Here is a 57,671-nt window from a genome sequence, read left to right on the forward strand (position 1 = left end):
TGTGACTTCTAATGTAAATGCAACAAGGGCTTAAAGGCTGCTACAGGGCAGAGAGATCAGCCCCCGATCCGACCGGCTGGGCCGGGTTGCAAGGGAGGAACGGGGGCGGGTGATGACGTTCCCCTTTGGCTTTAGCTTTCCCAGTAGCAATTGTTCCGTCGCCGGTTGATACTCGCTTGCACCTGCATGGGGCGGGGTGGGATCAAAGCCGCACGATGCTTCCGGAAATCAACCTGCATGGTGACGTCGACATCGCCGCGCTGTCACCACTTCTTCGCGGCATGCTTCTTGCTGTTGCCTATGCTGACGGTGAGGGTGGCATAGGATTGACGGCGACCGGCGCCATGAACCGCAAGTTCGTGCATTGGGCCGCTGTGCACTTCCTCTGGCCAGGGTTCACAGCCGAAGATCTCTACAGCATGAACAAGGTGCTCAATGAAAGCGACATGCCGCCGCTTTGGGTCGTGCGCGACATGGCCCGTCATCTGAAGCTTCTTCGCCGGAAAAAGGATGTGCTGCTGCCAACCAGACGCGGCCGGGAGTTTTTGGTGAACCCGCAAGCCTTCTTCGATCTGGTCGCCACGGATTATCTCTATTCGTATGTCCACGCCACCGAACGGGAAGAGGAGGTGCAAGCGCGGTTACGCTGGTGGCGCATGTTCCTCAATCTCCTCAATATCAAAGCCAGAGAAGGGTGCACGCCAATGGAGGTTGTGAAGATCCTCTATCCAGACCTGGCGCCTCTCTCGGACACCGAAATGACCATAGAAGCCTGGGAGTTGAAATCCGATCTCCAGTATGGCGTCTTCCAACGCTTATGCTGGCTCGGCTTGCTCTATGAGGCACGAGAGGGGCTCACGCTCCTTCAGGACGGATCCTTCCACAAGACGCCACTTTGGGCAGCCTGCCTGCAGTTGGAATCGGATACGCAAAGCGACATCGGCGTGCATTGACGATCTTTATTCCGCCGCTGGCTGCCTCAATAACGCTTTCTCTCGCCGCGCAATCACCTAGGATCATTCATGAAATCCGTCCTCCGCCCCGACTTGCCGTCATTTGTTCACTTCACGCCTGAACACTTCAGCTGGGGTACAGAAACCAAGGCATTTTCTCGGCGTATTGTTCAACTGATCGATCAGTGATCGTATCGATTCATCAGGAACTGACAGGACAGCAGTATCCCTCGGCAGGTAACGCCGAATCCGCCGATTCATGTTCTCGACGGAGCCTTTTTGCCAGGGCGCAGACGGATCGCAGAACCATGCATCGGTTCCCATTCCTTGCTTCAGTCGCCGCCAGGAGACGAATTCAAATCCGCGATCAAACGTCAAACTTTGCCGGGCATGCCTGGGCAGGGGGCTGAGCACGTTGATGAGCCGCTCCATGATCGGCTTGGACTGCCGGTCGTTGTTCTTGAACAGCATGGTGAACCGGCTCGTCCGCTCGACAACCGTTGCCACATTGGCATTGCCCTGAACCCTTTCGAAGATCATGAGATCGGCTTCCCAGTGACCGAATTCCTTGCGATCGTTGATGGCTTCCGGCCGATGTTTGATCGAACACTCATCTGGAAAGACTGGATTCTGCGGCTTGCGAGCATATCGCGGCCGGCGCTTTCTCCGCCGTTCCGGGAGAAGCCGCGCGAGTTGCTGCCGTTGTCCTTCTGGTGAATAGACATACCGGTAGATCGTCTCGTGACAGACGCTTGCCTTGGCCGCTGGTTCGATCTTCAGTCGTCCAGCAATCTGTTCCGGCGACCAGCCGGATTCCAACTTTCCGATCACTTCGTTCCGCAGATCCTCGCGACGAAAGAGCTTGCCGATCCGCCGGCGCCTTTCGCGCGCCATGTCGTTGGCGGTCATCGCCCAGTAGCCCTCGGCATCGGGGAATTCCTGATCGTGCCAGTAGTTGCGTTTGATCTCCCGGGAGATGGTCGCACGGTCCCGGCCGAGGCGTCTGGCGATCTCAGACTGGCTAAACTTCTGATCCAACATCCTGGAAATCGATCGGCGTTCGTCAAAACTCAAATGCGAAAAGGTACGGCTCAAACCATGGCTCCCGAAAAGCAGGCAGCTTAACGCCTTTGTTGCAGTTCGAGATAGAATGTGCCCAAAATACCACACTTTGTGGCGTAATCGTTTTTATGGAACCGTAGGACCTACAGCAATATTGCGGCGTAAGCGCCTGTTATGGAATTTCCCATCAAATGATGATTACCTGAGAGCTCAGGCAGGATAAGTGTCTGCGCCTTTGACGATTGTGCAGTTCAAATCGGAAATCAACCCATCCTTCAAACCGTAGATCCAACCATGGATGGCGACACCTTTCCCTTTCCGCCACGCTCCTTGCAGTGTCGGCGTGCGCGCGAGACGCTTTACTTGCGCTCTAATTGTGGCTTCGCACAGTTTATCGAGATCAAGATCCGTCCATGTGCCGCATTCCTGACACTGAAAGTCCTGCTGTGCCACGTCGCGGATCGGCTGGAGCCAATTATCAATAAGGCCAAACTGTTGGCCGCTCACAGCCGCACGCACGCCACCGCAGCCATAGTGCCCGCAGACAATGATGTGCTTCACATTCAACTGCTGCACAGCGAACTCGACGACAGACAGCATGTTTACGTCTGTCGGATGGATGAGATTTGCCACATTGCGGTGAACGAACACTTCGCCAGGCTCAAGGCCGGTGATCACATTGGCAGGCACACGGCTGTCGGAGCAACCGATCCAGAGGTATTCGGGTTGCTGAAGGCTTGCGAGCCTATCAAAGTAATCAGCCTTCTCCTCAGTACGGCCCTTCGACCATTCCCGGTTGCGAGTGAAGAGGTCTTCTATCATTAAACTTCCTTACTGACGGCCTTTATGGTCGTCTCGACAACGAAGGTTTTTGAGATCTTCAAGCAAACTCCGAATATCAGGTATTCTAAGTGCTTGCCGAGCTGCAAAACTATTAACCAAGAGCCGCATTAACTTACTTCTTCTCGGCGGCGTAAGCTCCATAGACACTTTCCTACGGCGGAAACGCTCGGGAGTTGGCTATCAAACTTGCCGGCCGGAAGAACGAACAGGCCCATGAGGCCAATATCCGGCAAAAAGGGACCTACTAGCGATTGGGCTGTGTCAGCTTCAGGATATCTGAAATGTCCCGTTCGTGCTCGATATTAAATACACGGTTCATCACTTCAGTCGCATTCTTTTCGCCGATCATTGGCGAGGCCATAGAGAAAAACTTGTCGAGGATTGCAGACCGTGTCATCGGCTTCTCCGGTGAGCCCGACGGAGCTTCCGATGAGGTAGACACAACCTGACCGGAACGCAGCGTGATTTCAACCCGCGCACCAATACGACCTTCTTGATGGAACGTCGTATTGTAATACTCATCGAACTTCACGCTAATTCGTCTGGAATATTCGATCAGTTCGTTATTATGGAGGACACTATCAACGAACCAGCTAGGTCCAGGCTTGTAGCCGTGAAGAAGCATCGTCACGCTATACGGGATAGAGAAGCCAGCATCCACCACGTCAACAGGACCATAAACCTCAAAATCCTGCACCCAGTCGAAAGTGTGGATTTCCAACTTTTCGACGTCGTCAGGACGAAGTTGGTTGCGCTCCATCAATTCCGAAACACAGTCAAGGGCCGAGTGTTGCCAGCGGCAGCAGGAGTATGGCTTGAAGCTGAGCTTCATAACATCGAATTCGACGCCAAGATTCTCTCGCATCGCGCCAAAGTCGACGCGATCCGACCCGGCCATCCTCCAAAATCCCTTATTGCCGTCGAGTATGAATCGGTTGCCAATGAAGCCGTTCTCGGCAAGCAAAGCTGCGGTAAGCCCCGTCCAGCTCGGCCATCCCGTTGGCTCCTTTACCCAGTGTACTGGGCGCTCCTCCTGCTCGAACCCCCACTTTTGCGAATTCGGCAGCGGTGCCGTGGCCCCCGCTATTCCATACGCGTTCAGCGTCTTTTGCAGGTCTAACTTAAGGCATTTGGAGGCTGCGGAAACAGCAGAGAATGTCTGCCAGGTACCCACAAACCAAAGCTCTTTTAGCCGGTCATACGTCGGCTGAATCGCTCTGCCAATACGATTGCCGACATCGTAGCCCACCAATACGGCGTCAAGAAATTCAGCGCCGGTCGACCTTCGGTCTTCGCCGGCCGCGAGCGCTGCGCCAAAAATAGTTCCGGACGGATGACCGATACCAGCCAGGGTTTCCTCAAAGTCGAGAGCGTTTGCCGACGTGCCATTGAGAAGCGCGGCATCTCCGAGTGACAAACTCAAGTCCGCGCCAACAATCGTTGCCCCGCCTCCGTTACCGGCTTTTGTTAGCGAGCAAGCCATTGTCTGGCTCAACTGCGTCTGGATCCCTCCCATCATACAGCCCAGTGTATCCAACACGAACAGCTTTCCCTGCTCGACTACGTCGGTCGGATAAGTCTCAAATGATGTCGAGACTGCATATTCGGCAAGTTCTTTGGTGACCCATTCCGTCATATCGACCCTCCAGTGGATTGGACCACAAGGACCGGCGAACGACGCGGTGCCTTGTTGTAACATGCGTGCAACTACCGACCTTAATTTTCGGGCGTAGCGGCATTCAAATGAGATTTTGAGGGGGAATCATTAGATAAACTAATTCGGTACTGTGTGAGATTTGTTTGTGAAGTATCTGCACGAACCGAGTAAAGTTGACGGCCGAATTAAAATTACGGACAGGGTCCAAGGCCATCCGCTGAGACGGCATTGGACGCTGTGTCGCTTTTGGTGTGAAAAACTTTCTCTAGTGGGCACCTAGGTAGCAAAATCAGAAGGATAGCTGCCCGATATCCCGACCAAGCGTATACTATTTGATCAAGACTGTGTGCCTGCAACTAATCGCACCCGGGAGGTCGTATAGGTTCGCCTTTCTTCAACTTGGAAACGCGCTATGGTTTGGGCGAGTGCCTCCGTCTCATGGGTCAAGCCCTGCGTTGCAGCAGTCGCCTCCTCGACCATCGCCGCGTTTTGCTGAGTAACTATGTCCATTTCGTCTGCGGCTGATGATACCTCGCGGAGACTCGTTGCCTGTTCCCTAGCACTCGCCGCAATCTGACTTACGGTGTCACTCATGGCAACGACCTGCTCTACGATACTCGTCAGGGAAGTGCCACTTTTCTCGACAAGCAGGACGCCTGCGCTCACATGTTGCGATGACATCGAGATCAATACCTTGATCTCTTTCGCGGCCTCCGCGGAACGCTGTGCTAGCTCGCGCACCTCTTGCGCGACGACTGCAAAACCCTTCCCGGCCTCGCCCGCGCGCGCCGCCTCCACACCTGCGTTGAGTGCCAGCAGATTCGTTTGGAACGCAATTTCATCTATCACACCGATGATATTCTCAATTTTGACCGCCGATGCCTGAATCTCGGTCATCGCGTCGACAGCACGCGCGACGATTTTACCACCAACTTCCGCGTCACTACGGGCATGCTCCACGACCATTTTCGCCGAATCTGCACCCACTGCGGTATTGTTGACTCCGCGAGTGACTTCTCCAAGTGCTGCCACAGTTTCTTCCAAGGACGCGGCTTGTTGCTCCGTCCGTCTCGCTAGGTCGTTGGAAGCGGTGGTGATTTCGGCCAGTCCATATCGAATCCTGCTTACTGAGTGAACCACAGCACGCACGGTATCCTCCAATGAGGCAACGGATGAATTGAAGTTTTGTCGTATGGTCTCAAAGTCGCTCGCGACCGGTTCATCCATTCTGACGGTGAGGTCACCCTCAGCAAGCCGCTTCAATGAAGACTGCACGGAGCCAACGAAGTTGCGCAAGTCTTCAGCCTTCGTTTTTTCAAGGGCGGCTTGACGCCGATTGCCGTTTTCCACTTCATCCCGCAATTTTTCTTGATTCAGCTTGCTCTGGACCCCTTCATTGAGCTCCTGGCGAAATTTCTCAAGCGCGTTACTAAGTCGCCCAAGCTCGTCGTGACCTGTATTTGTTGCTACCGCGTCCACGTAGTTTCCAGTCGCCATATTGTTAACAGCAACAGCAACGGTTTTCAGGGGTTTCGCAATGATGAAATGGGAAATGATCCAGATGACGGCCACAGCGACAATCATCAAAAAGGTTCCCGCAAAGATCGTATTGATGATCTCATTCCGGACTGGTGTTAAGAATACCGCTCCAGGCACATCAATCACGGCCGCCCACGTGGCGTTCATTCCAGTAGCGGTAAATGGATAAACAACCCTTACGCCGCCATCAGCCGCTTTGACAATTTGGACCCCTTGCCCTGCAAGCGCCAGTTTGACTTGGTCCACGCCGTCATCCGAGTAGTCCTGCATGAGCTTGCTCCTGTCTGGGTTCGCAAGCCATTTTCCATTGTTAGCGAGCAACATCACGTGACCTCCCTTAAACGGTTCAAGAGAAGCGAGTGATGACGTCAGATCGTCTAACTTGATGTCGACACCGCCAACGGCGACGATCTTGCCGCCGATCCGGATCGGTACCGACACGGACGTGACGAGCTTGTTTGTTGTTGTCAGATATGGCGACGTAACAGCGCTTTTTCCAATTTCCAGAGGAAGCGCGTAGTATTCGTCCGTGACATCGACACTCCAGGTGGAAAACTCCAATGCGCCATCGTCGCGCTTTGTCCAATAGGGAGTGAACAAGCCCTCCTTATTCGCTCCCTCGCTACCTAAAGTTGGTCTTGGGGCATTTTCGCCGGAAAGTTCACACATCCACGTTCCGAAGACCGACTGATAATGGGGCGCAACAGCCCTTAGCACTTGGATCACGTCAGTGCGTTTTGCCTGACCTTCTTGGAACAGGCCGGATAGACTTGCGGCCATCGAGGTGCTCGCGGCGATAGCCTCGACCATTTTGCTTTCGACCTTTTGACTTGATGACGACGCTTTTTCGAGAGCGAGCTCCAAAATTGCGTGTTCCGTTTTGTTTTTAGCCCGGATGGCTGCGAACGTTGTAAAACCTGCCAAAACGAGCGCTAAGGATGCGCTTGTAGCAAGGATGATCTTCGCGGATACGCTTGTTATTTCCTTCACAATTTCCTCCATCGCGACACATCCGCCGCGCGACACGACCCCAAAAAAATATCGGAAAAACGCCCGCAACGCATACAAACAAGAATTAGCTAGCCGAACGTGTGTAAGAACTTCAGCAAATATGCTGCCACCTGATCGGGTGCGTCATGGTGCAGATTGTGACTGGCCCCGGGGACACGATGGAAGGAGGCCCCGCTCAACCGGATACGATCATCCAATGTCGGAGGGTTTAGAGCGATTGAAGGCGGATAAGGTTGGTCACTCCCAATCCAAAGCACTGGCACTTTTATCTCTTGAATCGTTTGCAGCCAGTCCGATGAACGATAAGGCCTGGGAAAAGGGCCCCGGTGGGCGGGATCAAACCGCCAGGTCAATTCTCCATCAGTTCTTTTTGTATGATGTTTCGCGAGAAAGTGTGCTTTGTCTTCAGAGAGATTTGAGTTCGCTCTCATCAGCCGTCGGGCTGCATCTTGTAGACTTTGAAGCGATCGCCCCCGAGGCGGTGTGCGCTTCGCGTCGAGCCACCGACGATAGTGCGCGGTAACCATGTGAGGGTCGAAGTCGGACATCCCGAAGCCATCGAGCGAGACAACTGCGTTGACTTTTTCATGGCGAACGCCTGCGAACATCATGGCTAGATTTCCACCAAGGCTGTGTCCGACGACGGTCAAAGGTTCGCAAAAGAGTTGTTCGACGATCGCATCAATATCGGCAAGGTAGTCCTCAAAGGAATAACCGGATGCTACCCACCTTGTTTCACCAAATCCTCTTAAGTCGGGCGCAACAATCCGATAGTCGCCGGCTAACTCATCAGCAAGAAATTGGAAACTCGCAGAGCTGTCCAAATGACCATGTAGCATCAGGATTGGGCGAAGTGTTGGGCTACCCCACTCTCTGATGCAGTGCCGAATCCCGTTGAAGCTGAGGAAAGATTTCCGTGGCTCGTGCAAGGGTCGATACCGTCTCATGTGCCGGCCTCGGACAGTCACGGAACGTCAAGCGGGAGTTGCGGATCCATTCTGTCGACCGATTTTGATTTTCGATAAAAAATCAAAAGTCCCGCGGCCACGATAATTCCAGACCCCAAGATGGTGGTGGCTGACGGATAGTCGCCGAAAAACATGAATCCAAAAATGATACCCCAAAGCAGTAGCGTATACTGAATAGGGGCGAGGAGGGAGACCGGTGAAAGCTTGACTGCTCGAGTGAGCATAAGGTGCGCCGCCGTCCCTATCATGCCTAGCAGAAGCATTGCGCCCAGCCCGCCGATCGTTACCGGGCGCCAATCGAAAGCTGACAGCGCTCCAGCTCCAATTATTCCCACGAAAGACTGGTAAGATACCAGTACTGCGTCGCTCGTCCTTTCCAGCTTCTTATTGATCACCATGGCCAATGAATACGAGATGCTGCCGGAGATGGCGAAAACTGCCGCAAAGGAGATTACTTCCGATGAGGGTCGGAGCGCGATGACTACACCTATAAACCCGATGATGATGGCAACCCACTGCTTCCAGCCAACCTTTTCCCTCAGGAAAAGATACGATGCCAGAGTCGTATAGATCGGCCCCGCCATGTAGAAGGTAAATACGTCCGCCAACGGCAAATAGACGCAGGCTGCGTAGAATAGTCCTGTATCGACCGTCGCCAGGATAGCTCGGGTCAACTGCAAGCCTGGCCGCTCGATCTGTGAAAAGAGCTTCGATTTAGACCGGATTAGCAGCGGTGTGAGGAGCAGGAATCCACTAACTGAACGTATCGCAACGACCTGCGCCACACCATAGCTAACGACCAGCGCTTTTGCCAAAGCGTCGTTGAGCGCGAACGCGAAGTATCCCAGAAATGCGACACCGACTCCCAGGACCACAGCAGAGGCACCCCAAGGGTGGCTACCGCTATTGCGAGACTGATCATACGCACCTGCCGAGCGGTGACCTATCGTCATGCATTCGGCCCCCTTGCGATGCAATTCCGCAGGTAACTTTCGAAAAATGAAGCTGACAAGAAAGTCATTTGCACACCACAGAGATCAAGAATCAGAGCCATCGTTGCTTGCCAAGGAGAGGTGCGCATGGAGCCGTCGTCAAATTAGAAACGTATGGCTTCACATTGAGTTTTCTCATGCGTCATTGGCAGTCAGCTGTTTGAGAACAGATCACTGATCACTCAGCTGATCATCGGGAGCAGTTTCCCAATACTTTCCTTCGCATCTCCGTAAAACATCCGCGTTCTCTCTTTATAGAACAACGGGTTTTCAATGCCTGAGTAACCCGTACCCTGACCGCGCTTGGATACAAAAACCTGCTTCGCCTTCCAAACTTCGAGGACCGGCATTCCCGCGATCGGCGAATTGGGGTCTTCCTGAGCGGCCGGGTTGACGATGTCGTTGGATCCGATGACGATTACGACGTCCGTTTCATGAAAGTCATCGTTGATCTCGTCCATTTCAAGCACAATGTCGTAGGGAACCTTGGCTTCTGCAAGCAGCACGTTCATGTGGCCAGGCAGACGGCCAGCCACAGGATGGATAGCGAAACGCACATTCTTCCCTGCCGCACGTAACTTACGTGTGAGCTCGGAAACCGCTTGCTGCGCCTGAGCGACCGCCATGCCGTAACCCGGTACGATGATAACGCTGTCGGCGTCGTTGAGCGCCGCGGCGACACCGTCCGCTTCAATGGCGATCTGTTCGCCAATGATCTCCATTGCGGGTCCCGTAGTCGTACCAAATCCCCCGAGAATGACAGAAACGAAAGAACGGTTCATCGCCTTGCACATGATGTAGGAAAGAATGGCGCCAGAGGATCCGACCAGAGCCCCGGTGACGATCAGAAGATCGTTGCCGAGCGTGAAGCCAATGGCGGCAGCCGCCCATCCGGAGTAGCTGTTCAACATCGAGACCACCACCGGCATGTCGGCGCCGCCGATTCCCATGATAAGGTGGTAGCCGATGAAGAAGGCGAGCACCGCCATTAGAAGCAGTGTCCAAACGCCTGCACCATTCACGTATGCAAAAAGAAGGCAGAGCGAGAGAATTGACGCGAATGCATTGAGCAGATGACCACCCGGAAGCTTCTTCGCCTTCCCGTCCACCTTGCCGGCGAGCTTGCCGAAGGCGATGACCGAGCCGGTGAAAGTGACTGCACCGATGAAGACACCAAGGAAGACCTCGACCTTCATGATTGCTAGTTCAACCGGACTTTTGTGGGCGAGGATATCTGCGAAACCGTCGAGAGCGGCACGCGCCGCTTCATCCAAGCCGGCAACCCGTGCCGCCTCGAAATGGGCGTTGAAGCCGATGAAGACGGCGGCAAGTCCAACAAATGAGTGAAGTGCCGCCACCAGCTGCGGCATCTCCGTCATTTGAACTCGGCCAGCTGCGTAGTAACCGAGCACGGAGCCGCCCGCGACCATGAGGAGTATCACGAGCCAGTTGCCGACGCCGGGTCCGAAGACCGTGGCGGCGACCGCAAGCGCCATGCCCGTCATGCCATACCAGACTGCGCGCTTAGCGCTTTCCTGCCCGGAAAGACCGCCGAGCGAGAGAATGAAAAGAACAGCCGCAGAGATATAGGCGGCCGAAACGATGCCGATCGTCATGATATGTTGGCCCCCGGCCGATCAGGATTTTTGGAACATGGCAAGCATGCGTCGTGTCACGAGGAAGCCGCCGACGATATTGATCGTAGCGACGATGACCGACAGAGCCGCCAGGATGACGACAAGCGAGTTCCCGGAACCAACCTGAAGCAGCGCTCCGAGGATAACGATCCCCGAGACCGCATTGGTGACAGCCATCAACGGCGTGTGCAGCGAATGGCTGACATTCCAGATGACCTGGAAGCCGATGAAGCAGGCCAGCACAAAGACCACAAAATGGCTCATGAAGCTCGCCGGTGCAAACGCACCGACGACAAGCAGCAGCGCGGTGCCAAGCGCAAGCAGGATGCCCTGTCTCCTGGTCTGCGTCTTGAAGACTGCCGTTTCTCTGGCCCGCTTGTCTTCCGGCGAGAGCTCTTTGGACTTTTCCTTCGGCTTCTGGGCCGCGATCGCCTGAATCTTCGGCGGCGGCGGCGGGAAGGTAATTGCACCTTCGAAGGCGACGGTCGCGCCGCGGATGACGTCGTCTTCCATGTTGTGGACCAACCTACCGTCCTTGGCTGGCGTCAGATCCGTCATCATGTGACGGATATTGGTCGAATAGAGCGTCGAGGATTGCGCGGCCATTCGGCTGGGAAAGTCTGTATAGCCTACGATGATGACGCCATTGTTGGAAACGACTCGGCTGTCGGCAACGGTCAGGTCGCAATTGCCGCCACGCTCGGCAGCAAGGTCGACAATAACAGAGCCCGGCTTCATCGCGGCAACCATGTCGGCAAGCCAAAGCTTCGGAGCGGCACGGCCGGGGATCAGCGCCGTGGTGATGACAATGTCGATCTGCGGGGCGAGCTCTCGGAATTTCTCCAACTGCTTCTCGCGGAACTCTGGCGAGGACGGGGCAGCATAGCCGCCGGTTGCAGCGCCGTCCTGCTGCGCGTCCTTGAAGTCGAGGAAGACAAATTCCGCGCCCATGCTTTCGATCTGCTCGGCCACTTCCGGGCGCACATCGAAGGCATAGGTGATAGCGCCGAGCGCGGTTGCAGTACCGATCGCGGCAAGACCGGCGACACCGGCGCCGATGACCAAGACTTTCGCGGGCGGCACCTTGCCGGCGGCGGTCACCTGGCCGGTGAAGAAGCGGCCGAAATTGCCGCCTGCCTCGATTACAGCGCGATAGCCGGCTATATTGGCCATCGACGAGAGCGCGTCCATCTTCTGGGCACGTGAAATTCGCGGCACCATGTCCATCGCAATGACATTCACGCCAGTCGACTTTGCCTGCTCGAGCAGATGCTTGTTTTGTGCTGGATAGAATAACGAGATCATCGTCTTGCCCGGAGAAAGCCGCTCAAAGTCGCTCGGCTCCGGCGGTCGCACCTTGGCGATGATATCCGCAACCTCATACAGGATGTCGGTTCCGTCAACGATCGTAACGCCAACCTCACGGAAAGAATCGTCGGAAAAACCAGCCTCCACTCCGGCACCGGTTTCGACAACGCAGTTGTAGCCGAGCTTCTGCAGTTGAAGTGCGCTGTCTGGAGTGATGGCTACACGCCGTTCACCGGGGTATCGCTCTCTCGGGACACCAATGCGCAACTCGGCGGATTCTCGCTTTATCGTCATCTATCTACTCTTGTGTCAGCGAAACTAAAAGGACGCATTTTGCTTGGCCGCATCGCTCCGTGGCCAGCAATCGAATGTAAAAGCGGAGTGCTAACTCGATCTCTCATCACGCTCTGACTTTTTCGGCTGCACAACGCTCGACTGAGGATCGGACTGAAGCAATGAAGTCGAAGTCGTTCGACCTCCCCTCCCCTCAGCATGCTCCAAATCATGAACCACCACGAAACTTCCGAAACCGCCGAAGTAAACATAGACAGGCGGCTTCGGTTCAGCCTCCGTCGTAATGTCGACATACCACGCGCTCAACCGTCGTGAGATAGCTTGTAAACAGACTCGAAACCTCGTCTTCATCGCTGCTACCTCACATATTTTGATAGACCGGCCCCTCGCCGCCCTGCGGTGGCACCCAGTTGATGTTCTGGTTGGGGTCCTTGATGTCACAGGTCTTGCAGTGGACACAGTTCTGGGCGTTGATGATATAGACATGTTGGCCGTCCTGCTCTGCCCACTCATAGACCCCGGCGGGACAAAAGCGCGTCGAGGGGCCATCGAACACACCCAATTCAGAATATTCGTGCAGGCCAGCATCCTTCACCTGCAGATGTACCGGCTGATCTTCCTCGTGGTTGGTGTTCGACAGGAACACCGAGGAGAGACGGTCGAAGGTGAGGACACCATCGGGTTTCGGGTAAGCGATCGGCTTGTGCTTCGAGGCCGGTTCCAGCGAGGCGGCATCGGTCTTGCCATGCTTCAGCGTACCGAAGATCGACAGGCCGAAGAGCTGGTTCGTCCACATGTCGAGCCCGCCGAGCGCGACGCCAACAGCGGTGCCGAACTTCGACCACAGCGGCTTGACGTTGCGCACCTTCTTCAGGTCCTTGCCGATATCGCTTGAGCGCCAGTCGCTCTCGATCTCGACCACCTCATCATTGGCGCGGCCGGCGGCGATTGCAGCCGCGATCCGATCTGCCGCCATCATGCCCGATAGCACCGCGTTGTGGCTGCCCTTGATGCGCGGCACGTTGACGAAGCCGGCCGAACAGCCAATCAGTGCGCCGCCGGGGAAGCTGAGCTTCGGCACCGACTGCCAGCCGCCCTCGGTGATCGCACGCGCGCCGTAGGAAAGCCGCTTGCCGCCCTCGAAGGTCGTGCGAATGGCAGGATGCGTCTTGAAGCGCTGGAACTCCTCGAACGGATAAAGGTAGGGGTTCTTGTAGTTCAGATGCACGACGAAGCCGACGGCAACGAGATTGTCTTCCAGATGATAAAGGAAAGAGCCGCCGCCGGTCTTCATGCCGAGCGGCCAACCGAAGGAGTGCTGTACCAGACCCTGCCTGTGGTGCTCGGACTTCACCTGCCAGAGCTCCTTGATGCCGATGCCGAACTTTTGGGGTTCCCGATCCTTCGACAGATCAAACTTGGCGATCAATTGCTTGGCAAGCGAGCCGCGAACGCCTTCTCCAACAAGCACGTATTTGCCGAGCAGTTCCATGCCACGGGTGTAGTTCGGGCCGGGCTCGCCGTTCTTCTCGATGCCCATGTCGCCGGTGGCGACACCGATCACGGCACCTTCGTCATTGTAGAGCACTTCGGTTGCGGCAAAGCCCGGATAGATCTCGACGCCGAGTTCTTCGGCCTTGGTAGCCAGCCACCGACAGACATTGCCGAGTGAGACGATATAGTTGCCATGGTTGCTCATCAGCGGCGGCATAAGGATATTCGGCAGGCGCACCGAGCCAGCCGGGCCGAGCACCAGGAAGTGATCGTCCTTCACCTCCGTCTTGAACGGATGATCGGCTTCGTTGCGCCAGCCGGGCAGCAGACGATCGATACCGATGGGGTCTACCACGGCACCCGACAGAATGTGCGCGCCGACTTCAGCCCCCTTTTCGAGCACGACGACCGACAGTTCCGGATTGACCTGCTTCAGCCGGATCGCCGCCGAAAGTCCCGCGGGACCGCCGCCGACGATCACAACGTCGAATTCCATGCTTTCGCGGTTCAGCATGCCTACTTGCTCGCTCATAACTACTTCTTTTTTCTTTGGTGCTCACGGCCGTTGACTAGGTCTGTTCAAATTCGACTAAGACACCATGAAAGTCCTTTGGGTGTGCGAACAGTACCGGCTTCCCGTGGGCCCCGATCTTGGCCGAACCATCACCAAGCACACGCGCGCCGATTTCCGACAGCTTCCCAGCCATTTCGCTAATCTCGGTAACTTCGAAGCAAAGGTGATGCACACCACCGCCGGGATTTCTTTCCAAAAAGCCTGAGATCGGTGAAGCTTCCCCCAATGGATGGAGCAATTCGATCTTGGTGTTGGGTAGCTTGACGAAGACGACGATAACGCCGTGCTCTGGCAACTCCTGAGGATCTGAAACCTCCGCGCCCAACGACCGGTATTTGGTTGCAGCGGCGTCCAGATCGGGAACAGCAATCGCAACGTGATTGAGCCAAGTAATCATGATGTCCTCATTGATTGCGACGCTTGCCTTCGAGGAGGTCAATAACTGCATTTGCCGCATCCAGAACGTTGGTGCCGGGGCCAAAGACCGCCGAAACGCCATTCAGCAGCAAAAAGTCGTAGTCTTGGCGCGGAATTACACCGCCAACCACGACGATAATGTCACCTGCGCCTTTGGCCTTTAACGCCTCCACCAATTGCGGTGCCAACGTCTTATGGCCTGCGGCAAGCGACGACATACCTACAACCTGGACGTCGTTCGCCACCGCCATATCGGCAGCCTCGTCGGGCGTTTGGAACAAGGGTCCGGCCAGCACGTCGAAGCCGATATCCCCAAAGGCGGATGCTATGACCTTCGCTCCGCGGTCGTGGCCGTCCTGACCAAGCTTTGCGACCATGATCTTGGGCTTTCTCGTCAGAGACGCCGCATAGCCGGAAAGCCTACTCGTAATGGTTTTGTATTCTGGATCGTCCTCATAGGCAGGTCCGTAGATGTTTCCCACGACTTCCGGCTGGGCGGCGTGATCGCCGAATATCTGGCGCATGGCGTCCGAGATCTCACCGACCGTGGCGCGCTCGCGGGCAGCATTCACTGCAGCCTCCAGAAGGTTGCCTTGGCCACTGCGCGCCACCTCGGTCAGTGCCTTTAGCGCCTGTTTGACGGCCTTGGCATCGCGCAGGCGCCTGGTCTTCTCGAGCCGGGCGATTTGTGACTTGCGTACGGCGGTATTGTCGATGGCGAGAATTTCGATTGGATCCTCGTTCTCAAGCCTATATTTGTTGACCCCAACGATGATCTCCTCGCGCCGGTCGACTTTCGCTTGACGCAGTGTTGCCGCCTCTTCGATCAGCCTCTTCGGCAAGCCATTGCCGACGGCCTTGGTCATGCCGCCCATGGCCTCGACTTCTTCAATCAGCGACCAGGCTCTTTTTGCCAGTTCGTCGGTAAGGCTCTCGACATAATATGAACCGGCAAGCGGATCGACGACCTTTGTGACACCGGTCTCGTGCTGAAGTATCAACTGCGTATTGCGTGCAATCCTGGCAGAAAATTCAGTTGGCAACGCGATGGCTTCGTCGAGCGCGTTGGTATGGAGCGACTGTGTCCCGCCGAGGGCCGCTGACAGCGCCTCGTATGCCGTGCGTATGACGTTGTTATAGGGATCCTGCTCCTGCAGCGAGACGCCCGACGTTTGGCAATGGGTGCGCAACATAAGCGACGAGGACTTTTGCGGCTTGAATTCCTCCATGATGCGCGTCCACAACAAGCGAGCGGCGCGCAGCTTTGCCGCCTCCATAAAGAAATTCATGCCGATGGCAAAAAAGAACGACAGCCGGCCCGCAAAGTCGTCGACATTTAGACCCTTGGCTAACGCCGCTCGCACATACTCACGCCCGTCGGCCAGAGTGAAGGCAAGCTCCTGCACTAATGTCGATCCCGCTTCCTGCATGTGATAGCCGGAGATCGAAATCGAATTGAATTTCGGCATCTCCTTGGAAGTGTATTCAATAATATCCGCGATGATCCGCATCGAGGGCTCAGGCGGGTATATATACGTATTCCGGACCATGAACTCCTTGAGGATGTCGTTTTGAATTGTCCCAGACAACTCTGAGCGCGAACAACCTTGTTCTTCGCCGGCAACAATAAAGTTTGCCAGAATAGGAATAACGGCACCGTTCATGGTCATCGACACGGACATCTCTTTGAGAGGAATGCCGTCGAACAGGATCTTCATGTCTTCGACGCTGTCGATGGCCACACCGGCTTTGCCTACATCGCCGACAACGCGTGGATGGTCGCTGTCGTACCCGCGATGGGTGGCAAGGTCAAAGGCCACCGACAATCCCTTCTGACCAGCCGCTAGGTTGCGGCGATAAAATGCGTTAGATTCTTCTGCGGTCGAAAAGCCCACATACTGACGGATCGTCCAAGGCCGGCCAGCATACATCGTGGCGCGGGGTCCGCGTACAAAAGGCTTCGTCCCGGGTAGCGAGCCGATGTGTTCTATGCCGTCCAAATCCTCAGGCGTGTAGAGCGGTTTGACGTCAATACCCTCCGCCGTGTGCCAAACGATGGTTTCCGGCGACGCCTTCAGTTCTCGCTCGGCTAGCGTCCGCCAATCCTTCAATTTTTCAGACATTATCCAAGTTCCTGTGACTAGCGAGGAAAGGTAGGCATGATGAAACACTCGCAGTTGCGGGACTATTCGAACTCCATGATAAGCTCGTCCACTGAGAGGCTCTGGCCGGGCGTCGGCAATATCCGCTTGACGATACCCTGGCGTTCCGCCCTCAGAACGTTTTCCATCTTCATTGCCTCAATAACGGCAAGGGTCTGCCCCGCCTCGACAACATCGCCAATCCCAACGGTGATCGACGTAACGACGCCTGGCATTGGGCAGAGCAGCATCTTGGACATATCGGGAGGAAGCTTGACAGGCATCAACCGCGCGAGCTGCGCGACATGTGGCGAGCGCACAGACACCCTTAGGTCGAACCCGCGCCATCGCAACCGAACCGCCGAGCCGACGACGTCTATCTTCACCCCAATCTGCACACCCTCCAGATTGAATTTGGCGTGGGTCGCGCCCGGCACAAAATCTGTCGTTGCGCCAATTTCTTCACCGTCAGCGAAGCTGACACGGAAGCCCTCGCCCTGGTTGGCGAGCGTTAGGGCAACGTCAGTTTCACCTAAACGCACGACCCAGTCACTGCCGACTATCCGCCGGTGATTTCCGATTGTGCCTGAAATTTGCACTGCTCGAGCCTGAAGGGTTTGATTGACGAGAGCTGCGACCGCAGCAAGCGTCCGTGCAGTCTCGGCATCCAATTCGACCCCTTTGAAGCCGTCTGGGAACTCCTCAGCAATATATGCCGTTGTAAGTCTGCCATCTCGAAAGCGGCTCTGCTGCATAACAGCGGACAAGAACGGCAGATTGTGCCCTATTCCTTCAACCTCGAAATCGTCGAGCGCCGTTGCCATTGCATCAATGGCCTGGCGTCGGTCCCGTCCCCAAGCGCAGAGTTTGGCGACCATGGGATCGTAGTACATCGAGATCTCGCCGCCTTCGTAGACCCCGGTGTCATTTCGAACGATAGTGCCATCCGGCCTACCCCCTTCCACTGGCGGGCGGTAGCGAGTCAACCGCCCGATTGAGGGCAGAAAGTTGCGATAGGGATCTTCTGCATAGAGCCGGCTTTCGATCGCCCAGCCGTTCAACTTCACCTCGTCCTGGCCGAAAGGCAGTTTCTCGCCTGCGGCGACCCTGATCATCTGTTCAACGAGGTCGATGCCCGTGATCAACTCGGTGACCGGATGCTCCACCTGGAGCCTAGTGTTCATCTCCAGGAAATAGAAATTCTTGTCGCCGTCGACAATAAACTCAACGGTTCCAGCGGAATGGTAGCCGACTGCTTTTGCGAGCGCGACCGCTTGTTCGCCCATCGCCTTCCGAGTCGCCGGATCAAGGAACGGCGACGGGGCCTCCTCGATTACTTTTTGATTTCGCCGCTGGATCGAACATTCACGCTCACCGAGATAGAGTGTGGTGCCGTGTTTATCGCCCAGCACCTGGATTTCGATGTGCCGAGGCTGCGTGACGAACTTTTCTATGAAAATCCGGTCGTCGCCGAAGGACGACTTGGCCTCATTTTTCGAAGATTGAAACCCCTCGCGTGCTTCCTGGTCGTTCCAAGCGATACGCATTCCCTTGCCGCCGCCGCCTGCGGACGCCTTGATCATCACGGGATAGCCGATGGATGACGCGATCTTTACTGCCTGGTCTGCGTCCTCGATGAGGCCCATATGACCGGGAACGGTGCTGACGCCAGCTTCTGCCGCAATCTTCTTGGAGGTTATCTTGTCGCCCATTGCCTGGATGGCCCCCACGGGCGGGCCAATAAAGGCAACCCCTTCCTTCTGAAGAGCTGCCGCGAAGTTAGCGTTCTCCGACAGAAAGCCGTAGCCGGGATGGACGGCGTCGGCACCCGTCTGCCGAATAGCTTCGATGATCTTATCGATCACAATGTACGACTGCGAGGATGGCGAAGCTCCAATATACACCGCCTCATCGGCCATTTTCACGTGCATCGCATTGGCATCGGCGTCTGAATAGACTGCCACGGTCGCAATGCCCATTTTCCGTGCGGTCTTGATAACCCTGCAAGCGATTTCGCCTCGGTTAGCGATAAGAATTTTAGAGACCATCGACTGCTCACTCTTCGACGACGTAAGAATTTGTGGATTCATCGCGCCGCCATTTCAGGCGTCCGCGTTCTAATGTGGCGGGCACGTCGATTGAGCAAAGGCACCAATCCATTTCGCCCTCGTGCGAAGTCCATCTCAGCTTGTCGACCCCACTCACGAGAGCCGATAGCGCCCGTGGAGTGGCGAAGCTGTTTGCGCCACTCCGGACAATCGAGCACCTGACATTCAAAGGGGAATCGTGTCGTGCTTTTTCCAATGTGTCGCTACCTGTTTGTTCCTGAGCGAGGCGAATGCTCGGGCGATCCGCTTGCGAGACGAGTGCGGCATGATGACCTCGTCAATAAAGCCACGCTCCGCCGCAACGAACGGATTGGCAAAGCGCTCTTCATATTCGGCCGTGCGCGCCGCGATTTTCGCCGGATCACCCAAGTCGGCGCGATAAAGAATTTCTGTCGCGCCCTTGGCCCCCATCACCGCAATTTCAGCGGTGGGCCAAGCATAGTTGATATCGGCGCCGATGTGCTTGGAGGCCATGACATCGTATGCACCGCCATAAGCCTTGCGCGTGATCAACGTCACCATCGGCACTGTCGCTTCCGAATAGGCAAAGAGAAGTTTGGCGCCGTGTTTGATCACACCATTGTATTCCTGCGCAACGCCTGGAAGAAAACCGGGGACGTCGACAAGTGTCAGAAGAGGAATGTTGAAGGCATCACAAAAGCGGACAAATTTTGCCCCTTTTCGCGAGGAGTCGATGTCAAGGCAGCCAGCAAGAACCATTGGCTGATTGGCGACGACGCCAACGGTTTGGCCCTCAAGGCGGATGAAGCCGGTGATGATATTTTGCGCAAAAGCTGCCTGGATCTCGAAAAAGTCACCCTCGTCGGCAATCGCAACGATGAGTTCCTTCATGTCATAGGGTTTGTTTGAACTATCGGGGATAAGCGTATCGAGTCTTTCCTCGAGACGAGCCGGATCGTCGAAGAACGGGCGAACCGGGGGCTTCTCACGATTGTTGAGGGGCAGGAAGTCGACGAGCTGGCGAACGTGCTCAAGTGTTTCGATGTCATTCTCGTAGGCGGCGTCGGCAACGGAGGATTTTCTGGTGTGCGTCCCAGCGCCGCCAAGTTCCTCGGCTGTTACAATCTCATTAGTCACCGTTTTAACAACGTCCGGTCCGGTAACGAACATGTAGGACGTGTCGCGCACCATGAAGATGAAGTCGGTCATCGCCGGCGAGTAGACCGCGCCGCCAGCACAAGGGCCCATGATGACGGAGATTTGCGGAACGACACCCGAGGCCTCCGCATTGCGTCGAAAAACTTCCGCATACCCTGCGAGCGAGGCGACACCTTCTTGGATGCGGGCGCCCCCGCTGTCGTTCAGGCCGATCACCGGCGCGCCAACGCGAACGGCCATATCCATTATTTTGCAAATCTTTTGCGCGTGGGTCTCGGATAACGACCCTCCGAGCACGGTGAAATCCTGAGAAAATACGTAGACCTGCCGGCCGTTGATCGTGCCCCAGCCAGTCACGACACCGTCACCTGCCACTTTTTGGTCCGACATGCCAAAATCGACCGCGCGGTGCGTGACATACATGTCGTACTCTTCGAAAGAGCCTTCGTCGAGCAGCACGTCGATGCGCTCACGGGCAGTTAGTTTGCCCTTTTGGTGCTGGGCCTCGACGCGCTTGGCACCGCCGCCGGCCCGCGCTGCAGCTCTCCTGCCCTCAAGCTCCTTCAGAATTTCACGCATTTGATTACCCGGATTATGTAAAACTAATTTCACATAGCCCGCCCCCAGTGCTTGAAAAACCTCAAAAGATGTGAATATGTGCAATTATAGCATTGCATTCTTGTTTTTTGTAAAGTTGCGAAGATGGCCCAGGGAAAGTTGTATATCGGTCGGAAAGTACGAGAGCTTCGCGTGTCGCAGGGCGCGACCCAAGCACAACTCTCCGATCGGCTTGGAATCTCAATCAGTTATCTCAACCAGATCGAAAACAACCAACGGCCTCTTTCCGCGACTGTCCTTTTAGCTCTAGCTGAGGAGTTCAAGCTCTCATTGGCCGATCTGGCTGAAGGTGAGGACAATCGTTTGTTGTCAGCGTTATCTGAGGCGCTTTCCGATCCATTTTTTTCCCACTACGTGGCGTCGGCGCAGGAGTTGAAGCTCGTCTCAAAGAATGCTCCCGCAATCGCTCACGCACTCATCGCGGTTCATCAGGCGTATCGTCACAATTCCGAACAGTTGGCAAGCATCGAAGCCAACATTGGTATAAGCTCAAATTTGGTTGAAAAAACTCCCTATGAGGAAGTTCGCGATTTTTTTCATTTCGTTGATAACTATGTCAATGACTTGGATTTTTTCGCTGAGAAGATGGCGTCGGAGCTGCAGATCGGCACGCAAGACACGCATGTGGCCCTGACTTCCTTTCTTGAGGATCGCTGCATGGTTCGCATTGTACGTGCGGGGGATACAGACGGTCTAGTGCGGCACTTTGATGCCGATACACGCACGCTCACCTTGAATGCATACCTTCCGCCGGCAACACGCGACTTTCAGATTGCGCTCCAGATTGCGCAACTTCACGCCGGCGCGATGGTTGACGGAATAGCCGGGAGCGCGGGATTCAGGACCGCGGAAGCCATCGAGATCTGTCGCATAGGCTTGCACAATTACTTCGCGGGCGCGCTCATTATGCCTTACAGAAAGTTTCTCGAAGCCGCTCAAGAAGTTCGTCACGATCTCGACTTGCTGTCAGCTCGATTTGGAACCAGCTTGGAACAAGTTTGCCACCGCCTTTCGACATTGCAGCGTCCCGGCGAGAAAGGAACACCCATTTACTTCGCGCGGATCGACCGAGCGGGAAACATCACGAAACGCCACAGCGCTGTTAAACTTCAATTTGCCCGCTTCGGCGCCGCCTGTCCTCTTTGGAATGCCCATCGGGCTTTTGAAGCGTCGAAAGGAATCATACGTCAACTCGCTGAGACCCCTGATGGCGTGCGTTATCTGTGTGTTGCAACGCACGTTGCCAAAGGCGCGAGAGGCTTCCATTCGGCAAGGCAAGACTATGTTCTCGCACTGGGTTGCGAAATTTCTTATGCTGATCGGTTTGTCTACGCGGACGGTCTCGACCTCAGAAACCAATCGGCGTTTGAACCAATCGGAATTTCATGCCGCATTTGCGAACGGCCAAACTGCGCTAGCCGGGCTGTTCCGCCAATCAAAAGCGAACTCGTCATTCAGCACGATAAGCGGGGTCTATTACCCTATGGCATTCGTGACATTGGGCACGAAAAAAGCGCACGCTGAAAACTGACAATAATGAAAGGGAGAACCGCTGGCGGAAGCGTTCGGCCTTCCCGGAACGACGGCGATGATCTGATCCTCGCGGAACTGAGCTCGGTTCGGCTACATAGCCTAGATATGCTTAGCTAGCGCCGGTCGGCCGCTCGAGGCTTTGGCCAAATGCGGGCCTCGCCCGCGGGACTACTCCACACCTAGTCAGTGTGAGTTTTAGCTTCCGTCTTAAGCCAAACAGCAAACGCTTCTGCTCGCGGAGATAAACGAGATCCCTTCCTGGTTACGAGAAAATAAGCCTCCTCGGTCTTGAGGCGAAACCTTGGAAACAAAACGACAAGCTGGCCAGCGTCGATTGCCCGTTGCGCGAGTTGCGGCGAACAAAGAGCCACACCCTGCCCAGAGATAGCCATATCGATCAGGACGTTGGTGTCGTCCACAACGTGGCCCCGCTTTGTCTCTGCATCCGTCACGCCCGCCAGTTCGAACCACAATCGCCACTCGCGATATTGACGATCATGGATCAGGGTTTGCTTACGCAAATCGTCAGGTCTATGGATCCCTGGTCCCGCCTGAGCAAGTTGTGGCGAGCAGAGTGGCGTATAGTCCACCTGCAAGAGCTTCTCGGCATCGTGATGAGGCCAATGACCATTTCCCCATTTGACAGCGAGTTCGACCCCGTCGCTGAGATTTAGCGTTGCCGCTCGCCGTTGTTCGACTTGAATCCCCGGGTGTAGGTTCACGAAACGCTGCAGTCTGGGAGATAGCCATGCGGCCGCAAAGCCCGACTCGACCTGGATGATTAAACGTCTTGGGCCCATCGGGTCGCCCATCCGCTCAAGCCCATCTAAAAGGTCGGACAGAGGCTGGGCGATGGCAGCATAGTATCTCTCCCCTGCATCAGTTAGCGTCAAATGCTGCGAACTCCGGTTAAAGAGACGAAAGCCGATCCTGCGTTCCAGTCTGGCGACTTGATGGCTAACAGCTGACTGAGTGAGGTTAAGCGAATGGGCGGCTTCGGTGAAGCTCTCTAGCTCCGCGACAAGCTTGAACGCCAGGAGTTGCTCGCTCGGCGGAAGGCCCTTCATTGCTGCCCCATTAGATGATGATTTGTCATGTAACTCTGTGACATATGTCATTTGCGCGCGAAAAGCACCTTCATGCAGTATGCAGCCAACGAAACAGCCTCGGTACTGCATCAATGGAATTCGATGTCATCGTAGCAAGAATAAATCGTGAGACCGATAGAATTCGATCTTACGAGCTTAGGAGAACCGACGGTTTTCCAATCCCGGTGTATACGCCAGGAAGCAACATTACGATTGCACTGCCGAATGGCATGATCAGAACCTATTCGCTAACCGACACGGGTTCGGAACCGGATGCCCTGCGCATAGCCGTACTTCATCAAGTCACTGGGCGTGGCGGATCGCAGTTCATCCATCATGACGTGAAGACGGGTGATACGCTAAGAGTGCGCGGCATCGCAAACTCATTTTCCCTTCAGGACTCAGCGCGTAAGCATATTCTCGTTGCCGGCGGAATTGGCATAACACCGATCCTTTCAATGGCAAAACATCTCGAACAGTCGGGATCTAGCTTCGAGGTTCACTACGCTGCGCGCAGTCGTGGTGAGGCTGCATTTGCCGACATCCTGGCTTGCGATCCGTTCAAGGACAAGGTGAAATTCTATTTTGACGATGAGAACCAGCGCATAGATCTTGACGGTATTCTCTCAGACTTTGTGAGCGGGACCGCAGTCTATTGCTGCGGCCCACCAGGCTTAATGAACGCAGTAACCTCAAAATCAGGCCATTGGCCAGTAGGCAGTGTGCGCCTGGACTCCTTCGAACCGCTCGACGGCAACACAGACGATCAGCCTTTCACAGTCAAGTTAGCGAGCACGGGGCAAATTTTCGACATTCCGCCCGGAAAGTCAATCTTGCGGGTCCTTAGAGACCATGGAGTTTGTGTTGGTAGTCAGTGCGAACAGGGTGTCTGCGGCGCATGTCTGACACCGATAGTGGAAGGTCTACCTGACCATCGCGACAGGGTCCTCAGTGAAAGCGAAAAACGGGCCAATGATCTAGTGGCTCTCTGTTGTTCACGTTCACTAACAAATTCCCTTGTACTCGATATGTAAATGAACCAGCGCTTGGAGCCTAACAATGAATAGCGAAAGCATATATCAGACGCTTCTGAAACGTAAGCCTCATTATACACTTCCGCAGGAGCTATACACGGACGAAGAAGTCCATAATTTCGATCTGCAGTCTATATTCTATCGGCACTGGATCTTCGCGGCCTTCGAAGTTGAGCTTCCCAACAGCGGCAATTATCTAAGCATGATGATAGGAAATACTCCAATCGTCCTGGTTCGCACGCGCGGGGGCGACATAAGAGGTTTCTTCAATACATGCCGGCATAGGGGGGCTCAAATCCTCGCCGAAGGTGAGGGCCGTTGCCAACGGATCGTCTGTCCCTATCACCAATGGTCATACTCGCTCGAAGGAGAACTGGTCGGGGCGACTGGTATGGACCAGGATTTCGAAAAGAAATCGTTTGGGCTTCGCGAAATTCAGGTCGAGCGCGTCGCTGGTACTGTATACGTTGCACTTAGCAGTGACGCTCCCGATTTTACACCCTTCAGGGATGCCTTCGAGCCTCTGATTAGCAGATACAATTTGCTTGACGGAAAGGTCGTGCATCATCAAAAAATTGTAGAAAATGCCAATTGGAAACTTGCGATGGAAAATGCGCGAGAATGTGCACATTGCGACGTTGGACATCCCGAGCTTTGTCTGTCGCTTGTCAATGGATTCACGCTTGATCATGACGACCCACACAACGTCGCTTTCTATTCCGAACTGACGAAGCGCGGTATCCCCACCAGCCATCAAGAAGGTAGCTGGTATTCTACTGGACACGTGCCTTTGCGACCGGGCATCAAATCGATGACAATGGACGGCAACTATGACGTCCGCAAGTTGCTGAGCGACGATGTCGCCGATCTTGGCTATCTCCGATGGAGCCTGCAGTCTCATTGCTACAATATTGCGCTCCCTGATTACGTTTTCACTTTCTCGGTGATGCCTCTCAATGCCAAGCAAACCCTCGTTCACTCGAAATGGCTCGTGCATAAAGATGCGGTGGCAGGGGAGGACTACGATATCGAAAAGCTGCGCCAGCTTTGGGAAACGACGAATAATCAGGATGTTTTCCTAACCGAAATAAATCAAAAGGGCGTCGGCTCAACAGGCTATGAGCCTGGCCCATACATGCCCGAGGCAGAGTCCTGGTGCGAACGGTTCACGGATTGGTACTGTGACGAAGCGAAAAAATTCCTTGAGGAGAAAACTATGAGTAAATTGCAAGCGGCCGAGTAAGGCTAATCCGCGCGCAGCAGCCCGAGAGGCCTTGTAGAATGTATCCGGCGGCTCGCACATCTCTGGAATCACTTCAGATTTTGTATGTTCTGGGCGCGGCATTTGTCGCGCCTTTAAGTCGCGCATTAGAATTCTCAATATCCGCAAAAATTCATTTTGTTTGCGCCCCTTGGCCCTCTGCGCCTGTAATGAGGGTGTTGGGAGTACCTGTTCACTACCCGTAACTCCCAAACACGACAAAGTAATCTGGGAACAAATCGAGGGGATGGCCTCAGGGCTCCCCTTAATCGGGAGAGTGAAATGACAAATGAATCGCGATTCCTCACTCCAACGCGCCGGCGTTTTATTCAGGGCACCTCGCTTGCAGGCGCCGCGCTGCTGCTTCCTCCGGGCCTGATGACCCGAGGAGCGTGGGCGGCAGCTCCGCAGAAGGGTGGCACACTTCGAGTGGCAATGTCGCCGGGCAGCACGTCGGACACTCTCGATCCGATGACCTATTTGGACAGCCCTCAGTTTACTGCCGGCCTGACATTGGGGAATTGCTTGGTTGAAATTACCAAGGATAAGAAGCCCATTCCGGAACTTGCGGAAAGCTGGGAAAGCAGTGACGCATTCAAGCGTTGGAGCTTCAAGCTGAGATCCGGCGTCACCTTCCATAATGGTAAGACCCTATCGGCCGCCGACGTCGTATACTCGTTGAAGCGACACATCGCGAAGGGCTCGACTTCCGCCGCCGCCGGCCTGCTTGCCGACATCGACGACATTGCTGCCGATGGCGACCTCAAGGTTACCATCAAGCACAAGACGGGCACGCCCGACCTCCCCGTCATTCTCGGTGACTTCCACCTTGTGATCATTCCGGAGGGCTTCACAGATTTCGCCAATTTTGTCGGAACTGGGCCCTACAAACTCGTCCGATTCGAACCTGGTGTCGTGCTGGAAACGGAGCGAAACGAAAACTATTGGAAACCCGACCGCGCTTTCGTTGACAAGTTTGATCTCGTTTTCGTCAATGACGACACCGCTGCCGCAAACGCACTGATGACGGGCGAAGTCCAAGGCGTATCCAAACTCAATTCACAGATCGCGAAGCGCTTGAAAGCGCAAGGCGGTGTGAATTTGATCACGTCCGAGGGGGGATCCTGCACTAACATCGATATGAACTGCCAATCGAAGATGTTTTCCGACGTCAATGCCCGGCTCGCGGTTAAATCGGCAATTGATCGTAAAAAGATGGTTGAATTTGTGGGCAGCGGCTTTGGAGCCATCGGGAACGACAATCCAATCCCGCCAAATGATCCCTTCTTCAATAAAGACCTGCCTCAGCGTGAATATGATCCCGAAAAGGCGAAGTTCTACCTTAAGAAGGCAGGCGTTGAGAAACTCGACCTCACGCTGCAGGTCAGCGACGCGGCTTATTCGGGCGCAGTTGATTCCGCAGCCCTTCTTCAAGAATCGGCTGGCAAGGCCTTGGTCGAACGAGAAATTCGACAAGCTGTTGGTCGCAGGGCGTCAGACGGATGATTTCGCGAAGCGAAAAGAAATCTACGATGAAATGCAGCTGCTCGCACATGACGATAGCGGCATTGCCATCTTCATGTTGCCGTCCATCATCGACGCCTACGCACCAGAAGTCCAAGGCGTCGAGCCGGATGGCGTTCGCACCATGATGGGTGCCCGTATCGCGGAGCGTGCTTGGCTTCAGTCGTAAGCCGTTGAAGGTGCCCCACGGTCATGAGATAATGCCCGTGGGACGCCGATTTATGTGCTGCGGCCGCTTACGCGGTCATTGAGCCGATGCCTCGACCCCGGCTCCAACTCAAATTACGGCGTAGCAAAGACATGCAATCAGTAAGAATGCTCATATTCACGCGTTTGCTCTTGGCAGTTGTGACACTGATCCTAGTGTCTGCAATTGTCTTTGGGGCGGTGCGCTTCCTACCAGGAGACATAGCCCAGCAACTGTTGGGCCAATCTGCGACACCTGAAAACGTAGCCGCGCTGCGTCACCAACTTGGCTTGGATACCCCAGGGTATGTCAGCTACTACCAATGGTTGGGAGGTATTTTCTCCGGAGATCTTGGGAAATCTATTGCCACCGGCCGCACTATCTCTGATCTGATCGGGTCACGATTGGGCAATACCTTTTTCCTCGCCGGGTTCACCGCGATAATCGCTATTCCGCTCGGCTATCTTCTAGGGTTTCTAGGCGCCCTTCTCCGCGGCTCCGCATTTGATCGAGCAACAAACGTTGCGGGCCTGGCGGTTATATCGCTGCCGGAATACTTTGTCGCCTACGCGCTAGTGGTCGTTTTTGCAGTTAAGCTGGGTTGGTTTCCCGCCTTGTCTCGAGTGTCGCCATCAATGGACCTGCTCCAACGGCTGGATCGTCTCGTTCTTCCGGCAATGTCTCTCGGCCTCGTTATCGTCGCCTACGTAATGCGCGTCGTGAAATCTTCGATCCTGAACGTTCTCGGCGAAGACTATGTTCAGATGGCCCAAATGAAAGGGAACTCACGGTTCCGGGTGATCCTCGTACACGCATTGCCAAATGCTTTGGCTCCAATAATCAATGTTACTGCCATCAATCTGGCGTATTTGGTCGTGGGGGTGGTGATCGTTGAAACGGTCTTCGTTTACCCCGGGCTTGGCCAGTTGCTCGTCGATTCGGTCGTAAAGCGTGACATGCCAGTCGTACAAGTTGTGTGTCTCATATTCGCCAGCATCTACATTCTGGTGAACGCGACGGCCGATATTCTGATTGTCCTCACAAATCCTCGGCTGCGCCATGATAAATAAGTCCACGACCATCACCCAAAGCCCGGCTCGCTCGTTTTCGACCGAATCTGCCCTCGCTTCACTTGGCGCTATCGTCATTTTCTGTCTGGTCGCGTCTGCAATCTTTGCCCCGTGGATAGCTCCTTACGGTGAAACCGCTAGCGTGGGTGGGGCTTACGAGCCTTGGTCATATGCCCACCCCTTGGGGACCGACAACATCGGCAGAGACATATTAAGCCGCCTCATTTACGGTGCAAGAAACACAATTGGTCTCGCGTTTGTTACCACTTGTCTCGCGTTTCTTCTCGGATCCGCTCTCGGAACAGCGGCAGCCGTCCTGGGGGGATGGATCGATTTGGCCTTGGGCCGGTTGATTGACCTCTTAATGGCGATCCCGCAGCTCATTTTCGCGCTGTTGATTCTGACAGTCGTGGGATCGTCTGCATACTCCCTCATCCTTGTGATCGGTGTTCTGGAATCCACCCGAGTGTTTCGACTCTCGCGTTCGCTCTCCGTATCAATCGTCAACCAAGAGTTTGTGGACGTCGCCAAACTTCGAGGCGAATCCCTGTCATGGATCATCTTCAGGGAAGTGGTTCCCGTTGCCTTTCCAAATCTGCTGGCGGAATTTGGCTTGCGATTCAGCTTCGTTATCCTGTTCATTAGTTCGCTCTCGTTTCTAGGTTTGGGCCTTCAGCCACCAACCGCTGACTGGGGCGCACTCGTGCGTGAAAATGCCTCGCTTATCGCTTTCGGTGACGTAACCCCACTCCTGCCCGCCGGGGCCATCGCGCTGATGACGGTGGCCGTCAACCTCGTTGTGGATTGGTATTTGGGCAAAATCAGACGAGGCAGCGCGCTATGAGTAGCAAGAATCTTTTGACAATATCGGATCTCCAAGTTGAAGCGGTGTCAGCACAAGGCCGGTCGTTGATCATCGACAACGTCAGCCTTAACCTGAAACGGGGAGAAGTCCTTGGCTTGATCGGTGAATCGGGAGCGGGAAAATCGACGCTCGGCTTGGCTGCGGCGGGCTTTGTAAAACCTGGGTGCCGAATCATCGGCGGCTCTATACTTTTCGACGGCAGCGAGTTGGTTGGGATGGACCGGCGCTCCTTGGAGACGCTCAGGGGCGCTAGGATCGCCTACGTCGCTCAGTCGGCGTCTGCCTCGTTCAACCCGTCCTTCAAACTCAACGATCAGTGTGTGGAAACTGCGGTTCAACATGGCCTGATGTCATCCTCTGAAGCTCGCAAGCGGGTTCAGGAACTATTCACCGAAATGATGTTGCCAGAACCAGGCTTAATTGGGTTCCGGTATCCCCACCAGGTATCCGGCGGACAATTGCAACGCGCGATGACTGCGATGGCTATGGTTTGTCGACCAGACCTTATCATCTTTGATGAACCAACAACTGCTCTTGACGTGACAACACAAGTTGGTGTCCTGGCCTCAATTCGATCTATAGTTGAGCATTACGGAACGTCCGCGATCTATGTGACGCATGACCTCGCGGTTGTTGCGCAGATGGCGCATAGAATTATGGTGATGCGCAATGGTAAGGCGGTCGAGGAGGCTCCCACACGGGAAATGCTTGCCAGCCCAAAACAAGAATATACCAAATCCCTCTGGGCAATCCGCAACTTTAAGACTGAAGAGCGTGCTCGCCCTGACGAAGCTCCGCTGATGTCAGTAAAGAACATCAGCGCACTCTACGGAGATTTCAAGGTCCTCGACAACATCACTTTCGACGTCCCCAAGGCCCGTACCGTAGCCATTGTTGGGGAGTCTGGAAGTGGCAAGAGCACTCTCGCGAGGGTCATAACGGGACTTCTACCACTCGCGTCGGGTGAAGTCACATTTGAGGCGCAACCTCTCCCCCCGCAGACCTCCAAAAGGAACCGGCAGCAATTGCAGTCGATACAGATGGTCCACCAGTACCCGGATAAAGCGATCAATCCAAAACAAAGAATAGGCGATGTTATTGCAAGGCCGCTTCGCCTTTACTCCGGCTTGAGAGGACAAGCTCTCAAGCGACGCGTGTGTGAAATATTGGAGACCCTCGAGCTTGACCCCAAGCGAATGTATGATCGCTTCCCTCACGAGCTATCGGGCGGACAGAAGCAGAGAGTTTGCATTGGGCGTGCACTGGCCGCCTCGCCAAAATTGATCATCTGCGACGAAGTGACAAGCGCACTTGATCAGGTGGTGGCGGAGGGAATCCTGAAAACTCTCGTTAACATACAGAAGAACCTCGGGGTTTCTTTTGTCATCATCACCCACGACATCGGGCTAGTGCAGGCCATCGCCGATGAAGTGGTTGTTCTTAAGTCCGGCAAAATCATTGAAGCCGGCGCTAAGACGCAGGTTCTTTCCCCGCCATTTGCCGACTATACGCAGTTATTGTTGTCGTCGACCCCGGAAATGGATCCGGATTGGTTGACAAACCTACTCGAGGCACGAGCGGGCAAAAGGCTTACTGCACAATCGGCATGAGAACGCGTGGGGGCTGACCATGCCCCCATTTTCTTCTCGCTCTTCAAGTCTCCAGGCCCAACTGTCGAATCTACTACACGATCAACGTGTGACTAGCAGATCGCAACACAAATCGGCTGACATTAATGAGAGTTGTTTTTCTTGGTCCTCCCGGTGCCGGCAAAGGCACGCAAGCATCGCTTCTGGCGAAAGCTAAGAGCATTCCCGCCCTCTCAACAGGCGATATTTTGCGAGCGGCCATAGAAGGTCGAACCTCCATTGGAACGATCGCGAAAGGTTATGTCGATAGCGGCGGCCTGGTTCCAGATGAAGTCGTTGTCGGAGTGGTAAAGGAGAGGCTCGCTTATCCTGACGCGTCAGCTGGCTTCATTCTCGATGGCTTCCCAAGAACATTGGCCCAGGCCGCCTCGTTGGACGATATCTTAGCCGACGCCGGTATGCGGATCGACCTCACGGTCGAGTTGACGGTGGACGACTCGCAGTTACTCTCAAGGATACAAAGGCGAGCGGAGATCGACGCTGCTTCTGGGCGAAAAGTCCGTTCTGACGACAATAGAGAATCGTTTGAGATTCGAATGAACGCCTACCGGCAGGCAACCAAGCCACTGTCTGAATATTACGAAAATCAGGGGAAGCTGGTTCGGATAAATGGTTTAGCTTCAGTCGAGGACATTGCGGCAGATATCGGCGCGGCCGTAGCCGCGTGTTCCTGGCGATAGTATCCGAGGATGCCACGCAGCATTTCCGGCATCGCTCAAGGAGACCAGCGCGGATTTTACAGATGTAGGAGGGACCACGGGAAGGCAGAGGAACGGGTATCTCTGAAGCATTCAATAAAACTGAAATCTGCTAGCATCGTTGTCGGAGCAGCGGTTGTATCATGCGTTACGGTCGGCTTTGTAAGCTACGACCTCGGCAGCAAGGGCTTGGTAGAAGCCAGCAAGATGGGTTCGCGGTCGATTGCGAATTCTGAAGCGCGATCTCGCTACCCAGAATCAACGGGTGAACAAGCGCTTGGCGAGTTGTCGGGCAGCTTTGGCGAGGCGGCGGAAAATTTTCCGACGGCCATCTAGATCGGCGAAGCTAACAGGGAATTCTTCCAAAAGCCGGACTCATCCACAGAGGAGCGGGCTGGCCGCGAGGGATCGGTCGTCCGGCTTTGTATTTTTCAGACCGAACCGTTGATCCAATACCAGTCCGCCGGGACTGCCAGATTTTCTTCAATTGTCTCAAGCGTCTTCTGGCATCGTGAATGCCGATAACGAAACTGCGAACAAACACACATATTCAGCACGAAGGCCTCCTCTCATACCTAAACACGCTTCGGCTTCGTTGCGAGGACGTTCCTGATTGAAAAGCTTGAGTGGATTCTAAGGACTCCTGGCAACTTTGAGAGTATCTCCTTATGGATGCGCTCGAAGTCGCCAGCATTGGCAACTTCAACACGGAGCAGATAATCGGAGCCGCCCGTCATTAGAAAACATTCGCGGATCTCCGGATATCGTCGAACTGCTGCCTCGAAGCGGTCGAGGTGGTCCTCGGTCTGACGCTCAAGCGTAATGTTAATGATCACTGCGATGGTCGACTCGACGTTCGAGGTATCCACCAGAGCTGTGTAGCCGCGGATCACACCAGACACCTCCATGATCTTGATACGACGCATGCAGGCAGATGGGGACAATCCCACCTCCTCAGCTAGCCTCGCGTTCGATGTCCGAGCATCGAGACGAAGAAGGCGGATTATGTTGCGATCAATTGCGTCTAATGACGGCACGATGGATTCCTCAAAATCTTAATGGTTCCAACTTCAAAACACGCCTTTTTCGAATAATCAAATCGTATTTGCTGAGAAATTCGAAGATAATTTCAATAGCATTCGAGAGATCACACTACGGGGACGAGAACTTGCAAACAGTACGATCAAGCGAGCTGCATATCGACGATGTCGGTTGCGTAGATGGTGCCACCGGCTATCTCACCATCGACCTTGGGGCTTTGGGTCGCAATTACCTAGCTCTGTCGCACAGAGCTGGACCGAATGGTGCGGCAGCCGTTGTTAAAGCCGACGCATACGGCCTTGGGGCCGAGCGCGTGGCGAAGACCGTCTACGAGCGCGGATGCCGGCACTTCTTCGTCGCGCAGTTTATGGAGGCGGCGAAGCTTCGCCCTGCCCTGCCTCAAGACGCCAGTATTCTCGTTCTGAATGGGCTGCAGCCTGGCAATGAAGACATCTGCGCATATGAGAATATTGTTCCCGTTATAAACTCGATGGAGCAGTGGCGGAACTGGTCAAGAACCGCACGCGAGCTCGGGCGCAGACTGCCCGCAGCGTTACAGTTCGACACGGGCATGTCGCGTCTCGGGTTTCCGCCTGAGGAGCGTCCGCAGCTTGCCGCGGAGATCGCTCGCGGGACCGACATCGATATCCTCTTCCTGATGAGCCATCTTGCTTCAGCCGATAAAGCGGAGAGCATCCAGAACTGGGAGCAACTCGAAGAGTTACGCGCGATCGCGGAGGAGTTCCCGGGCCACAAGCTGTCCTTCGCAAATTCAGGCGGATTGTTCCTTGGCAACCCCTACCGCGTGGGTCTCGCCCGGCCGGGTGTCGCTCTCTATGGGGGAGTTCCATCGGATTATCCCAGTTCAATTGAAGCGGTCGTTCGTCTCGACGTGGCCGTGATTCAAACCCGCACTGTTCCTGCCGGCACCAAGGTGGGTTATGGGGGCGTCCATGTCACCCACAAGGAAACTCGGCTCGCCACCATTGCCGCGGGATACGCTGATGGCCTGCCCCGCTCACTGAGCGACCGCGGCGCGGTTTTCTTTGACGGCGTTCGACTGCCAGTCGTCGGCCGAGTGTCCATGGACAGCATCACAATAGACATCAGCGCCCTTCCCGATGGCACGATTCGCTTGGGCTCCCTCGTGGAGGTGATCGGTCCCAATCGCACCCTAGAGGACGTCGCATCGGAGGCCGGAACGATCTCCTATGAAATTCTGACCGGCCTCGGCCATCGCTATCATCGTCAATATCGTTAATGGCCGGAAGAGCCAAATCAAAGAGGGTATCATGAAAGTCGCAGTTCTCGGCGCAGGGATCATCGGCGTCACGTCCGCGTACCAGTTGGCGAAGGCCGGGCACGAAGTCGTTGTCATCGACCGCCAGACTGGGCCAGCGCTCGAAACGAGCTTTGCCAACGCCGGCGAGGTTTCCTTCGGATATTGCTCTCCCTGGGCTGCTCCTGGCATTCCTCAGAAGGCGTTGAAATGGATCTTCATGAAGCACGCGCCGCTTATCCTTCGGCCTAAGTTTGATCCAGCAATGCTCGCCTGGATGACGAGAATGCTGGCGAACTGTACTTCCGAACGCTATGCACTGAACAAAAGCCGAATGCTGCGCCTCTCCGATTATAGCCGCCATGCGCTTGCCACGCTTCGAGACGAAACGGGGATTGCCTATGACGAGCGCATGCGGGGGACGCTACAGCTATTCCGCACGCAGGCGCAGGTCGACGCTTCAGCGAAGGACGTCAAGGCGCTCGCAGCGGATGGTATCCCCTATGAGGTGCTCGATCGCGATGGCTGCATTCGATGCGAACCTGCGCTCGGACATGTCCGCGAGAAGATCGTCGGCGGCCTACTCACTCCGAACGATGAAACCGGAGATTGCTTCAAGTTCACGAACGCTCTTTCAAGGAAGGCGGAAGAGCTCGGAGTTCGCTTCTCATACGGCACGAAGATCAATGGCCTGGACGTAGAAGCCGGACGGGTCAAGGGCGTTCTGACGGATAGCGGGCGGGTCGCTGCCGACGCAGTCGTCGTCGCTCTTGGAAGCTATTCTCCTCTCCTTGTGAAGCCCTTCGGCATCAAGCTCCCAGTATATCCGGTCAAGGGCTATTCCCTGACTGTTCCAATTATCGACGCGACCCGGTCGCCAGAGTCAACGGTCATGGACGAGACATACAAAATTGCGATCACCCGTCTTGGCGACAGAATCCGCGTCGGCGGGATGGCAGAGATTTCCGGCTATACCAACGATCTTGGCCAAGCACGCAGACGTACGCTCGAGCATTCCGTCACAGATCTCTTTCCGGGCGGCGATGTCGCGAAGGCGAGCTTCTGGTCAGGTCTCCGTCCGATGACCCCGGACGGCACCCCGGTTATCGGGCCGACCAAGGTCGCGGGCCTCTATCTAAACACCGGGCATGGCACGCTCGGCTGGACAATGAGTACAGGGTCCGCGCTCGTCATCAGCGATCTTGTGAGCGGACGACGCTCTGAAATCGACGCTGCCGGCCTTGCTATAAGTCGCTACACTTCCGTCAAGAGTGCTAAGCAGCAAGACATGATCTTCCCATCAAGAATTTTTTGAAGCATTGCGTAGACGACCCAGCGCTTCAACAGGTCAATGTGCCCGCAAGCCAACGGCCCAGCCGCGGGAGTACTGGATGCAGTCCAAGCGTCCAAGAAGTCGATGGTGGGTAGATGAGGTGTCAGAGCCAATTGTCGGCGCAAATGCGGGTCACTTGTCAGCGCAAATCAACATCTTGGTTACCGAGCAGGGAAGCCCCTGTCCAAAGCGACAGGGGCAGTCTCAAAACTACTTGATAGTCTTGAGATATTCGTCGAGGTATCCATTAAACAGAGGCGCGTCCTCCCAGAACGACATATGCTTCGGCATAATTTTCCGCATTGCCGAAGGAGTGTTGGCTTTCGACCACGCGGGCATGGTGTCTTTCCAGTCCTCACGAACAACGTAGAGAAGCGGAACCTTGCCTTCCATACCTTTCAGGTCGTCACGATAATTTTGATAGGCTGACGACTCGTTCAGGAGAGCAGCCACGCCAGACGATGTCATGTTGGAAATTCTTGTAATCCAATCCAAGTATTCCGGCGTAGCATTCTTGACCATCCACTGTGCGAATTCCGTATTATTTTTTTCGCGATCAATCAGCGGGCCTTGGGTGAAGTACTCACGAAAGCCATCGTGGTCATCCTGGTTGTACCAAACCCAATCCTTTGTGTTATCCACGCCAAGACCCGAGGGCGCAGCATCAATCATGATAAAGCCCTTTAGATTGCTGTTCCCGTACTGATGGACATACGAAAGAACATCGAAGCCACCACATGACCATCCGCCGAGAATGATATTTTTCAAACCGAGTTTCTCGATGAAAAGAGCGAGGTCACGGCCGTGTTGTTCGTAGAAATTGCCCTCACTGGTATGCGTGGACTGACCCTGGCTTCTTGGGTCATAGGAAATGAATTTGTAGGTCTTTGAATCGGCGAAATGAGCCATCTGCTTTTCAAAAACATCGGCTGCCATGGTCCACCCGGGCACAAAAAGAACGACCTGATCACCCCGCCCGGCGGTCTGATAATGGATTGTTAGGTCGTCAGAGAGCTTAACGAACTCTGCGTTTGCCGGAATGGCGAAGGCTGCAAACACTGCTGCTGCTAGCCACGTTATCATTTTCATTGAACCGTTCTCCTCTTGTTAGTTGGCCTACTTTTTTTGGCCGTTCCGCTGCTGCCACACCTCTTCGCGGAGAAGGGTGGCATAGAAGTGCTTGCCCGCGATCAATGACAGCGAGAACGAAGAAAGCGTCCGCACCCGCGACGGGCGCACCGAACGTCATCGATTGGCAACAACGGAGAGGAGCGAGGTGCCTCTGGGCGAATGCCACAGCGCCTTCTGTATGCTCACTGGCGCTTCCGAGAAATGCTTTCCCGGAAGCGGTTTGCTATCTAGAACAGTCTTGTAGAACTCGTGCTCAGCACCGCACACTCAAGCCCTCAGGCGTTCATTGGCAGGGTCATAAATCGGATCGCCCAAAACGATTGCCTTGTAGCGTTCGCCATTCATTTCGATGTCGAATGTTGCGTCCTTGGCTGCGAATTCCGGCTCGACATAGACGAAGGCCAGGTTCTTGCCAACTGCATGGCCAAAGCCACCCGATGTAACTGAGCCGATGATGCGGTCGCCGGAATACACTGGCTCCTGACCAATTACGTCGAGATGCGGAGCATCGACTGTCACGTAAGCGAGCTTGATCTTCACCCCTTCGGCGAGGCGCTTCTCAATTCCGGCCTTGCCAACGAAGTTTTCCTTCTTAAGCGAGTAGAAGCGGTCCATATCGGCTTCGACAAGTGAGATTTCGTTCGTCAGTTCAGAACCGAAGCCACGGTAAGCTTTTTCCATGCGCAAGCAGTTCAGGGCATACAGGCCGAAGTCCCTGATGCCGTGATCTGCACCGGCCTTCATCAGTGAGAGGTAAACCTTGCGCAGAGCACCAATTGGGACGTGGAGTTCCCAGCCTAGCTCACCGGCGTAGGAAATTCTCAGCGCGCGGACACTTGCGCCTTCGATCTGAATAGTGCGGGCTTTCAGCCATGGGAACGCGGCCGTGCTGAGATCCGCATCGGTGATACGAGACAGAACGTCACGAGTCCGAGGACCCGAGACAACCAACACACCGTAGTTCTCGGTAATGTCCGCAATCTTCACCTCCTCGTCCGGGTCTTGAGCCGCGCTAAGGAGGTTGAAGTCGCGCACCTGCATGGAACCGGCGCTCGTCATATAGAAAAGCTGCTCATCGATGCGCGTGACAGTGATTTCGGCGTCGATTTCCCCCCCGTGGGTAAGGAGATGGCAAAGCGCGATATCGCCGGCCTTCTTCGGGGCTCGGTTTGCAAAGGTGCGATTGATGAACGCTTCAGCGTCAGCTCCGCTGACTTCGAACTTGGAAAAGCTCGAAAGGTCGAGAACTCCGATTGATTCACGGACGGCCCTGCACTCTGCCGCAACCTTATTGAACGAGCTGTTTTGGCTGTAGCTCATGTGTTCCGGTTCGCCGTTAGAGAAGTATTTTACGCGCTCCCAACCCATCGATTCGCCGAATTGCGCGCCCTTTGCAGCCAGTTCTTCATGAATAGGGGAAACGCGCAATGGGCGGCCGCTCTTGTAGTAATAACCCGGCGGGTGCAGGTCATACATGTGCGACGAGGCTTCGATCGTGCGCTCCCGCACCCAATCGCTGTTGTGGATGTCGCCATAGCGGCGCGGATCGAGACCTGTCATGCTGATATCGGCGGCACCATGGACCATCCACTGCGCCAAGTATTTACTGCAGCCGGGACCCTGGGCAATACCTGTCGTGGAACCGCAGTTGAGCCAGACGTTTTTCAGTCCGGGGGCTGGACCAACCAGCGGTACAAGGTCCGGGGTGTGTGCGATAAAGCCAGAAATCACGCGGCGAACGCCAACGCTTCCAAAGAGCGGCATGCGTTCCATCATTTGTTCGAGCCAAGGTGCGATATGGTCGAGGTCTGGTGGAAGAAGATCCATATCAAACGACCACGGAACATCGTTTGTGTGGAGTCGGATTCCAGCAGTCTCGTAGGGCCCGCCCAACAACCCCTTCTGCTCCTGCCGCATGTAAGAGGAAGAGCCGGGGTCACGAACAACCGGCAATTCGCCGGGACGATCGCGGAGTTCCTCCACCGGATCGGTAACAAGGTACTGATGAACCACGTTCACAAGCGGAACCTTGAGTCCGAGCCAGTTGCCAACCTTTGTGGTAAAGAAGCCGGCAGCAATCACGAGGTGCTCACATGTGATGTTGCCCTTGTCGGTATACACGGTCCATCCGTCACCGGTTCGCTTAATATCGGAGGCAAGCGTGTGCTTGTAGATCGTGGCGCCAAGGGCACGCGCCGCGATGGCAAACGCGTTGGTGGCGCTCGTGGGGTCTACGTGACCATCATTGGGAGTGTAGGTGCCACCAACGACATCGTGAAGCTCGAGATAAGGATGAAGCTTTCGGATTTCATCGAGCCCAACGACATGAGCCTCAACGCCAGCTTGACGCGCAATCCCGACAACGTTTTTATGCCAGTTCAACTCGTCTTGGTCGCGTGCAAGTCGAATGCCACCGGCCTTGTGCCATCCCGTCGCCTGTCCAGTTTCCTTCTCAAGGGAACTGTACATCTTAATGCCCTCATCGCAAATTTTTGCGAAGTTGAGACTCCCGTTGAAGTGCGGGCATTGTCCAGCGGCGTGCCACGTCGTCCCGGACGTCAGTTCGCCTTTTTCGATGAGGACGACGTCGGTCCAACCCTCGCGCGCGAGATAGTAAAGCGTGCTCACGCCGTGGATACCGCCGCCTAATACTAGTACTCGTGCATGCGACTTCATGGTTTTAAACCCTCCAAATAGACGCCTAGAGGATAGGAACCGACGAGACATTCTCGCAAGCAACGATATCTAATAGCTCAATTACCTACGCTAATATTGGAAGTGTGTCATGCAAGTTTGGTAGGCAAGGCTGTCATGAGGTTCGCTAGACGCCCTATGCGACATGCCGCGTCAGCGGACGCGGCATGACCTTATATTTGAGATGGTAGGATACGGAGGCAGTCCGTAAGGGGCAACGATCAAAGAAGGGATCCCTGCCTTGCGGAAGGCCCAAACTTCTCAGAAGCTTGGCGCGATAGCACCGGTCAAGCGATAGGCCGCAATGATTGTATTTGCCATAAGCATCGCGATGGTCATGGGCCCGACACCACCAGGCACCGGTGTTATAACCGCGGCAGTTTCGGAACATTCCTCAAAAGCCACATCTCCAACCAAACGGCTCTTGCCCTCGCCGCGCTCAGGCGAAGTGATCCGGTTGATGCCAACATCAATGACCGTCGCACCCGGTTTAACCCAATCATACCTTACCATTTGTGGACGCCCGACTGCCACGACCAAGATATCTGCTGTCCGGCATACAGCTGACAGGTCTCTGGTACGCGAGTGCGCAATTGTCACCGTCGCATTTGCATTCAAGAGCAGTTGGGCCATCGGCTTTCCGAACAAGTTTGATCTGCCGACAACAACCGCATGCAAACCGGATAGGTCTTCCCCATGCGTTTGCCTGACAAACACCATGGCTCCCGCCGGGGTACAGGAGACCAGACCAGTCTTCACGTCCCCTATAGCCAACTTCCCGGCGTTGACCACATTCAGGCCGTCGACGTCCTTTTCGGGAAGAATCGACTGTATAACGGGCTCGGACTTCAAGTGTTTCGGCAGAGGAAGTTGGACCAGGATCCCATGAATTGAAGGATCCTGGTTCAACGTTCCGACTAGTTCGAGCAATTCTTCCTGGGTCGTCTCTGAGGACAGAGTGTGCTGAACCGACGCAAACCCACATTCCTTGGCCATGCGGCTTTTTGCACCCACGTAGGCATGGCTTGCGGGGTCGTCACCCACGATCACCACTGCGAGGCCAGCTTTAACCCCACTTGTTCGACTGAGCTCGTTTGCCGCGTCCTTTACGCGCTCAATTACCGTGGAAGCTACCTTCTTTCCCTCGATAACGACTACCATGGGTCACCCCATACGCTCTGAGGCAAATGAGCCGGGGCTAGCCGGGAAGACGACGGTGCGGTTGCCGTTGATGAATGTCCTGTGATGGATGTGAGCATGAATCGCACGCGCCAGAACCTGGCTTTCGACATCGCGGCCGATCGAGACATAGTCGTCGGCGCTCTGCGCATGGGTGATGCGGGCCGTATCCTGCTCGATGATCGGACCTTCGTCGAGGTCGGCGGTGACATAGTGCGCCGTAGCGCCGATCAGCTTCACGCCGCGCTCGTAGGCCTGCTTGTAGGGGTTGGCGCCCTTGAAGCTCGGTAGGAACGAGTGGTGGATGTTGATGATCCGGCCGGACATCTTGCGGCACATCGCGTCCGAGAGAACCTGCATGTAACGGGCGAGCACGATCAGCTCGGTGCCGGTCTGCTCGACGAGATCGAGCAACTGCGCTTCCGCCTGCGGCTTGTTTTCCTTCGTCACCTTGATGTGGTGGAAGGGGATGTCGTGATTGACGACCACCTTCTGGTAGTCGAAATGATTAGAGACGACGCCGACGATGTCGATCGGCAGCGCGCCGATCTTCCAGCGATAGAGCAGATCGTTGAGGCAGTGGCCGAAGCGTGAGACCATCAGCATCACCTTCATTCGGTGCCGACTGTCGTGCAACTGCCAATGCATCTCGAACCGCTTCGCCACGGCTTCGAAACCTTCTGCGATCGCCGATTTGTCAGCGCCGACCTCAGATACAAACGTCAGGCGCATAAAAAAGAGCCCGGTCTCAAGATCATCGAACTGTGAGCTGTCAATGATATTGGCGCCGATCTCAGCCAAGTAGCCAGTGATAGCAGCAACTATGCCGCGCGTTGTCTTACATGTGATTGTCAGAACGTAGGCAGACATGAATGAACTCTCTTCAGGAAAATAAACTGCGGCCGCAACATTCAGTTGCAGCCGTACTCCACTTCGGTCGTATGCGGCTTTCAGAGCGCCTTCTGCAGGGCGGGCAAAACTTCGAACAGATCGCCAACAAGACCGTAGTCTGCGACCTGGAAGATTGGCGCCTCGTCATCCTTGTTGATCGCAACGATCACCTTGGAGTCCTTCATGCCGGCCAGATGCTGGATCGCGCCCGAAATACCACAAGCGATGTAGAGGTCTGGCGCTACAACCTTGCCTGTTTGACCCACCTGCCAATCGTTGGGCGCGTAACCGGCATCGACCGCGGCGCGGGAAGCCCCTACCGCTGCTCCAAGCTTGTCGGCAACGGGCAAAATTACCTCACGGAACTTTTCCGACGATCCCAGTGCCCGGCCACCCGAAATGATAATTTTTGCCGATGTCAGCTCGGGTCGGTCGGAAGACGACAAGGAGTCTGAAACATGCGACGATAGCTGCGGGTCGGCTGCCGCCGAGATGGGCTCGACGGCAGCCTGGTTGCCTTGGGAGGCAGAAGCAAAGGACGCAGTCCGCACAGTTATGACCTTTTTCGGATCGGTGGATTGGATCGTCTGTATAGCATTGCCGGCATAAATCGGCCGCTTGAAGGTATCATTCGAAATCACTTCGATGATCTCAGAGACTTGGGCGACGTCCAGAAGCGCTGCCACACGAGGCGCGACATTCTTCCCGACAGCCGTAGCCGCGGCGATAACCACCTCGTAGCTCGCGGCTAGCGCAACCACGAGCGCCGCAAGCGGCTCTGCTAGTTGGTTTGCTAGCGTCGCATCTTCAGCAAGTAGAACCTTGGAGACGCCCTTGAGGTTCGCGGCGGCATCTGCAGCAGCCTTGGCCTGTGCGCCGGCGACAAGGATGTGCACATCAGAGCCGATTTGCAGTGCTGCCGTGAGCGCTTTAGCCGTCTGGTCAGACAGGCTAGCGTTGTCGTGTTCAGCTATAAGAAGAATGGCCATATGATTTCCTCCGGATTTTTAGATTACGCCTGCGGCCTTAAGATTGGACACCAACTCCTCAACCGTCTTGACCTTAACGCCGGCCTTTCGACCCTCAGGCTCTTCCGTCTTGATAAGCTTCAGGCGGGCTTTGATATCGACCCCGAAATCATCTGGTGACCTCTTGTCGAGCGGCTTCTTTTTCGCCTTCATAATATTAGGAAGCGATGCGTATCGAGGTTCGTTCAGCCTGAGGTCGGTAGTGACAACGGCTGGCAGTTTCAGTTCGATTGTCTGTAAACCGCCATCCACCTCACGAGTGACAATCGCCTTGTCCGTTCCGATCTCGACCTTTGACGCAAATGTCCCTTGGGACCAGCCAAGCAAGGCAGAAAGCATCTGGCCGGTTTGGTTCGAATCATCGTCGATTGCCTGCTTTCCCACTATGATCAGGCCTGGCGCTTCTTCCAGGGCTACTCCCCGAACAATTTTCGCGACTGCCAAGGGCTCCACAGGCTCATCGGTCTCGACGAGGATTGCTCGGTCCGCTCCCATCGCGAGCGCGGTGCGCAGGGTCTCTTCAGCCTTGGCGGGACCAACGGAGACTACTACCACCTCTGACGCCTTCCCTGCCTCCTTGAGCCGTAAGGCTTCCTCGACGGAGATTTCATCGAAGGGGTTCATGGCCATCTTCACGTTTGCAAGGTCAACACCCGTCCCGTCCGCGGCCACACGAATCTTCACGTTGTAGTCGACGACCCTCTTGACCGTAACCAATATCTTCAACTTGCTTCTCCTCTAGTTTACCAAGCGGGCTATGCCCTACATTTCACCTGCGCTCGTTTGCCCCTCAGCGCTTCTCCGAATTGCAATCCGGCGGCCCGCACCCGGCGGACGGGACAGGTCTTTATCTTTGCTGAAAATGTGCACCAGGTTTGCGAGCTGATAGCGGCCGAAGGGATAGGGCTTGGGCCCCTCAGGCATCTTCTTCACATGAAGCAACATGCACTCATGGTACGCGCAAACCTGGCCCGCGCTATTTTGTAGTTCCATAAGAAGATGAACCGCCTTGTTGCTAAGATCCAATATCTGGAATGAGATACAGATACGGTCCCCTTCCAGTATCTCCCTCAGAAAGGTGGCGTGCGATTCCGCTGTATAGACTGTGCACGACGTTTCGGATCGGTACTCGTCGTTTACTTCGATCCTTTCAAAGAAGCTGACCTCTGATCTCGAAAAGAGCGTATGATAGCCAATGTCAGATAGATGTTGATTGAAATCGATCAGATCCGACGTCACAGCGATGTCGCTGAGAAGTGTGCGTGATATATTAGCGGTCTCGATCATGCGTCTCTGCTCTTCGGCTGGAATAGGGTGCGACTATCTCAGAAAGGACGAACCGACAGCAATTGATCTCTGTTGAGGTACGCATGAACCCAGTTAATGGTTGACGCCCTCACCGCTCGAAGAATTTCGGATCCGCTTCTCCAGTTGACAGGAACGTCGTCGATCTCGAAATTGGCCCGAAGCGGTTGCCATCACCGAGGAGGAGCAGCCAATACAAAAAGGGAACATACAATGAAGCAGCGTCTACCGTCTCTTCTCGCAATCCGATATTTTGAGGCAGTCGGACGCAATCTTAGCTTTACCTTGGCGGCGAACGAGTTGAACGTTACCCAAGCGGCTGTCAGCCACCAGGTTCGCCTTTTGGAACAAGAGCTTGGTGCGAAGCTTTTCACCAGACTTCATCAACGGATTGAGCTCACAAAGCAAGGGATTGAGCTACTTGAAGTTGCGACCGAGTGCTTCGACAAGCTGTCCGATGTCACGAACTCAATGTCCGGTCGAACGCAGGCATCGAGAATTCATCTTAGTGTGTCGCCCCTGCTTTCCGCAGGAATCTTGATGCCGCGGATCGGTGACTTCTTGAACGAGGAAAAGGGCACAGAGATCATTTTCCACCATTCGTTGGCTCCGCCAAGCGAGCGGGAGCCATCCTCCGATATCAAGATCTTTTTCTCCCATACCCCTCTGATCAACGACTCGTACGAATATCTGTTCAAGGACGGTTTGATCCCGATGTGCGTCCCGGCGCTTTGGCGGGGACATGAAGATCAAACGCCAGCCGCGTATCTCCAGAATGTCAGCATCGTGCATGAATTTGACTATCAGTGGTGGGAAGAATGGTGCGAACGAGCCGGTGTAGACAAGAGCGTAGTTCAAAGGGGAATAGCGTTGGATGACCCGTCCGTTCTTGAGAATGCAGCCCTTCTTGGTCGCGGCGTGATTCTGGGATCCAAGAGATTCCTTGCCGACAGGCTACAGTCAGGTGAACTTATCACGCCCTTAGGGGCGAAGAATTGCATCGCCATCTACTACTATCTCTTCAGCGGGTCCGCGAGCCGCAGGCGTGACGTTGCAAAATTCGCAAAATGGATACGCGCAATCAGCAAAGAGATTCGCGAAAAGGACGAGAGAGAAGAGCTAGCGGAGCGCCTCGCGGAAGAAACGACGCCAAATAGGATCGCATAGCTCTCGGTGTTCGGGCCGGCCTGTAGAAAACAGGCTGGCCTCGATACCGACCGCGTTAGTTTTCGGATCTCAGCCAACTCGGTGTCGACAACCTATTTGTGCCTGCACAAGCTGCGTCAACGCAGGCAGCCAGGCTTCCAAAATGGAAAGACCTCCCTGTCAGGCCCGGGCCATAATGCGCATATTTTCCCGAATTGGTCATGACGGTTCGCGTGCGGGGAGGAATTACTGGATCGGTGATCATACACCAGCATGTGTCAGTAACGAAGCGGACACCGAATCTCTCCAATTGGTCGATCAGACCTTCTTGCTTCGCACTATCGTAGACGACCCTATTGGTTGCGACGACAAGCGTTACCCTTTCGCTTTTCGTTCGGTCACGACAAAGGGCCGATAGCTTCCATATTTCGGTCAGCGAGAAATGCGGATTGCCAAGCGAGACAAGATCAACATCGGTCTGGGTCGCCGAATTCAGTTCACTCCACTCTGACGCCAGCCGCGAACGGTCGAGAACTACGCGGTCGACAGACTCCGCACTGCTTTCCATCAATCTCAAGATTGCAGGAGCTTCCGGCGTCACTCCAACGATATGAAACATCGGTGCACTGGACGTTGTCGCGAACGCCGCGCCGAACGCTTTGAGATCGTCCAGGCTCATCGAATTCTTCTTCAACCCCGCCACCAAAGGAATTCGGCTCCCCGCGATCGCGCCGACGGTGTAACCTAGAAGCGGGAAGAACGCGTCATCGGCACCGTCAAATGTCGGCACCTCGATGATCACGCCGGGCTTGCGGTGTTCGTCGACATAGGGCCCCGCCAACGGCGCGCGACCTGTCATGGCTACGGCAACATCCAGAAAATCAGGATATTTCATCGTTCGAGCGCCTAAGACGCTGTTTGCGAAGACAACTGCGTTGGATTCCGACCACGCCACATTAGCCCCAAACCCTGGCTGTTGCCCCAGCAAGTACGGAGCGCATGTGAATGTCGGTTGCGCGCCCATCGCGACATAGAGGTTTGCCAATCTGTCAGCTGGCGCTCCAAGCGACTCTTCAATCCCTTGCGCCCGCCAACGCTTCTGATCGACCGAAATCGCGTTTAGGGTTGTCGGAACGCTGACCCGGCCACCCCAGTCTTTCATTTTTTCTGCGAATTTGAGAGAGGCCGGTCCGGTGTATATGCACGCATCCACGTGCGCCTGCGTCACGTCGATGAGACGGGATGCACCTTGGACTTGAGAGATGCGCGAAATAATCCGCATGGCCACTTGTATGGCCTTGCCATATCTGCCCGCAAGAAAAGCACTATCGGTCTCGGACAATTGGATTTCTGGAAGCGAACTGACGGCGCGGGCGGCCTCAGGGTCGGTACCGGCGGCCTCTCCTATTTTAACACGCCCATCTTCGACTGCGACATATTCGGACCTCCGTACTGACTCAAAGTCATCTGGCGTCAAGACAACTATGGGTATTGACCTTCCGAACATCTCTTCGGCGACAATCACTCCCAGTGTGAGAATGTCTTCATTCCGTTTGAAGATAACAGCTTTTGGCGCCCGACCATTCAGGAGCAATTCCAGCATGATGGCGCTTCCCGAGCAGGAGCCACGTCCGCTCGGAATGACGAGGACACGATCCGTCAATACTTGGCCGCTAAGCGGATGATGCCGATCTACGATTTCTCCTGAGTTGGGATCAACGCCGCCGAAGAAGCTCAGCTCGAGGTCGCTGGCGAGTACTTCGCCTTCAGCGTGTCCTTTAACATGGCAGGTTCCTTCGTATGTCCCGGTACCCGCAGATGTCATCGCGATCGTCCCTTTCGGCCGGACCGACTGGGTGCGGCGCGTCCCCTTTGAAGCCAAGCTCAGAAAGCTTGGCCTCGGGAGTCGTCGGTAAATGGCAATCCGTCCGATAAATCAATCGTCAATCTTGACGACGACGCGGCCCCGAACTTTTCCCTTTAAGATGTCTTCAGCAGCTTTGACCGCTCCCTCAAGCGATACGACTGATGTCATCTCTGCCAGGACCTTGCGGTCCAACGTGCGATCAAGCAATTCCCACGCGCGCGAGCGAACAGCCGGCGATGCCATAACTGAATCGATGCCGCGAAGTGTTACACCGCGTAGAATGAAGGGAGCCACGGTGGTGGGAAGGTCCATGCCCGCAGCAAGTCCACAGCAGGCAACCGTACCACCGTATTTGGTCTTAGCGAGAATATTTGCGAGGGTTGTGCTTCCGACCGAATCGATAGCCCCCGCCCAAAGCTCCTTTTCAAGAGGTCGAGGTGCGACAGCAAGTTCATCGCGTGAGATAATCCGGGAGGCGCCAATTTTCTTGAGATAGCCTTCCTCTTCGAGGCGCCCGGTAGACGCAACAACGGTGTAGCCGAGAGAGGCAAGTAGCGAGACGGCCACAGACCCAACCCCCCCTGCCGCGCCGCTCACGACAACCTCACCGCTTTCGGGCGTTACGCCACCGTCCTGGAGAGCGAGAACACAGAGTGCTGCAGTATATCCGGCAGTCCCGATCGCCATTGCTTGCTCCGGGGAAAAACCCGGGGGGAGCGGCGTCAGCCATTTTCCAGGAACTCGACTCTTTTCGGCCCAACCGCCAAGATGTCGTTCGCCTGTGCCCCAACCGTTCAAAAGAACCGCGTCGCCCACCGCCAGACGGTCCGCACTGGTCGATTCAACCGTTCCGACAAAATCGATGCCAGGAACCATGGGGAAACGCCTGACAACAGGCGATGAGCCAGTGACGGCCAGACCGTCCTTATAGTTCAGAGAAGAATGGCTGATCCGAACGACCGTGTCGCCCTCCATCAGATCATCGACTGCGAACTCTTTGATGCCGACTACATTGGCATCGTCCTTCTTTTCGATGACTACAGCCTTAAAGCCCATGATTGTCGCTCCCGTTGATGTACTCGATAATTTTTATCCCAAGCGCAGCCTGGGGCGTCTTCGTCTTGCATTCCATCCACATAACCCGCCCTTGCCCTTCAGGTGAAAGTCAATTTGGGCGACTTACTGCTAGCTCGCATTCGAAGAGGACTCTTTCAGGAAGTTCGAAGACCGCGAAAGAGCGATGTCGCCGAGGTATGCCATCATCGCACCGACGCGCGGCGCAGTTCCTGCCCCTGTCACCAGCATTGCTTTCAACAAAGTGACGGCATCGCGGTTTGTCTGGGACGCAAGCTTCTCGGCTCGCTTTCTCGCAAAGCTTCGAACGTCGCCACTTTCGTCAATGGTGCTTATGAGGCCGATCTCTCTTGCCTCGTCTGCCGACAAGGGCTCGCCGAACAGCATCATTTCGCGAGCTCGTGAAAGCCCTATCGCCCGCGGCGCCCGTACGGTGCCACCACCGGTCGGAAGTACCCCAACCGTAATCTCGGGGAACCCAAATCGAGATGTCGGCGTGCAGATCCGACTGTCGCAAGCCAAAGCTATTTCGAGGCCGCCACCGAGGCATGCACCTTCGATGGCGGCAATTGTCGCAACCGGCAACTCATCAATAGTCTCGGTAAGAGTCTGAAAGAGGTGCGTGTGGTATACGACTTCTTCTTGATTGTAGGTTTTCAGGGCCTTCAAATCCGACCCGGCGCAGAATGACCGGTCACCCTCGGCAGTGATGACGAGGGCGATGACGCTTGACCGCCGAACTTGATTAAGCGCGGATAGAAACGCCTCTATAGCCTCATTGTCTAGAGAATTGCGGCGGTCGTTACGGTCAATCGTCAGGACACCTACGGTGTCCTCGATTTCCAAGCGGATTGGAGTCTTCATTTCAGGCCCTTCCGATCACTTATAGGAGAATACTTTCTCGGCATTTTGCCAGAGAAGCTTTTCTTTGACCTGAGGCTTCAGGTTAAGCTCTTCCAGCTGGTCGAACGCTTCCTGATGCTTGACCAACGGAAAATCCGATCCCCAGAGAACCTTGTCCTGGCCCCAGGAATTGATGAACTTCGTCATCTCCGGCTTCCAATACTTCGGAGCGTATGCCGACGTTCCGAGGTAGACGTTCGGATGCTTAGAGGCCAAGGCGATCGCCTCCTCGACCCACGGCCAGCCGGTGTGCGTGCACACGATCTTGAGTTCCGGGAAATAGAGCGCGATTTTATCAAGGCGCGCCGGCCGGCCGTTCTCGATCGGCATGAAATCCAACGTGTGCCCCATCGAAAATACAGCAGGGACGCCAAGCTCCACGCATTTTGCGTAATAGGGGAAGTAGTATGCATGGTCTGGACCAAGATCGAAGCCATGCGGATGAACGTGGATCCCGACGAAGCCGTATTCCTTGACGGACTTCTCGAAATGCTTGACGCCGCGCAGTGCTTCGAAGGGGTTAACCCCATAGAGGCCATAAGCGAGACCAGGCAATTGCTTGGTCACTTCATACACTTCTTCCGGCGTAACATGGAGGTAAGGACGCTGGAAGCGATAGCTCCATCCATAGAAAGAGGCGATATTCGTGCGTCCAAGACCGACATTCTTGGCGTACTCGCGAAACTCTTCTACCGTCATGCCCTTCAGGGTTTTTGCACGGCCCAGACTTTCGAATACGGCAAGCTCCTCTTCGTCACCCAGGAAGTGCTTTTCGATCGACTCCGGGGTAAAGAGATGACCGAGAATATCAATAGGCTTACCCATGATATGAAGTTCCTTTCTAAGTTGTAGTGCTTGTCACGGGAGAAGGTCATCCATCTCAAGGATGTCGAGACCGTTTTTCGCGACCTCCCTAGAGATGATCCATTTCTGTATCTCGTTGGTGCCCTCGAAAATCTGCAGGGCTTTACAATCTCGAATCAGGCGGGAAGTGACGTAGCTTCGGGTTAACCCATAACCCCCTAGGACTTGAGCGGCCTTAACCGCAGCATCCATTGCGAAGTCTGTGGCCACCTGTTTTGCCATGGCGGCATAGATCCCCGGACGACGATCTCTACCGCTCTCGAGCGCCTGGACGGCGTTTGAGACTAGGGCTCGAACATTGGCGAGCCCCGTTACGAGGTCTGCAACGATGAAGCCTAACCCTTGATGTTCAATGATCGGCTTCCCGAATTGCTTGCGCTCCCTTGAGTAACGCACAGCCTCTTCAACGGCAGCCGCGGCGGCACCGAGCGCACAACAGGCAATATTGACGCGCGCTTCATCCATTGTGATCATAGCAAGCCGGAACCCGGATCCCTCGTCACCCAATCTGGCTTCCTCCGGCACGACGACGTTGTCAAAAGAAACCTCCGCTGTCGGGCTTGAGTGAAGGCCGAGGAGCCGCTCGGTCGGGCCGACAGACAATCCAGGAGTCTCACGCGGGACGACAAACGCCGTAATACCTTTATGTCCTGCGTTCGGGTCGGTTTTTGCAAACACGATAAAAACACCGGCTACCGGCGCGCTGGTGATCCACATCTTCCGGCCATTTAGGACGTAGTTGCTTCCGTCACGCCGTGCGGTAGTTGTCATCGCAGCTACATCTGATCCTCCGGCGGGTTCGGAGAGGCAAAAAGCCGGGACAATCTCCCCGTCGACAATACGATCGAGATATTGTTCTTTGACGTGGCGCCCGCCCGCCGCCACGAGTGGGCCGATGCAGTCTCCACAGTTCGAAACGGAGATCGCAAAAGCGATGTTATGGCGGGCGAGACGTTCGGAGATTTTTAGCGGGCCGATCAAATCAACCCCGCTACCCCCGTCTTCCTCAGGCACCCAAAGAGAAAAAATGCCAAGCGCGGCAAATTCCTTATAGAGCTCCATGGGGAAGACGGCCGCGTCATCGATCGCTTGCGCAGCGGGGGCCAGACGGTCCCGACAAAAGCGATCAACGCTGTCCATAATTGCCCTGCGCGTGTCAGGGTCGATCGAGCTATGAGCCATGTGCGCCCTCCCTGACTCGGCTTATTGCATCGTCAATCCGCCGCTGATGCTCAGCACTTGGCCGGTGATATAGTTCGCGTCTTCAGATACGAAAAAAGCGACCGCAGCAGCCTGCTCCTCCGGCTTTGCCATGCGTCGGAACGGGATAACTTTCAGTCGACGTGCCACGAGCTCGGGATCTTGATCCGCCTCGAGGGGAGTATCAGTTGGGCCAGGTGCCGTGCAGTTTACATTGATGTTATAGCGTGCCCACTCACGTGCCACACTCTTGGCGAAAGCAATCACACCGCCCTTAAGGCCTGCATATACTGCTTCACCTGAGGTGCCGACCTTACCGGCGTCCGAGGTAACGAACACCATTTTGCCGCCGCCCTGCTCGATCATGATCGGTGCAATTGCGTGGCTGAGGTAGACGACCGGCAAGAAGTTGACGCCAATCAGCTTGTTCCAATAGTCGCTCTTTTCCTCAACAAAGCGGGAACTGGACGTCCAACCGATCATGTTGACGAAGGCATCGATTCGGCCGAAGTCTGCTTTGATTTTAGCCACTGTTTCACGGCACTTCGTTTCTGAGGAGGCATCGATTTGATACGCCTTCGCCTTCAGCCCTTCGTCAGAGATAATCTTCTCGAGCGCCTGCGTATTGAGATCGAGGGCAGCCACGGTAAAACCTTCCGACACGAGGCGCCGCACTGTCGGCAACCCCATTCCCCCGGCAGCTCCGGTGACGATAGCAACCTTCTCAACCATCATAATTCTCCTTGCTGAAAGCGTTCGCGTTCTGTGGAGAATTGATAATCAAGACCGCGACAAATCGCACATGAGGTTTGTTGATTTTGCTATTACTTTGGTGAGTTGTGAGAACTGAGAACTAAATTAGTAAAACTATTTCAATAGGCTATTGAAGCGCCTTGTCACTAGGACCAGGCAAACATTGGCTGCTCGTAATGTGACACCGAGGTGAGCCTTCCCAATAGGATCTCACGAAACTGGTAAAGCATGGCGGCCGTCGGAGCGAACACGTAACCGCCATTCACCCTCATCTTGATCGAGATCCTTCTTGTCTCGATCAGTTCGAAATGCTCGAAGCGATCAGGTTCAAGAAGCTCCGACAGACGCACGGTAAACACTGCAGTAACTTCAGCCGGGTTTGGTACTAGCGGTTGATCGTTCGTACTCTGGCAAACGAAAGGAGATATCAGGAATCCTGATCGGGTCAGAAAGGGATCTAACCGGCCTATAACCGAGTTCTCGAGAAGGCGTATACCTAGCTCTTCCTGAAGCTCCCTCAGCGCCGCTTGCAAATCACTCTCGCCAGGTTCGACCCTGCCACCCGGAAGTCCCCACTGTCCGGCATGAACCCGCAAGTTTGCGGCCCGTTCAATCATGACAATTTCTGGATCATGAGCACCCACGAGTAAGATGCACACCCCGGCCCGGGGTGTTATGCCACTGGATACAAGTGGTTGATGGCTTTGACCTATGGCCTGAATTGCAACGCGGATCTGCGCTGTAGCCATACTTTTCTCAATGCAAACGGCTCGATCCTTCATAATTGTTCCACTTGCACTTCGAGCGGTCGACGCCGGCGACAGACACCGGCGCCGTCCTCCTTTAGCTATCGAAGGTCTTTCCAGCGCCGTGCCTTATAATCGCTGACTTCCACCTTCGGGACGATCTCGATGTCGAAGTTGATACCCAAGCGGGTCTTTACCGCCTCCTTGGCACGGGCGACGATCTGCTCGCCTGAAGATTCGGCAACCGAGGGACGCAGTTGCAGTCTCAAGTTTGCGACATCAGCGAACGAAGCCGTGCGGGAAAGGATTACCTCGTACTGCTCGACCTCGGGCCATGAAAAGACCAGGTCATCAACAGCCTGGGGATAGATATTGATACCCTTCACCTTCTTCACATCATCGATGCGGCTGATCGAAGCCATTTCGACGCCATGGAAGTTGCGGGCCGAACCCTTGCGCCCACCCTTCTGGAACACTGCGCCATCCCGGATCCTGTTCCTGATTGCGGGATTATCGAGATGGTAAAGGCTGGTAATGACGAGTTCGCCAAATTCCCCATCGCCGACCGGAAGGCCGGTCGCCGGATCGACAACTTCCATCAATACATAGGGATCCACGTTCAGGAGCGTCCCTGGCTTTCCGGGTTCGCCGATTCCATTTTCGTCAGACCACATAAAGTCTGCGCGCATGTTTGCGCAACCGAAGCGATCGTAAGCCTTTGCTCCCCACATCTCTTCAATAGATTTCAGAAATGGAAGGCTCGCCCCCTCGAGACCGGTAAGCAGAGTATCCACGGTGCTGGTGCGCGCGTCCTCGCCCATCATCGTTGCAAGCGTTCCGAAATAGGATGTACTACCAAACAGGGCCTTAGGGCTAAAACGTCTGATGTGATCTACCTTGCTGGCGGCATCATAGTTGCCGACCGGAAGTACTGTTAGGTCAGACGCGATAGCGCCCTGATACTCGACCCGACCACCCGCAAGCATCGTGATCGGCAGCGTGAGCAGAACTATATCGCCAGGCTGCATGCCCGCCCACGACATGCCGTAGCGGTAAATCTCTTCCATAGCCTTAAGCTCGCGCAAGCTGCAGGCATGAACCTCCTTCCCCTGACCGCTAGTCCCGCTGGTGGTATATAGATCGGTCCGTCCAAGATTATGATTTACGCTTCCAGAGCGGGAGCCGAAAGGAGGATGCGCATTTTGATCGGCCACAAAATGCGACTTTTCAATCATCGGGACCATTCTGAAGTCCTCGAATGATTTAACCTTAGACACGTCGATCCCGGCCTGCTTCCAATGGTTCGCATAGAATGGATTAGTTCTAGCTACATGCTCTAACATTTCGAGCAACTTCTGAAGTTGCATTGCGTCCAATTCATCGCGGGACATTGTCTCGATCTCGCGATTATAGAAGCGAGGTTCAGTCATTGCGCCGGGTCTCCTGTTCGGGCTATCGATCTAAATCTGCCGAATTTTATTGACCCCCCGCTGCTTTGACACGTGATTTAGTTTGTGTTCTGGATTAGTTTAATCGTGTGAGGCGCCGAAATTTTAATGGCCCCGACAGTCGCACGAATGCCGTGCATGTGGGCGCACGGCGTCAGATGCATACAGCTTAACTTGTGTATTTAGAACGTGGGTGGCGTGCATGCGCTAATAACGTGGCACGGCTCAGGGCCGACGCAACGAAATCGATGTGGGCGCCGGCTTTCGAAGTAATATGCATCCCCCGGCCCGAGGAATTTTCGCTCATTGTCGACGGTTACTTCCAGCCGACCAGAGAGTATAATTCCGCCTTCCTCGCCGTCATGGATAAGGGGCACTTTTCCCGTATCCGCCCCAGGCTGATAGCACTCCTTGAGGATCTGGAGATTTCGCCCGAACAGGTTCTCGCCAACCTGTTTGTAGGAGATCGAACCCTTACCGATTTCCACAAGTTCGTCCGATGAATAGAAGGCTTTGCGTGAGGTCTGCGGCTCAAAAGCGAAGAATTCAGCGAGTCCAATAGGAAAACCGTCTAGAATCCGCTTTAATGCTCCGACAGAGGGATTCGACGAATTCGACTCGATCAAGCAAATGGTCGTATTTGGTACTCCCGTCCGCCTTGCCAGCTCTCGCTGCGAAATGTTGTGTGCCTTCCGCAGATGCCGAAGGCGATTGCCAATATCGACGGCCATGAAGCCTCATAGAGTTAAGCAGAACTGGCTAAGAATGATGATGCCCACGGTCTTTGCAATCAAGTGCTTGTTTTTATGAAGGGCAGAGATTGTTGATCGGCCGACATCGACAATCTCTTCGCACCAGTCAATCAGACGGCTTTGAATAGACGCCCACCGCCGGCGTTGAGGTGAAGGGGCGTGTCGGCACCATCACATTTTCTTCGGTCAGCGAAAATGGCCGAGTTGGAGAATTCTGTCTTTTTCACGCATCCCACTTGAACAGCTTATAGGCGGCGTTTGTTTTGCGAAGCCCATTACCGATATCATCTGAAATCGCATGCTTACTGTTGAGGGCGTTCATAATATGGCAAACTCAAATCATATGGAGCTTCATTTTCAATAGCTTGCTGGCATCAAGAAAAGGACTTGTGAGGGAATACAAATCGGGGAATTCTTCGCGTTAAGAGACGTTAACCGAAGCTCACCATCCCCTCCCCTGATGCCCGTTTAACGCTCTTCCCCTCGATTTCCGCGATTCAACCAGTTCTGGAGCTGAAAAATGACCGTTGTTGTAGGTTCTAATTCCCTTTCCCACGCGGTTGCCGCCGATCGCGCTTATGTTTGGCATCACCTAAGCCAACACAAGCCCTACGAAACGATCGATCCTCGGGTCTTCGTCGAGGGTAAAGGCTTGAAGCTCTGGGATGCCAATGGCAACCAATATCTCGACGCCGTGTCCGGTGGCGTCTGGACGGTGAATGTCGGCTACGGCCGCGAAAGCATCGCCAACGCGATCCGTGACCAGCTCGTCAAGCTGAACTATTACGCGGGCGCCGCCGGCAATGTGCCGGGCGCGCTTTTTGCTGAAAAACTGATCGAGAAAATGCCCGGCCTCACCAGGGTCTATTATTCGAACTCCGGCAGCGAGGCGAACGAGAAAGTCTACAAGATGGTGCGCCAAATCGCGCATCGTCACCGCGGCGGCAAGAAATGGAAAATCCTGTATCGCGAGCGTGACTATCACGGCACGACGATCGGCACGCTTGCAACCTCTGGGCAACCACAGCGCGCCGAGCAATACGGTCCCTTTCCGGATGGCTTTGTCTCTGTTCCGCATTGCCTCGAGTACCGCAAGCAGTGGGATGTTGAGAACTATGGCGAGCGCGCCGCCGATGCGATCGAGGAAGCAATCCTGCGCGAAGGTTCCGACACGGTCGGCTGCCTCGTATTGGAGCCGGTGACGGCTGGCGGCGGCGTGATCGTTCCGCCCAAGGGCTACTGGGAGCGCGTGCAGGAGATCTGCCGGAAATACGACATCCTGCTACATATCGACGAGGTGGTCTGCGGTCTTGGCCGGACCGGCACTTGGTTCGGGTATCAGCATTACGACATTAAGCCGGACTTCGTAACGATGGCCAAGGGCGTCGCCTCCGGCTACGCGGCAATTTCCTGCACGGTCACAACCGAAAGGGTCTTCGAAATGTTCAAGGATAACCCGGACGATTCGATGAGCTATTTCCGTGATATCTCAACGTTCGGCGGGTGCACGTCAGGCCCCGTTGCTGCGTTGGAAAACATGCGCATCATCGAGGACGAGGGTCTCCTCGAAAATACGATAAAGATGGGTGATCGCTGCCTTTCCAATCTCCAGGCCCTGATGGAAAAACATCGGGCAATTGGCGATGTCCGTGGCAAAGGCCTCTTCCTCGGCGCCGAGCTCGTGGCAGACAGGACGACAAAGGAGCCGCTGGATGAAAAGCGCGTACAGGCAGTTGTCGCCGATTGCCTGTCCAATGGCGTTATAATCGGAGCAACGAACCGCTCTCTTCCGGGCCTGAACAACACGCTCTGCCTTTCGCCTGCGCTTATTGCGACGCCGGACGATGTCGACCGTATTACCGATGCGATCGACAAGGCGCTTACCCGGGTTGTGGGTTAAGCGGTTAAGGCCCCCCAAAAAACGCTCAGCAAAAACTAGTTGAAGGCCAAACGCGGTGCGGCGCATCGAACAGGATGCGCCGCGATTGCTTTTAATGGTTTGTGCCGCGACGCATTGAGCGAACAAAGGCAGCATTAGAAATCTGAATGGGGCTCTCGACTGAAATTGATTGCGACTGTTTGGAAGTGATCGTTTTCTACCAGCCGACTATGGTTATGGTTGGAGGCGTGAATGAGTGTCGAAATAGGATCCACAATTCTTAACGCCCGTGTTGTCCCCTCGACCATGGAATTGGGGCGCATCGACGACGCACGGCGCATTTATCATCTCCCCTTCAATGATTTAGTGTTCCGTGCCCAGCAGGTTCATCGTGAGAATTTCGACCCGAACGCCATACAGATGAGCAGGCTCTTATCGATCAAGACGGGCGGCTGTGCCGAGGACTGTGGCTATTGCAGCCAGTCGGCGCATTACCAGACGGGGCTCAAGGCTTCGAAGCTGATGGAGGTTCAACGCGTCCTTTCCGAAGCGCAACAGGCGAAGAAGGGCGGGGCGACGCGCTATTGCATGGGGGCCGCCTGGCGAAATCCTAAGGACCGCGACATGGACGCACTGGTCGCCATGGTCGAGGGCGTGCGTGCGCTCGGCATGGAGACCTGCATGACGCTCGGTATGCTGACGCCGGAACAATCCGTCCGGCTAGCCGATGCAGGGCTCGACTACTACAACCACAATGTCGATACGTCCGAGCGCTACTATTCGGAGATCATCACCACCCGTACCTTTGAGGACCGGCTGGAGACACTCGCCAATGTCCGCGATGCCGGCATCAAGGTCTGCGCCGGCGGTATTCTTGGCATGGGCGAAACGGTCGAGGACCGGATCTCGATGCTGGTGACCCTCGCCAATCTGCCATCACCGCCCGAAAGTGTGCCGATCAACATGCTGATCCCAATCCCCGGTTCCAAGCTGGAGAATGCAGCACCTGTCGATCCGATCGATTTCGTCCGGACCATCGCGCTGGCGCGTATCCTGATGCCGAAGTCGCATGTGCGCCTCTCGGCCGGCCGGACCGAGATGAGCGACGAAATGCAGGCGCTCTGTTTCTTCGCCGGCGCTAATTCCATCTTCGTCGGCGAGACGCTGCTGACTGCAGACAATCCCGGTGAAGACCACGACCTCGCGCTATTCCGTCGGCTCGGCCTTAAGCCATTGGAACTGGAGCTCGGACAATGACTGTGCCGGCACTCGCCCGCTACGAGGCGACGCTTACCGGCCTCGAACGCAAATCGCGATTGAAGGCCCTCGTTCCGAGACAGGGTGTCGACTTTACTTCCAACGATTACCTCGGACTCGCCAGCTCCCCGCGGCTTGCGGCAGCGCTCTCTGCGGCGATCGAAGAGGGAATTCCCGTTGGTTCTGGCGGATCGCGCGTGCTCCGCGGAAATCATTGGGTCCACGAGGCGCTGGAAGCAGAAGCGGCGACGATGTTC

General features: G+C 55.1%; 47 protein-coding genes (1 of these 47 running past the window's edge). 16 read left to right on the forward strand and 31 right to left on the reverse strand.

Features of this window, described 5'->3' with window-relative positions:
- Positions 1–215 precede the first annotated feature (215 nt).
- A complete protein-coding gene (locus tag AS026_RS12950) occupies positions 216–953 on the forward strand; it encodes a hypothetical protein (protein ID WP_028744439.1) in 738 nt (245 codons plus the stop codon).
- Between the two features lie 99 nt (positions 954–1,052).
- On the opposite strand, the gene AS026_RS12955 is transcribed toward AS026_RS12950, so the two are convergent.
- The 13 genes from AS026_RS12955 to AS026_RS13015 all read right to left on the reverse strand — a co-directional run bounded on the left by AS026_RS12955 (position 1,053) and on the right by AS026_RS13015 (position 20,696).
- On the reverse strand, positions 1,053–2,048 hold the full coding sequence (locus tag AS026_RS12955) for an IS30 family transposase (RefSeq protein ID WP_028744438.1): 996 nt from the start codon (positions 2,046–2,048) through the stop codon (positions 1,053–1,055).
- Positions 2,049–2,225: 177 nt separating this feature from the next.
- Positions 2,226–2,837 carry a carbonic anhydrase gene (locus AS026_RS12960; RefSeq protein WP_062369812.1) on the reverse strand — a complete coding sequence of 204 codons (612 nt, stop codon included), beginning with the start codon at positions 2,835–2,837 and terminating at the stop codon, positions 2,226–2,228.
- A gap of 265 nt (positions 2,838–3,102) precedes the next feature.
- Positions 3,103–4,494, reverse strand: coding sequence for an MmgE/PrpD family protein (locus tag AS026_RS12965; protein ID WP_062369813.1), 1,392 nt, complete (start codon positions 4,492–4,494; stop codon positions 3,103–3,105).
- Between the two features lie 357 nt (positions 4,495–4,851).
- Complete coding sequence (locus AS026_RS12970; RefSeq protein WP_062369814.1) at positions 4,852–7,056, reverse strand: methyl-accepting chemotaxis protein; 2,205 nt, start codon at positions 7,054–7,056, stop codon at positions 4,852–4,854.
- Between the two features lie 77 nt (positions 7,057–7,133).
- On the reverse strand, positions 7,134–8,012 hold the full coding sequence (locus AS026_RS12975) for an alpha/beta fold hydrolase (RefSeq protein WP_063805925.1): 879 nt from the start codon (positions 8,010–8,012) through the stop codon (positions 7,134–7,136).
- 17 nt (positions 8,013–8,029) lie between these two features.
- Positions 8,030–8,986: a DMT family transporter gene (locus AS026_RS12980; protein WP_082728514.1), complete on the reverse strand. Its 957-nt coding sequence runs from the start codon at positions 8,984–8,986 to the stop codon at positions 8,030–8,032.
- Positions 8,987–9,207: 221 nt separating this feature from the next.
- Entirely contained in the window at positions 9,208–10,641 is a 1,434-nt protein-coding gene (locus tag AS026_RS12985) for an NAD(P)(+) transhydrogenase (Re/Si-specific) subunit beta (protein WP_062369816.1), read from the reverse strand.
- Between the two features lie 21 nt (positions 10,642–10,662).
- Positions 10,663–12,237 (reverse strand): Re/Si-specific NAD(P)(+) transhydrogenase subunit alpha, encoded by a 1,575-nt coding sequence (locus AS026_RS12990; RefSeq protein WP_062369856.1) that lies wholly within the window; start codon positions 12,235–12,237, stop codon positions 10,663–10,665.
- Positions 12,238–12,625: 388 nt separating this feature from the next.
- Positions 12,626–14,290 carry an electron transfer flavoprotein-ubiquinone oxidoreductase gene (locus AS026_RS12995; protein ID WP_062369817.1) on the reverse strand — a complete coding sequence of 555 codons (1,665 nt, stop codon included), beginning with the start codon at positions 14,288–14,290 and terminating at the stop codon, positions 12,626–12,628.
- Between the two features lie 37 nt (positions 14,291–14,327).
- Positions 14,328–14,729, reverse strand: coding sequence for a methylmalonyl-CoA epimerase (gene mce / locus AS026_RS13000; RefSeq protein ID WP_062369857.1), 402 nt, complete (start codon positions 14,727–14,729; stop codon positions 14,328–14,330).
- A gap of 7 nt (positions 14,730–14,736) precedes the next feature.
- Positions 14,737–16,872 (reverse strand): methylmalonyl-CoA mutase, encoded by a 2,136-nt coding sequence (scpA, locus tag AS026_RS13005; protein WP_062369818.1) that lies wholly within the window; start codon positions 16,870–16,872, stop codon positions 14,737–14,739.
- Between the two features lie 62 nt (positions 16,873–16,934).
- Positions 16,935–18,938 carry an acetyl-CoA carboxylase biotin carboxylase subunit gene (locus AS026_RS13010; protein ID WP_062369819.1) on the reverse strand — a complete coding sequence of 668 codons (2,004 nt, stop codon included), beginning with the start codon at positions 18,936–18,938 and terminating at the stop codon, positions 16,935–16,937.
- Positions 18,939–19,163: 225 nt separating this feature from the next.
- Positions 19,164–20,696, reverse strand: coding sequence for an acyl-CoA carboxylase subunit beta (locus tag AS026_RS13015; protein WP_062369820.1), 1,533 nt, complete (start codon positions 20,694–20,696; stop codon positions 19,164–19,166).
- A 123-nt stretch (positions 20,697–20,819) separates the two neighbouring features.
- Here AS026_RS13015 and AS026_RS13020 point away from each other — a divergent pair, with 123 nt between their 5' ends.
- A complete protein-coding gene (locus tag AS026_RS13020; RefSeq protein ID WP_062369821.1) occupies positions 20,820–22,259 on the forward strand; it encodes a helix-turn-helix domain-containing protein in 1,440 nt (479 codons plus the stop codon).
- Between the two features lie 188 nt (positions 22,260–22,447).
- Here AS026_RS13020 and AS026_RS13025 read toward each other — a convergent pair whose 3' ends face one another.
- Complete coding sequence (locus AS026_RS13025) at positions 22,448–23,335, reverse strand: LysR substrate-binding domain-containing protein (protein ID WP_062369822.1); 888 nt, start codon at positions 23,333–23,335, stop codon at positions 22,448–22,450.
- A 113-nt stretch (positions 23,336–23,448) separates the two neighbouring features.
- On the opposite strand from AS026_RS13025, the gene AS026_RS13030 reads away from it, so the two are divergent.
- From AS026_RS13030 to AS026_RS13065, 8 genes are all read left to right on the forward strand, one after another.
- Entirely contained in the window at positions 23,449–24,390 is a 942-nt protein-coding gene (locus AS026_RS13030; protein WP_063805926.1) for a PDR/VanB family oxidoreductase, read from the forward strand.
- A gap of 25 nt (positions 24,391–24,415) precedes the next feature.
- Entirely contained in the window at positions 24,416–25,633 is a 1,218-nt protein-coding gene (locus AS026_RS13035; protein ID WP_062369824.1) for an aromatic ring-hydroxylating oxygenase subunit alpha, read from the forward strand.
- 300 nt (positions 25,634–25,933) lie between these two features.
- Positions 25,934–27,157, forward strand: coding sequence for an ABC transporter substrate-binding protein (locus AS026_RS13040; RefSeq protein WP_062369825.1), 1,224 nt, complete (start codon positions 25,934–25,936; stop codon positions 27,155–27,157).
- Between the two features lie 31 nt (positions 27,158–27,188).
- A complete protein-coding gene (locus tag AS026_RS42020; protein ID WP_160330110.1) occupies positions 27,189–27,344 on the forward strand; it encodes a hypothetical protein in 156 nt (51 codons plus the stop codon).
- 146 nt (positions 27,345–27,490) lie between these two features.
- Positions 27,491–28,432, forward strand: coding sequence for an ABC transporter permease (locus AS026_RS13050; protein WP_342587562.1), 942 nt, complete (start codon positions 27,491–27,493; stop codon positions 28,430–28,432).
- Positions 28,422–29,276, forward strand: a complete 855-nt coding sequence (locus AS026_RS13055; protein ID WP_062369828.1) for an ABC transporter permease — start codon at positions 28,422–28,424, stop codon at positions 29,274–29,276. The genes AS026_RS13050 and AS026_RS13055 overlap by 11 nt, the downstream gene beginning before the upstream one ends.
- On the forward strand, positions 29,273–30,907 hold the full coding sequence (locus tag AS026_RS13060) for an ABC transporter ATP-binding protein (RefSeq protein ID WP_062369829.1): 1,635 nt from the start codon (positions 29,273–29,275) through the stop codon (positions 30,905–30,907). Before AS026_RS13055 ends, AS026_RS13060 begins: the two co-directional genes overlap by 4 nt.
- 125 nt (positions 30,908–31,032) lie before the next feature.
- A complete protein-coding gene (locus AS026_RS13065; protein WP_062369830.1) occupies positions 31,033–31,626 on the forward strand; it encodes an adenylate kinase in 594 nt (197 codons plus the stop codon).
- 593 nt (positions 31,627–32,219) lie between these two features.
- Here AS026_RS13065 and AS026_RS13070 read toward each other — a convergent pair.
- Positions 32,220–32,681, reverse strand: coding sequence for an Lrp/AsnC family transcriptional regulator (locus AS026_RS13070; RefSeq protein ID WP_062369831.1), 462 nt, complete (start codon positions 32,679–32,681; stop codon positions 32,220–32,222).
- A 131-nt stretch (positions 32,682–32,812) separates the two neighbouring features.
- Between AS026_RS13070 and alr the strand changes: the two genes are divergently transcribed.
- A complete protein-coding gene (gene alr / locus AS026_RS13075; protein ID WP_245307473.1) occupies positions 32,813–33,946 on the forward strand; it encodes an alanine racemase in 1,134 nt (377 codons plus the stop codon).
- A 31-nt stretch (positions 33,947–33,977) separates the two neighbouring features.
- Positions 33,978–35,279, forward strand: coding sequence for a D-amino acid dehydrogenase (locus AS026_RS13080; protein WP_062369832.1), 1,302 nt, complete (start codon positions 33,978–33,980; stop codon positions 35,277–35,279).
- A 228-nt stretch (positions 35,280–35,507) separates the two neighbouring features.
- Here the strand turns inward: AS026_RS13080 and AS026_RS13085 are convergent, their stop codons facing one another.
- From AS026_RS13085 to AS026_RS13115, 7 genes are all read right to left on the reverse strand, one after another.
- Positions 35,508–36,386 (reverse strand): alpha/beta fold hydrolase, encoded by an 879-nt coding sequence (locus tag AS026_RS13085; protein WP_245307475.1) that lies wholly within the window; start codon positions 36,384–36,386, stop codon positions 35,508–35,510.
- 309 nt (positions 36,387–36,695) lie between these two features.
- A complete protein-coding gene (locus AS026_RS13090; RefSeq protein ID WP_205634465.1) occupies positions 36,696–39,155 on the reverse strand; it encodes a GcvT family protein in 2,460 nt (819 codons plus the stop codon).
- A gap of 228 nt (positions 39,156–39,383) precedes the next feature.
- Entirely contained in the window at positions 39,384–40,283 is a 900-nt protein-coding gene (gene folD, locus AS026_RS13095; RefSeq protein ID WP_062369834.1) for a bifunctional methylenetetrahydrofolate dehydrogenase/methenyltetrahydrofolate cyclohydrolase FolD, read from the reverse strand.
- A 3-nt stretch (positions 40,284–40,286) separates the two neighbouring features.
- Positions 40,287–41,171 (reverse strand): formyltetrahydrofolate deformylase, encoded by an 885-nt coding sequence (gene purU, locus AS026_RS13100; RefSeq protein WP_062369835.1) that lies wholly within the window; start codon positions 41,169–41,171, stop codon positions 40,287–40,289.
- An 80-nt stretch (positions 41,172–41,251) separates the two neighbouring features.
- A complete protein-coding gene (locus tag AS026_RS13105) occupies positions 41,252–42,181 on the reverse strand; it encodes an electron transfer flavoprotein subunit alpha/FixB family protein (RefSeq protein WP_062369836.1) in 930 nt (309 codons plus the stop codon).
- Positions 42,182–42,199: 18 nt separating this feature from the next.
- Positions 42,200–42,946: an electron transfer flavoprotein subunit beta/FixA family protein gene (locus AS026_RS13110; RefSeq protein ID WP_062369837.1), complete on the reverse strand. Its 747-nt coding sequence runs from the start codon at positions 42,944–42,946 to the stop codon at positions 42,200–42,202.
- Positions 42,947–42,982: 36 nt separating this feature from the next.
- On the reverse strand, positions 42,983–43,507 hold the full coding sequence (locus tag AS026_RS13115; RefSeq protein ID WP_062369838.1) for a thioesterase family protein: 525 nt from the start codon (positions 43,505–43,507) through the stop codon (positions 42,983–42,985).
- Positions 43,508–43,738: 231 nt separating this feature from the next.
- Between AS026_RS13115 and AS026_RS13120 the strand changes: the two genes are divergently transcribed.
- Positions 43,739–44,692 carry a LysR family transcriptional regulator gene (locus AS026_RS13120; protein WP_062369839.1) on the forward strand — a complete coding sequence of 318 codons (954 nt, stop codon included), beginning with the start codon at positions 43,739–43,741 and terminating at the stop codon, positions 44,690–44,692.
- 55 nt (positions 44,693–44,747) lie between these two features.
- Here AS026_RS13120 and lhpI read toward each other — a convergent pair whose 3' ends face one another.
- From lhpI to AS026_RS39865, 9 genes are all read right to left on the reverse strand, one after another.
- Entirely contained in the window at positions 44,748–46,496 is a 1,749-nt protein-coding gene (gene lhpI, locus AS026_RS13125; protein ID WP_062369840.1) for a cis-3-hydroxy-L-proline dehydratase, read from the reverse strand.
- A 111-nt stretch (positions 46,497–46,607) separates the two neighbouring features.
- Positions 46,608–47,594 carry an acrylyl-CoA reductase (NADPH) gene (gene acuI, locus AS026_RS13130; protein ID WP_062369841.1) on the reverse strand — a complete coding sequence of 329 codons (987 nt, stop codon included), beginning with the start codon at positions 47,592–47,594 and terminating at the stop codon, positions 46,608–46,610.
- Positions 47,595–47,723: 129 nt separating this feature from the next.
- Positions 47,724–48,476 carry an enoyl-CoA hydratase/isomerase family protein gene (locus AS026_RS13135; RefSeq protein WP_062369842.1) on the reverse strand — a complete coding sequence of 251 codons (753 nt, stop codon included), beginning with the start codon at positions 48,474–48,476 and terminating at the stop codon, positions 47,724–47,726.
- A gap of 15 nt (positions 48,477–48,491) precedes the next feature.
- On the reverse strand, positions 48,492–49,340 hold the full coding sequence (locus tag AS026_RS13140; RefSeq protein ID WP_062369843.1) for an amidohydrolase family protein: 849 nt from the start codon (positions 49,338–49,340) through the stop codon (positions 48,492–48,494).
- 33 nt (positions 49,341–49,373) lie between these two features.
- Complete coding sequence (locus AS026_RS13145; RefSeq protein ID WP_062369844.1) at positions 49,374–50,561, reverse strand: acyl-CoA dehydrogenase family protein; 1,188 nt, start codon at positions 50,559–50,561, stop codon at positions 49,374–49,376.
- Positions 50,562–50,582: 21 nt separating this feature from the next.
- Positions 50,583–51,311, reverse strand: coding sequence for an SDR family NAD(P)-dependent oxidoreductase (locus AS026_RS13150; RefSeq protein ID WP_062369845.1), 729 nt, complete (start codon positions 51,309–51,311; stop codon positions 50,583–50,585).
- A gap of 167 nt (positions 51,312–51,478) precedes the next feature.
- A complete protein-coding gene (locus tag AS026_RS13155) occupies positions 51,479–52,081 on the reverse strand; it encodes an NUDIX hydrolase (RefSeq protein ID WP_160330111.1) in 603 nt (200 codons plus the stop codon).
- A gap of 98 nt (positions 52,082–52,179) precedes the next feature.
- A complete protein-coding gene (locus AS026_RS13160) occupies positions 52,180–53,508 on the reverse strand; it encodes a phenylacetate--CoA ligase family protein (RefSeq protein WP_062369847.1) in 1,329 nt (442 codons plus the stop codon).
- A 200-nt stretch (positions 53,509–53,708) separates the two neighbouring features.
- Positions 53,709–54,257: a cupin domain-containing protein gene (locus AS026_RS39865; protein WP_082728519.1), complete on the reverse strand. Its 549-nt coding sequence runs from the start codon at positions 54,255–54,257 to the stop codon at positions 53,709–53,711.
- A 541-nt stretch (positions 54,258–54,798) separates the two neighbouring features.
- On the opposite strand from AS026_RS39865, the gene tpa reads away from it, so the two are divergent.
- The 3 genes from tpa to AS026_RS13180 all read left to right on the forward strand — a co-directional run.
- Positions 54,799–56,178: a hypotaurine--pyruvate aminotransferase Tpa gene (gene tpa, locus AS026_RS13170; RefSeq protein WP_062369849.1), complete on the forward strand. Its 1,380-nt coding sequence runs from the start codon at positions 54,799–54,801 to the stop codon at positions 56,176–56,178.
- 285 nt (positions 56,179–56,463) lie between these two features.
- A complete protein-coding gene (bioB, locus tag AS026_RS13175; protein ID WP_062369860.1) occupies positions 56,464–57,414 on the forward strand; it encodes a biotin synthase BioB in 951 nt (316 codons plus the stop codon).
- Positions 57,411–57,671, forward strand: partial view of an 8-amino-7-oxononanoate synthase gene (locus AS026_RS13180; protein ID WP_062369850.1) — the start only. Its footprint extends 879 nt past the window's final position; 261 of the gene's 1,140 nt are visible here — the first part of the coding sequence; the start codon lies at positions 57,411–57,413; its stop codon lies beyond the right edge, outside the window. The genes bioB and AS026_RS13180 overlap by 4 nt, the downstream gene beginning before the upstream one ends.

This window comes from Rhizobium altiplani, from assembly GCF_001542405.1.
Taxonomy (GTDB): domain Bacteria; phylum Pseudomonadota; class Alphaproteobacteria; order Rhizobiales; family Rhizobiaceae; genus Rhizobium; species Rhizobium altiplani.

Coding starts and splice junctions, on each gene's coding strand:
- AS026_RS12950 (WP_028744439.1), top strand. CDS start 216: ATGCTTCCGGAAATCAACCTGCATGGTGACGTCGACATCGCCGCGCTG.
- AS026_RS12960 (WP_062369812.1), bottom strand. CDS start 2,837: ATGATAGAAGACCTCTTCACTCGCAACCGGGAATGGTCGAAGGGCCGT.
- AS026_RS12965 (WP_062369813.1), bottom strand. CDS start 4,494: ATGACGGAATGGGTCACCAAAGAACTTGCCGAATATGCAGTCTCGACA.
- AS026_RS12970 (WP_062369814.1), bottom strand. CDS start 7,056: ATGGAGGAAATTGTGAAGGAAATAACAAGCGTATCCGCGAAGATCATC.
- AS026_RS12975 (WP_063805925.1), bottom strand. CDS start 8,012: ATGAGACGGTATCGACCCTTGCACGAGCCACGGAAATCTTTCCTCAGC.
- AS026_RS12980 (WP_082728514.1), bottom strand. CDS start 8,986: ATGACGATAGGTCACCGCTCGGCAGGTGCGTATGATCAGTCTCGCAAT.
- AS026_RS12985 (WP_062369816.1), bottom strand. CDS start 10,641: ATGACGATCGGCATCGTTTCGGCCGCCTATATCTCTGCGGCTGTTCTT.
- AS026_RS12995 (WP_062369817.1), bottom strand. CDS start 14,290: ATGAGCGAGCAAGTAGGCATGCTGAACCGCGAAAGCATGGAATTCGAC.
- mce (WP_062369857.1), bottom strand. CDS start 14,729: ATGATTACTTGGCTCAATCACGTTGCGATTGCTGTTCCCGATCTGGAC.
- scpA (WP_062369818.1), bottom strand. CDS start 16,872: ATGTCTGAAAAATTGAAGGATTGGCGGACGCTAGCCGAGCGAGAACTG.
- AS026_RS13010 (WP_062369819.1), bottom strand. CDS start 18,938: ATGGTCTCTAAAATTCTTATCGCTAACCGAGGCGAAATCGCTTGCAGG.
- AS026_RS13015 (WP_062369820.1), bottom strand. CDS start 20,696: ATGCGTGAAATTCTGAAGGAGCTTGAGGGCAGGAGAGCTGCAGCGCGG.
- AS026_RS13020 (WP_062369821.1), top strand. CDS start 20,820: ATGGCCCAGGGAAAGTTGTATATCGGTCGGAAAGTACGAGAGCTTCGC.
- AS026_RS13025 (WP_062369822.1), bottom strand. CDS start 23,335: ATGAAGGGCCTTCCGCCGAGCGAGCAACTCCTGGCGTTCAAGCTTGTC.
- AS026_RS13030 (WP_063805926.1), top strand. CDS start 23,449: ATGGAATTCGATGTCATCGTAGCAAGAATAAATCGTGAGACCGATAGA.
- AS026_RS13035 (WP_062369824.1), top strand. CDS start 24,416: ATGAATAGCGAAAGCATATATCAGACGCTTCTGAAACGTAAGCCTCAT.
- AS026_RS13040 (WP_062369825.1), top strand. CDS start 25,934: ATGACAAATGAATCGCGATTCCTCACTCCAACGCGCCGGCGTTTTATT.
- AS026_RS42020 (WP_160330110.1), top strand. CDS start 27,189: ATGCAGCTGCTCGCACATGACGATAGCGGCATTGCCATCTTCATGTTG.
- AS026_RS13050 (WP_342587562.1), top strand. CDS start 27,491: ATGCTCATATTCACGCGTTTGCTCTTGGCAGTTGTGACACTGATCCTA.
- AS026_RS13055 (WP_062369828.1), top strand. CDS start 28,422: ATGATAAATAAGTCCACGACCATCACCCAAAGCCCGGCTCGCTCGTTT.
- AS026_RS13060 (WP_062369829.1), top strand. CDS start 29,273: ATGAGTAGCAAGAATCTTTTGACAATATCGGATCTCCAAGTTGAAGCG.
- AS026_RS13065 (WP_062369830.1), top strand. CDS start 31,033: ATGAGAGTTGTTTTTCTTGGTCCTCCCGGTGCCGGCAAAGGCACGCAA.
- AS026_RS13080 (WP_062369832.1), top strand. CDS start 33,978: ATGAAAGTCGCAGTTCTCGGCGCAGGGATCATCGGCGTCACGTCCGCG.
- AS026_RS13085 (WP_245307475.1), bottom strand. CDS start 36,386: ATGAAAATGATAACGTGGCTAGCAGCAGCAGTGTTTGCAGCCTTCGCC.
- AS026_RS13090 (WP_205634465.1), bottom strand. CDS start 39,155: ATGTCTCGTCGGTTCCTATCCTCTAGGCGTCTATTTGGAGGGTTTAAA.
- folD (WP_062369834.1), bottom strand. CDS start 40,283: ATGGTAGTCGTTATCGAGGGAAAGAAGGTAGCTTCCACGGTAATTGAG.
- purU (WP_062369835.1), bottom strand. CDS start 41,171: ATGTCTGCCTACGTTCTGACAATCACATGTAAGACAACGCGCGGCATA.
- AS026_RS13105 (WP_062369836.1), bottom strand. CDS start 42,181: ATGGCCATTCTTCTTATAGCTGAACACGACAACGCTAGCCTGTCTGAC.
- AS026_RS13115 (WP_062369838.1), bottom strand. CDS start 43,507: ATGATCGAGACCGCTAATATATCACGCACACTTCTCAGCGACATCGCT.
- AS026_RS13120 (WP_062369839.1), top strand. CDS start 43,739: ATGAAGCAGCGTCTACCGTCTCTTCTCGCAATCCGATATTTTGAGGCA.
- lhpI (WP_062369840.1), bottom strand. CDS start 46,496: ATGACATCTGCGGGTACCGGGACATACGAAGGAACCTGCCATGTTAAA.
- acuI (WP_062369841.1), bottom strand. CDS start 47,594: ATGGGCTTTAAGGCTGTAGTCATCGAAAAGAAGGACGATGCCAATGTA.
- AS026_RS13135 (WP_062369842.1), bottom strand. CDS start 48,476: ATGAAGACTCCAATCCGCTTGGAAATCGAGGACACCGTAGGTGTCCTG.
- AS026_RS13140 (WP_062369843.1), bottom strand. CDS start 49,340: ATGGGTAAGCCTATTGATATTCTCGGTCATCTCTTTACCCCGGAGTCG.
- AS026_RS13145 (WP_062369844.1), bottom strand. CDS start 50,561: ATGGCTCATAGCTCGATCGACCCTGACACGCGCAGGGCAATTATGGAC.
- AS026_RS13150 (WP_062369845.1), bottom strand. CDS start 51,311: ATGGTTGAGAAGGTTGCTATCGTCACCGGAGCTGCCGGGGGAATGGGG.
- AS026_RS13155 (WP_160330111.1), bottom strand. CDS start 52,081: ATGGCTACAGCGCAGATCCGCGTTGCAATTCAGGCCATAGGTCAAAGC.
- AS026_RS13160 (WP_062369847.1), bottom strand. CDS start 53,508: ATGACTGAACCTCGCTTCTATAATCGCGAGATCGAGACAATGTCCCGC.
- AS026_RS39865 (WP_082728519.1), bottom strand. CDS start 54,257: ATGGCCGTCGATATTGGCAATCGCCTTCGGCATCTGCGGAAGGCACAC.
- tpa (WP_062369849.1), top strand. CDS start 54,799: ATGACCGTTGTTGTAGGTTCTAATTCCCTTTCCCACGCGGTTGCCGCC.
- bioB (WP_062369860.1), top strand. CDS start 56,464: ATGGAATTGGGGCGCATCGACGACGCACGGCGCATTTATCATCTCCCC.